This window comes from Mesorhizobium captivum (assembly GCF_033977165.1).
Lineage (GTDB): Bacteria > Pseudomonadota > Alphaproteobacteria > Rhizobiales > Rhizobiaceae > Mesorhizobium > Mesorhizobium captivum.
On record NZ_JAVIJB010000029.1, the window covers coordinates 1 to 56,721 of the forward strand.

A 56,721-nucleotide genomic window follows, 5' to 3' on the forward strand; every position below is an offset into this window, starting at 1 on the left:
CCGACATATGGCCGATATTGCCGCGCACGACGATGTCGATGCCCTTCATCGAGATGCCGCAGCGCGACGAGGCATTGCCCTCGATGACCAAAAGGCCACCGCGGCCGGTGGCGCCGGCATATTGGCTGGCGTCGCCTTTGACCACGATCGAGCCGGACATCATGTTCTCGCCGACGCCTGGTCCGGCAGAGCCATGCACGGTGATCGCGGCGCCGTCATTCATGCCGGCGCAGTAATAGCCGACGCTGCCGCGCACATCGATGCTGACCGGCTGGTCGACGCCGACGGCGACCGAATGGCTGCCTTTCGGGTTGAGCACTTCCCAGGCGGTCTCGTTCGAGCCGGGGGCGAGACTGTGCAGCGCCTGGTTCAGCTCACGCAGCGACTGCTGGCCGAGGTCGAAGACCCTCGCATGGCCTTGCTCGCGCTGCGCCTTCGGCATGGGTGTTGCAGGCATGAACTCAATGCTCCCAGAAATAGACGGTTGCGGGCTCCGGTTCCCAGACCCTCGCATTGTCGATGCCGGGCAACTTGGTGAGTGCGCGATATTCCGAGCCGAAGGCGACATACTGGTCGGTCTCGGCCATCACGGCGGGCTTGCAGGCGATCGGGTCGCGCACCACGCCGAAGCCGTTCTTGGTGCCGACGACGAAGGTGAAGAAGCCGTCGAGGTCGGAGAGCGTGCCTTCCAGCGCCTCGCCGAGGTTCTTGCCATGCGCCATCCTGTTGGAGAGATAGGCGGCCGCTACCTCGGTGTCGTTTTCGGTCTCGAAGGCCATACCTTCGCGGATCAGCTCGCGGCGGACATTGTTGTGGTTTGACAGCGAGCCATTGTGCACCAGACACTGGTCCGGGCCGGTCGAGAAGGGATGCGCGCCCAGCGTGGTGACCGCCGACTCCGTCGCCATGCGGGTGTGGCCGATGCCATGCGTGCCGGTCATCGAGCGCACGTCGAAGCGATCGACGACGGCTTCCGGCAGGCCGACTTCCTTGTAGATCTCGACCGCTTCGCCGGCGCCCATGATGCGCACATCGGGCCGCAGTGACTGCAACGCCTCACGCGCGGCGTCGACCTTCTCGGGCGTCGTCCTGATCACCGCATGCGTCGACTTGACCGCGACGCTCACCGGCGCGCCGATCGCCTTGGCGAGCTCGGCGTCGAGGCCGCGGAAATCGCGCTCGGGCCTTGCCGACTGGATGGTGATCTTGGCTTCATTGCCGGCCGTCGCGCCATAGATGGCGATGCCGGCGCTGTCCGGGCCGCGGTCGCTGAGCGAGACCAGCATCTCCGACAGCATCGCGCCGAGCTTCGGCTCCAGCGCCTTGTCCTTGAGGAAAAGTCCGACGATTCCGCACATGTCAGCCTCCGACGTTTATGGCTCCAGATGATGTACCGAATGAAATCGGCGAATTCAATGGTATGAAAAAAATTTTCCTATGATTATATGTCGGCCTTTGCGCCGCCAGCGGCGCCGTCGCTATCGGGACGGGTGCTGTGAGCCCATACCGAATGGCGGATGCGCGCTATTCTATAGGCGTCGAGAATCGACAGCGCATAGATTAGGAAACCGCCGGCGTGACGGCCGATGAAGCTGGCGTCCGGAGGCGTCACCTTGGTCGTCACCCAGCCGAGGATCACCATGAAGAACAGGAACTGCAGCCCGCGCGCCGGCAGGCCGAGCATGACATGCCCGCTGCCCGGCAGGGCGATCGCGGAGGCCAGCACCAGATAAGGATTCGAGGGCGGGGCGGGGCTGGTTGAATCGGTCATGCGGCCTGTCTTTCGCGCTGGTTGATCGCGTGGCGAAGCGAGGAAGCGGCGGTAAGCAGATCTTCGATCAACGCCGGATCGAGCCTTGCCTCGCCGAACGCGGCCTGCCGGAACACGCCGTAGCGCGCCCGGTCGGCTTGGGCCAGCAGCCAGACGATGCGTACACCCTTCGGCGTGATCAGCAATTCCTTGGCGCGGCCTTCGGCAAAGATCCCGGCATGCGCGGCGATCACGTCCTGCGGGAAGGTCGCGCCCTTGCGGTTTGTCCGCAGCACCGCCTGGTCGGGGAATGCCGACGCTTTCGGCAACAGGTGCTCGAGATGGTCGAAATTCGAGAAGGTCGTGGGCGAGCCCGGCCGCATCATCATGTCGAAGGTGCCCGGCACCGCAACCGGCTCGGTTATCGTCACGCTCAGCCAGCGCGTCGGCAGCTTCCTGGTCACGAGCGTGTCGACGATGGTGCGCACCTGAACGCGCTCGCCGTTCCACGACCCGGCCCAGGTGGCGACGCCAGCCGTGCCGTCGGAGACATCGGTGGCGTCTGGGATGACCGCGCGGATGCTGGCCGCGTCGGCGGCGAGCGAGGCTCTTGCCCTGTCGCGGCTGGAGCGCGCAAGCCAGGCGAGATGGAGGACGACGGCAAGTGCAATCGCCCCGGCAAATAAAGCTGACATCAACTCAGACATCTCGACACGCCAAAACCCGCCGCCGGGGCGGCGGGTTTTTTCTGTTCAATAGCCCTGCGGCTTCGGCCACGGCATGGTGAACTGGTCGCCGCGGCGCACGAACTTGTAACGGTAGAAGTGGAACCACAGCGAGATCAGGAAGTAGAAGGCGACCATCGCGATCAGCTGCGAGCCGAAGCCGAGGAAGATGGCGAAGAAGGTCACCACGCACAGGCAGAACAGAACGATCGCCGGCAGCGGATGGAAGGGATGCGTGTAGCCGCGGCGGATCGAGCCCAGCGGCCACTTCTTGCGGAACATCATGATGTTGATGCTCATGAAGGTGTATTGCAGCACACCCGACAGGATCGAGAAGGTGATCGCCTGGTTGAGGTCGGCGATGAAGGCGAAGGCCAGCGCGATCGGCAGCAGGAACAGGATCGAGCGATAAGGCGTGCGGTATTTCGGATGCACGGCCGAGAACCAGCTCGGCAGATAGCGGTCGCGGCCGAGCGAGAACCAGGCGCGCGCCGCGTCGTTGATGCAGCCGTTGGCCGAGGCCAGCGCCGCAAGCAGCGTCGCGATGAAGAGCAGGTTCTCGAGCAGCGGGCTGCCGGTCAGCTTGCCGGCGTCCCACAGCGGATAATAGGTGATGCCGAGATACTCCCAAGGCATCAGCGAGGCGCAGACATACCAGGTCATGGCCGCGGCGATCAGAAGAGTGATCATGCCGGCCATGGTGCCGTAGGGCAGGGAGCGTGCCGGCGAGCGCACTTCCTCGGCCGCCTGCGTGGTGCCTTCGATGCCGAGATAATACCAGATGCCGAACTGGAAAGCGGCGATGACGCCGATCCAGCCATAGGGCAGCGCGTTGCCCGGCGTGACCAATTCATTGAGCTTCAGCACCGCGCCCTGCGTCCACGGGCTCACCGAGAAGAACAGGATGACGATCGAGACATAGGCGACCGCGGTGATGATGAAGTTGACGTTGAGCGTCATCAGCACGCCGCGATAGTTGAGCCAGGCCAGCACCACGATGGTCGCGGCGATGAAGGAATTGTGGGTGAGCCCTTCGACACCCGCCTTGGCGACGATCGTGTCGCCGAGCAGGATCGCGTCGGAGACTTCGAGCATCGTGTAGGCGAAGACCAGGAACAGCGCGACGTTGAAGGCCATCAACGGCCCGACGATGTGCTTGGCCTGCGCATATTGCCCGCCGGCGGCGGCGACGGTCGATGTCACTTCGGAATCGATCATGGCGACCGATGTGTAGAGCAGGCCGACGATCCAGCAGACGATCAGCGCCGCCAGCGCGCCGCCCTTGTCGGCGGCGAAGTTCCAGCCGGTGAACTCGCCGACGAGCACGATACCGACGCCGAGCGCCCAGACATGGGCGGGGCCGAGCACCCTGAGCAGCGAGACCCTGTCGCCGTGGATTGCCGTTTCTCTCGTTTCAACCGCGACTGTCATTGTTGAGGCTCCACTCAAATCCGGTGCTTTTCGGAGACGGCTTCAAGCTCGCCTTCGCGCGAGGAGGTCAGCACCCCCTCGGAATAGGTCGTATCGACCTTGAACCAGTCGTAGAGCATCCACAGCGCGAGCAGGATCGAGATGCCCCAGCAAACATATGAGAGTCCCATCCACATGATCTTGTTCCCGGATTATTTGTCTTCGAACTTCTCATTGATCACCTCGCGATATTCGCGATCGGAGGCGCGGAACAGGAAGACGAAATAGGCGATCAGCACGACCGCCATGATGATCAGCGTCGGCCAGTCGATGATGTAGTGGAAACGGTTCTGGATGATGTCGTGGGCGGTCTCCGGCGTGTAGCCGAGCTTTTCCCAGATCGAGGCCATGGTGGCGTTCTGGCCGAGCGCTTCCCAGGTATTGGCGTCGAGCGCGTCGATCGACTTTGCCGCGCCGGCGAGGCCGAGTTTCAGCGGCAGCCACAGCGCCACGAAGATGGCGACCACGACGACGGCGATGTCGAAGACCTGACCGGCCTTGTTCTGCTCCGGCGGGATGTAGCGGGACATGGTTTCTCCCTTCAGGACTGGCGGTTGCGGAACGCGTCGGCGTTCTTGATGTCGAGGCCGTAGATGAAGTCCTTGTCTTCCTTGTAGTGGTTGAGCATCGCCAGGATGGCGGCGGTGTTGAAGACCAGCACCGCGGCAGCTGCGATAACCACCACGACCTTGATCCCGCCATGGGGGATGTAAGCCCAGGTCATCAGCAGGACGAAGAGGATCGTCGCCCACAGGCAGGCGATCAGGAGCACGGATCCGCGCACGTCGGAACGGTACAGCGCTTCGATGCGCTGCTTGAGGTCGGACATCGGTTTTTCCCCTTTTCTCGACGTCCGGCCCCGAAGCGGCCGGGCGTCCACTCTTTCAACAGAGTGAAATTTTTTTCATAAGTTCTGCCCGAACCGCGAAATTGTCAAGCCGGTTTTACGACCGGCAAACCGTTTGGTTCGCGGCACGACGTTTGCCTGTGGATAAAACTATTTGCCTGCGGGAAAATTACCGCGGGGCAGCACCGGCGCGAGCTGGCGAAAAAAATGCCAATGGAAAGGCATCGCGAGGCCGGACTCTCGGCGAATGCAGGATTGAACGACCAGTTGCCTGGCTTGCGAGCTGATCAGCTTGTGCTGCTGTTTTGCGGATAGCAGATGATCGAGAGATAGCGCATTGGCAGCTGCGTCAGCTCTTCCGGTCCATGCGGCGCATCGGCGTCGAAGAACAGGCTGTCGCCCGGCTTCATCGGATAGAGATTGCTGCCATGCCGGTAAACGACCTCGCCCTCGAGCATGTAGAGGAACTCCATCCCGGCGTGCTGGAAGGTCGGGAACACGTCCGAGTCCTCGGTCAGAGTGATCAGATAAGGCTCGACGACAACGCCGCTGGTGTTCGCGCCGATATGGCCGAGCAGATTGTACTGGTGGCCGGCGCGCGTGCCGCGGCGCTCGACATCGACGCCTTCGCCGGCCTTGACGAAGACGGCGCTGCGCTCCTCCTCAAAGCGGCGGAAGAAGGCGGTGACAGGCACGCCGAGCGCCCGCGACAGCGCCTGCAGCGTGGTCAGCGAAGGCGAGGTGATGCCGTTTTCGATCTTGGACAGCATGCCCAGCGAAATGTCCGTGGCGGCCGCGAGGTCGGCGACCGTGATGCCGAGCTTCTTGCGGAAGGCGCGCACCTCATGGCCGATCGCCACCTCCAGCACCTTCTCGCGCGTGTCGCGGATGGCATGCGGGTCCTGCGTCAGCGGCGTTCGGATCGTGCGCCCATTGGCCGAGATCCCCTTCGGCTGCGCCTTGCCCGCGGTGGTCGCGCCCGCGGGCTTGATGCCAGAAGTCTTCTTCGCCATGTCGTCGCCCCTCACGTCGCCGCCGATTTATTTCACTCAAGGTGAACATATTCGGTGGTGATACAGGAGCGCAACCATCGCAGCAAGGCCAAGCGATGCTGCAAGCAGTCGCGCCGTCAGACTGGCACAACCACCCAGCCGTGTCGGCTCTTTTCGTAGACGGATTGTGTGGGTGCCGGAAATGCCGGGTCGGCGAAGCAGCCGGTCGCGACGGCAACGGCCGAGGGTCGTCGCGATGGATACCAGAAGACCGTCGAGCCGCATGTCCCGCAGAAATGGAACGTGACCGGAAAGCCGCTGTCGGAGGCGCGTTGGAAGGTGTGGGAAGATCCGGTGATCTCCGTCGCCGCGGCCTCGAAGAATGCGGCGATCCCGAACGGGCCGCCCGTCCGCCGCTGACAGTCCAGGCAATGGCAAAGCGATATCTTTGCCGGCTCTTGCGGGCACAGGATTTGCAGTTGGCCGCACGTGCATCTGGCGAGCCGGCTGGTCATTTGACGTCTCCCTTGATGCATAACCGAACCGAAGGCCCGGATAGGATCTGGCGTCAAATCAAAGTGCTACAGTGTTCGTTGCGGATAAGAAAGCATGCACGGCATCAGTCGGTTACGACATGATCAGGCCGCCATCGACATTGATCGTCTGTCCGGTGATGTAGGCAGCGTCGTCGCTGGCGAGGAAGCTGACCAGACCCGAAACGTCCTCGCCGCTGCCTGCGCGGCCCATGGGGATGTTCTTCACCCATTCCGCCATCAACTCGCCCGGCTTGTAGTCGCCGAGCAGCTTGCCCCAGGCAGAGTCGTTATAGGCCCACATGTCGGTGTCGATGATGCCGGGGCAGATGGCGTTGACGGTGATCTTTTCCTTGGCCACTTCCTTGGCGAGGCTCTGGGTGATGCCGACGACGCCAAATTTCGAGGCGGCGTAGTGCGGCGTGTAGATGAAGCCCTGCCGCGCCTGGCCGGACGCGGTGTTGATCAGCCGGCCGCCTTGGCCATGCTTGCGCATGCGCCCGATCGCTTCCTGGCAGCACAGGAACACGCCCTTGGTGTTCACCGCCATCACCTTGTCCCACTCGGCTTCCAACATCGCCTCGATCTTGGCGATGGTGATGACGCCGGCGTTCTGCACCGAGATGTCGACGCGGCCGAATTCCTTTTCGGCGAGATCATAGAGCGCTGCGACCTCGTCCTTCTTGGTCACATCCATGCGCATCGAGGCGACCTTCGCGCCGGCGGCCTTCAGGCTCGTCGCGACGTCGTCGACGCGCGGGTCGATGGCGCTGACCACGACCGCAGCGCCTTCCGTCGCGAAGCGCTTGGCCATGGCCGCGCCGATGCCGCCGCTGGCGCCCGTGACGACCGCTGTCTTTCCTTCAAAACGCTTCTGCATTTCCTCTCCCTACCAACAGACGAAGCCACCATCGACGATGAGGTCGATGCCGGTGACGAAACTTGCGGCTGGGCTCGCCAGGAACACGGTCGGGCCGACCATCTCTTCCGGCGTCGCCATGCGGCCCATCGGAGTGTCGCGCTCGAAGATCTTTATCTGCTCGGCGACTTCCGGCCGCTTGTTCATCGGCGTCAGCGTATAGCCGGGGCTCACGACATTGACGCGCAGGCCGCGGTCGGCCCATTCCATGGCGAGGCTCTTCGACATGTGGATGACCGCTGCCTTCGACGAATTGTAGTGCGCCTGCGTCAGGCCCCGGTTGACGATCGAGCCGGACATCGAGGCGATGTTGATGATCGAGCCCTTGCGGCGGGGCAGCATGACGCGCGCCTCGGCCTGGCAGGACAGGAACACGCCGCTGACATTGACGTCGTAGATCTTCTGCCACTTCTCCATCGGCAGCGTTTCGGCGGGTTCGGCCCCGGCGACGCCGGCATTGTTGACGGCGATCGTCAGCGCGCCGAGTTTTTTTTCGGTGCGCTCGACCGCTGCCGCGAGGTCGCTTTCGGACGTCACCGTGCCGGTCAGCACCAGCGCCTTGCGGCCGAGCGCCTCGATCTTGCCGGCCGTCTCCTCCAGCCCGCCCTTCGAGCTGTGGCCGAAGCAGGCGACGTCGGCCCCGGCCTCCGCGAGGCCGACGGCGATCGCCTGGCCGATGCCGCTGCCGGCGCCCGTCACCAGCGCCACGTCGCCGTGAAGATCGAACAGTTTCATGTCACTCCCTCTCCCTGAAAGAAGGGGCGCCAGTCCTGCTGGCGCCCCGCGCGGTCCGGTGCCTGGGAGGGTATCACCTGCTGCGCTTTGTTCCCATCCGCCGTGCCTCAGCTCGTGGCGAGCTCCATCACGGCGATATTGCTTGCCTCGTCGCGATCGAGGATGCCGCGCTGGCGGCCGCGGCTCAGCACCAGCACGCGGTGCGAGAGCCCCAGCACTTCCTCGAGATCCGAGCTCACCACCACCACGGCCATGCCGGAGCGGGCGAGGTCGGCGATGACGTCGTAGATGGCCGCGCGGGCGCCGACATCGATGCCGCGCGTCGGCTCGTCGAGGATGAACACCTTGGGCGGCCGCGACACCCATTTGGCGATGATCACCTTCTGCTGGTTGCCACCGGAAAGCTTTGAGACGGCCTGGTTCGGCTTGCCCTTGACGCCAAGCCTCGAAATGCCGGCCTCGGCGAATCTCTGCACGGCCTTGGGAAAAACCCAGCCCTTCGGCGCAACATGGTCGAAATTGCCGATGGCAAGGTTCTCGCCGATCGTCTGTTCCAGCACCACGCCCTGCGCCTTGCGGTCTTCCGGCACCAGAACGACGCCGGCCTTGATCGCCGCCGCCGGTCCGCTGAGATGCACCGGCTGGCCCGCGACGCGCACCGCGCCGGAAGAGATCGCGTCGGCGCCGACGATTGCCCGCACCAGCTCAGTGCGCCCGGCGCCGATCAGCCCGGCGATGCCGAGGATCTCGCCCGATTTCACCGAGAAGGAAACATTGTTGAAGCTGCGCTCCGGCGAGGACAGGTTCTCGACCTCGAGCACCGTGTTGTCGCCGGGCGGCGACAGCTTGGGGAACATGCGCTCGACGCTGCGCCCGACCATCTGCTCGACCACTGTGCGCACCGGGATGTCGGCACGCTCGTGCCGGGCGACGATGCGGCCGTCGCGCATCACCACCACGCGGTCAGCGATCTGCGCGATCTCGTCCAGGCGGTGGCTGATATAGATGAAGGACATGCCTTCGGCCTTCAGCTTGCGTATCTGCTTGAAGAGCAGTTCCGTCTCCTCGCCGCCAAGGGCCGCAGTCGGCTCGTCGAGGATCAGCAACTCGGCGTTCAGCGTCAGCGCCTTGGCGATCTCGACCTGTTGCTGGGCGGCGACGCGCAGCGTGCGTACCTTGCGCTCGGGCGAAACGTCGAGACCGAGGCGCTTCAGCTGCGCCGAGGCTTTCGCATTCATGGTCGCGCGGTCGATGCGGCCGCCGCGCATCGGCAAGCGCCCGACATAGACATTCTCCGCCACCGACAGGTCCGGCAGCAGCTTCAATTCCTGATGGATCATGCCGACGCCGGCCTCGATGGCCGCCGCTGGATAGGCGGGGAAATAGGGCTTCCCCCGCCAGATGATGGTGCCGGCATCGGGCTTGGTCGAGCCGGCGATGATGTTGGACACCGTCGACTTGCCGGCGCCGTTCTCGCCGAGCAGCGCCACGACCTCGCCCGGCCGCACTTCGAAGCTCGCATCGGCCAGGACCTGGACCGGTCCGTAGCTTTTGCAGAGGCCGTTGACGAAGAGCCCGTTGTGCGGGCTCTCGCCAGTGTGAGGATCAAGGGACATCGTGGCGCTCTTCAGCTCTCAGCCAGCCCTCAAGGATGCTTCTCGATGAACTGCGCGACATTGTCCTTGGTGGTCAGCGTCGCGTCCTGCAACTGGTCGGCAGGCAGCTTGTCGCCGGCCACAATCTTGATCGCCGAGTCGACGGCGAGCCGGCCCATGCCTTGCGTCTGCTGCGTCGCGGTCACGTCGAACACGCCGTCCTTCAGCGCCTTCAGCGCCGCCACGTCGCCGTCGAAGCCGGCGATCCAGATCTTGTGGTCGGGGTTGGCGACCTTGACCGCCTGTGCTGCGCCCAGCGCCAGCGCGTCCGCCTGGCCGAAGATGATCGAGACATTGGGATGGGCCTGCAGCAGGTCCTGCGCCAGCTTGAAGCCTTCGTCCTGGTGCCACTGGTCGCTCCAGAGCTCACCGACCACCTTGATGTCCGGATAGGCCTTCAGCGCTTCGCCGCAGCCCTTGGAGCGGTCGACCTCGGGGGTCGTGCCCTTCTGGCCATGGATGATGACCATCTCGCCCTTGCCGCCGGCCTGCTTGGCGATGTAGTCGCACACGCCCTTGGCGGAGTTGACGCTGTCGGTGGCGATGAAGGTGTCGCCGGGCGCACCGTCGGCGTTGCGGTCGACATTGACCACCGGGATGCCGGCGGCCTTCGCGGTCTTGGTCGGCACGGTCGCGGCGGTGGCGCCGGCGGGAATGTAGATCAGCGCGTCGATGTTCTGCGTGACGAGGTCCTGCACCTGGCTGACCTGCGTTGCCGAGTCGCCCTTGGCGTCGACGGTGATGACCTCGATGCCCTTCTCCTTGGCGTAAGCTTCGACCGACTGCTTGATCTGGTTGAAGAAATCCGCCTGCAGATTGGCGACGGCCAGCCCGAGCTTCTTGGCGTCCTTGGCCGAAGCGGCGTCGGACAGGCCGAACAGCGGGACGATGGCCGCGGCCGCAAGCAGCAGTGAACGTTTGGTCAGCATGTTTTTCCTCCGTTGGTGTTCGATCTGTCCCGCCTGCGCATCGCGGCGCCCCCGGCCGGACAGTCCCAGTCTCGGATCGACCGATCCGTTTCGCCCGGACATCCGGGCGAATCCCTATTGCCTGCGGCGACGCCAGGTGTCGGTGGCGACCGCCAGCGCGATCACCACGCCGATCACCACCTGCTGGATGAAGGGCGAGACGCCGAGCAGGTTGAGCCCGTTGCGCAGCACGCCGATGATGAGGACGCCGATCGCCGTGCCGCCGATCGAGCCGATACCGCCCGAAAGGCTGGCGCCGCCGATCACCACCGCCGCGATCGTGTCGAGCTCGTAGCCAACGCCCGAACTCGGCTGCACGGAATCGAGCCGAGCGGCGAGCACGATGCCGGCGAGCCCGGCAAGCAGGCCGCAGATCGCATAGACCCAGTTGGTCAGCGACTTCACCGGAATGCCGGAAAGGCGGGCGACCTCGGCGCTGCCGCCGATCGCGTAGAGGCTGCGGCCGGTGGCGCGGTAGTTGAGGAAGATGGCGAAGACGATCGCCAGCACGATCATCAGCCCGACGGTGACCGACAGGAAGCCGAAATGGCGGGCGATCGAGAGATTCGTGAACCAGTCGGGAAAGCCGACGATCTGCGAGCCGTCGGTGATCATGTTGGCGAGGCCCCGCGCCACCGACATCATGGCCAGTGTCGCGATAAAAGGCGGCAACTTCGTCACCGTCACCAGCAGGCCCGAGACCAGGCCGCAGAGGGCGGCGACGACGAGCGCCGCAGCGATGCCCACCGGGACGCCGAGATTGAGATAGTCGGGATAGGCGACGTATCCCATCACCATCGAGGCCAGCGCCAGCACCGAGCCGACCGAAAGGTCGATGCCGCCGATCAGGATGACCAGCGTCATGCCGATCGCCATGATGCCGAGCACGGTCACCTGGTCGAGCACGTTCAGGATATTGCGAAAGGTCAGGAAGGTATCGGTGGTCAGCGCCAGCGCCAGGCAAAGAAGCGCCAGGCCGATCAGCGGTCCCATCGTTCCGGCAAACAGAGCCGAAAGCTTCGCACCGGGAGCCGCCTGCGCGGCGCCGGTGCCAGCCTTCAACTCGCTCGTCTCGTTGCTCACGGCCACTTCGTCTCCTCCGTCAGCGAGCCGGCGATGGCCCGCCAGCTGCTCTTGTTCACCAGGCACCTCCCTCGTGAACAATTTATCTTTGATATGCAATTTTGTTCAGCTAAGACGTTCATCAGAAAATTGTCAAGTGCCGCTGACGCTTTCGGCGGCCGGTTTGCACGAACCGACGGTTTGCCATAGGGAAAGCCCAGCACATGCGGGAGGCATAAGGATGGCGGTGATCGAGAACGAGAAGGCCTCGCGCTTCCCGGATGCCGAGCTCAAGGCCCGCGCTGCCTGGCACTATTATGTCGAAGGCCTGACGCAGGAGCGGATCTCGGAGATCCTCGGCATCGGCCGCATCAAGGTGCATCGCATCCTGTCGGCCGCGCGCGAGGAGGGCGTGGTCCAGTTCCGTATCCGCGACAGCGTCGTCGAATGCGTGCAATTGGAGGAAAGCCTGAAGCAGCGCTTCGGCCTCAGCCAGGCCGTGGTCGTGCCGTCTGCCGCCGATCGCAGCAACACGCCGCTGCTGATCGGCCACGCCGCCGCCGCCTATCTCGCCGACAACGTCAATCCCGGCGACGTCATTGCGCTCGGCTGGGGCAGGACGCTGAAATTTGCCATCAACGAATTGCCCAGACGGCCGATCGCCAGGACCACGGTGGTCTCGATGCTCGGCGGCCTCACCCATGCGCAGCCGCTCAACCCGACCGAGAGCGCCTGGGAGTTCGCCGAAAAGATCGGCGCCGAATGCTATCTGCTGCCTGTGCCGGTCTATGCCGACAGGCCCGAGCAGCGCGATGCCTTCATGAGCCAGCGCAGCGTCCAGGACGTCGTCTTCCGGGCGCGGCGCGCCAACATCGCCGTGCTCAGCGTCGGCTCCTTCTCCAGCGACAGCCCGATCGCCAATTACGGCTTCATCAAGCCAAGCGAGCTGGAGGAATTGCAGGCGGCGGGCGCGGTCGGCGATATCCTCTGCCACTTCATCGACGCCGAGGGCCGCACGGTGGATCACGAGGTCAATCGCCGCGTTTGCGCCTATCCGCTAGGGGATCTCTCCGACATTCCCACCACCATCCTGGTTTCGGGCGGGCAGGAGAAGATCGCGGTCATGCACGCCGCGCTCGCCAACACGAAGGTTTCAGTGCTGATCACCGATGAGGACGCCGCCAAGGGGCTGCTCAGCCGCTGAAATTCCCGGGTCAGAAGCTGCAGATTTTGGGGCGCTTCTCGTAGGACCAGTCCTTGAGCAGCACCGGCTTGAACCTGCCCTTGACCGGCTTGCCGTCCTCCAGGTCCCTGGAGGCTGTGGCCTTGCCGGTGAGGTAGTTGATGTCGCAATCGCCGACCGTCGTCTCGACGGTCCCGTCGGACTTCTGGATGTTCCAGTCCCAGTTGCGGCTATAGCCGCCAACCAGGAATTGCCCGCGGCGATGGACGATGATCAGCGTGTCTTCCGTCGATTTGGTAGCGCCGCAGCCGAAGCAGGAAGTGATCGCCAGCGATCCCTTGCCCTTGGCTTCCAGGTCGAGGATCCGGTCCTCGGTCAGCGCCTTCCCGACGAAGTCGGGTTTTTGCGAGGGATCGAGCTTTTCCTCCCTCGTTCCCAGATAGAAATAGAGGTCGGCCGGACCACCATCGTCCTGCATCACCACGGCGCGGTCCATCGTGCCGTCCTGGTCGATGTCGAGCGCAAGCTCGAACGCCGGCTTGTCGCCGGCAAGCGCCGGCGCGGGCAGCGCCGCCAGCGCGATAAGCCAGGCCGCATGAAGGGTTGTCGTCATGAGCAATCGTCCGCCGCGTCAGACAGCCTAGCATCGGCCGGGCCGGACGCAAATCGCGGTTTGGCTCAGGCCGCGCCCAGCCGCGTGTGGATGTCGCGTGTCGCGTGGTAGAGGTCGCGGTATATCGCCTTACGGGCGCGGTAGGTCGGAACCAGTGTCTCGACGGGATCGACTTGTCTCGCCGGTTGTGCCGCCATCGCCTTTGCCGCGTCTTCCGGCGACGCGAACCAACCGATTGCCGAGGCCGCCAGCATGGCCGCGCCGAGTGCTGCCGCCTCGTTGACCGGCGAGACGAAGAGCGGTCGCTCGAGCACGCTCGCCATGATCTGCATCAGGAGCGTCGAATTGGTGCCGCCGCCGGCCGCGATCATCGCGCCGGCCTTGCCGGTCTGCTCCTCCATCGCGTCGGTGGCGATCGCCTGCTCCAGCGCGATGCCTTCCAGCACGGCGCGGAAGAGATGTTTTGGCTCGTGGTCGAGCGACAGGCCGACCACGGCGCCGCGCGCCGCGCCGTCCCAGTAGGGGCTCATCACGCCCGCCCAATAGGGCATGACGAGCAGGCCGTCGCTGCCGGGAGCAACCGTCATCGCCGCCTTTTCCAGCACGGCGGCCGAAGGCGAACCGGTGGTGCGCACGATCCAGTCGACAAGCTGCATGCCGGAGCGCAGCACGGTTTCCAGCATGAAGCCGGAGCCGGTCGGCGAAACCAGCGTGCGGAACGCATCCGAAGTCGTGACCGTGCCGGAATAGTTGCCGCTGACGACGCCCGAGCCCAGCGACAGATAGCTTTTGCCGGGACCGTAGACTCCCATGCCGAGGCCCATTGCCTGGCCGTCGCCGGCGCCGGCCACGACCGGCGTGCCGGCCTTCAGGCCCGTCGCCGCCGCGATGTCTTCCGAAAGCGTCCCACAGACCGCGCCGGGGGCAGAGAGCTCCGGCAATTGCTCCGGCCGCAGGCCTGCCGCCTCGACGAGTCGCGGATGCCAGGTACAATGCGCGATGTCGAGCAGGCCGAGCGGATCGGCGCTGGCCGTGCTGGTGACAAGCCGGCCCGTGAGCCGGTGGACAAAGAAAGCGTGGACGTCGACCAGCGCTGCAGCCTGCGCGAGCGCCTGCGGCCTGTGCTCCATCAGCCAGGCCAGCGCATAAAGCGCCGGCGTCGGGTCCGGCGGCTTGCCGCTCCAATCGCGGATCGCCTCGCGGCCGAGCTCGGCCGAAAGCCGCGCCACCTGGCGGCGGGCGCGTTCGTCGAGCCACAGGATGGCGGGAATGAGCGGCTTGCCGGCGCCGTCGATCAGCGTGAAGCTCTCGCGCTGGTGGGCGATCGAAATCGCCTTCACGCGCGTCGCGCCGACTTTGCCGGCGACCTGTTTCAGCGCAGCGAGAAGCGATGTCCACCAGTGCTCGGCGTCCTGCTCAAAATGGCCGGGCGCCGGATTGGACAGCGGGTAGGTCTCGCGCGCCTGGAACAGCTCCGCGCCGTCGCGCGTGAAAGCAATCGCCTTCACGGCCGTCGTCGAGGCGTCGATCCCGATTACGACATCGTCCATCAGCCGAGGATCCGGAAGGTTAATGCATGTCGCGCAAAAGTGTGCAGCGGTTTTGCGAAAACGACATGCATAAAAACAAAGACCTGAAGCGCGTCGACTGGATCCGTTTCAGCGCGACGCGCTTTAGGCCGCGTTGGTTACGAACCGCCCGTCCGACTGGTCGAGACGACGGCGGATCTGGGTTATCACCATCGAATCGTCGGGTACACTATTTTCATAGGTCAGGAAGTCGCCGGCCTTGATCGGCTTCACCACCTTGGCGCGCTCGGCAAGCCCGAGCGGCAGCGCGCCCCTGGCGCGCGCGTCCTCCCAGGTCATGGCGAAGCCGCGATAGTCGTTCTCGCCGATCATGCCGAGCGACTGTCCGGCGCCGAGATTGGTCTTGGCGACCGCCACCGCTTCGGCCACCGGATGGTCGAGCGGCTCCATGTCGGCGCGCTTGTAGACGACGGCGCGCGCTGCCGAGAGCGGCACTTCCAGGCTGGTCAGATGGTAGGGGCGGAAGATCGTGAAATAGGGACCCTTGCCGACCTTGAGGTCGATCATGCGCTCGAGCACGCGCGGATGTTTCGTCTCGATGATGCAGAACACGCCGGGCGCGACACCCTTGCCGATCGAATAGTCGACCACGCCCTTGCGGTGCAGCACGCCGCCGTCCTCGCGCGGGCAGAGCACGCTGGCGAGCTCCTCGAGCGTCGCCGTCGGGCCGTGCATGCCCGGCACGTCGGGCACCAGGCCGGTGGCGTTGGCGATAGCCACCATCTCGATCGCCGTCTTCGAGCCGTCGACGAACTCGACCAGCATGCGTGCGTTCATGTTGCGTGCGGCCGCCTCCTTCTCGTAATCGGCGGGCACCGCGTCGAGATTCAGCGGATTGTTCTTGCCTTTGCCGGCGGCGACTATTGTGAAGCCGAGGCTTTTGGCGAAGCCGATGATCTCCAGCGTGCAGGCGGGCTCGTCGCCGGCCGCACCTGTATAGACGACGCCGGCCTTGCGCGCTTCCTCTTTCAGGAAGCGGCCGATGGTGATGTCTGCCTCGACATTGAGCATGACGATGTGTTTGCCGTTCTTCATCACTTCGAGCGCGAACAGCGTGCCGATGTTGGGATTGCCGGTGGCGTCGATGATGACGTCGATGCGGCCGGCGGCGGCGAGCGCATGCAGGTCCTCGGTGACCGCGATCTTGCCGGCCTCGATGGCGCGGTCGATTGCCCCCGCATTGGGCGCCTGCACGATGTCGGAGCGGTCATGGCCGGCAAGAAGTGCCGCGTCGATCGCCGCTTGCGGCCGGACCTCGGAAATGGCGCCGATGCGCATGCCCGGCATAAGTGCTACCTGGACGACGATATCCGTCCCCATCTGCCCGGCGCCGGCGAGCCCGATGGTGATCGGTCCCTGTTTTTCAGCGCGCTGCAGGAGTTCCGCTGCGAATTGCGGATGGGACATGTCGCTTCCTCCACTTGCTGACGCGCCGCCGCGCCGCGATCATCGGTTGAACATTCCTATTTCTATTTGAAAAATATTTCAACCGGCATTTCGGCAGATACGGCAAGAATTAGACCGGCGGACGAGCGCGCGGAGCATGCGGAATCGTCGACGCCGGCGGGACAGCGCCCCCCTCTGTCCTGCCGGACAGAGGGGGGCGCGAAGGAACGCTACCGCTGCTATTTCGCACCCGTGCCTTTCTTCGTTGGGCAATGTCGCGAGTTGGAGCTCAAAAATACCCATCCGAAGCCGCCGTCGCTTCCTTCGGAATCTCCACCCCGTCGACCAGGATCTTGTCGACCAGCTCGTGATGGAAACATACCAGGCCCTTGATGCGCTCGGCCTCGTGCACCGGCTCGGGATAATACCAGACGAGGTTCTCGCGCCGCTTCGTCGCCGTCGTCACATGGTAGTAGTTGGAGATGCCCTTATAGGGGCAACGCGAGATGTAGCGGCTGGGCGAAAACATATCGAGCCGCGTATCCGAGATCGGCAGATAGTGGCGCACCGGATGGCCGGTCTCGAACAGGAACACGCCGCGCCGTGAATCCGCGACCTGCTCGCCGTCGAGGATCACCTGCACCCGCCGCGACGAGGGCAGGCAGTCGACACGCCGGAACGGATCGCGGGCATGGACGAAAATCTCCTCGTCCTCTTCGTACCAGTGCGTCATCTTCGGCCAATAGAAGGAGATGTAGTCCGCGATCGGCGGGCAGCCCTTGACCGGATCGAGATAGCGCCAGGCGCCGTCCTCGACCAGCGTGATGCCGGTGTTCAGCGAGTAGTGGGTAGCAACGCCCTTGAAGGGATCTTCCGTCGTCGTCCTGCTCGGCAGCAGGAACTCCTCGCGCACGTCGCTCACCGGGAAGTAATAAACCGGCAGGTGGTCGCTCTCGTAAAACACCAGCGCCTTGGTGGTGTCGGCGACGATCATCGGCCCGACCTGCACCCGCAGCCGCTTGGGCGAAGGCATGGTGAAGGCGACATAGCCCGGCTCGAACTCGTACTGCACGATAGTGTCGAGCAGCGGGAAATGCGGCCCGCGGCCGCGCAAATGAGGCTTGCGAATGGAAGTCGTCCTTTTCTCGTCGTTTGCTGCCAGGTTCCTGCGCGCAACCATGATCAACCTACCGATACGCGATCGAGCAGCAGCCCAGCGGCGATTGGCGGCAGGCCGCTGACATTCTTGCGCACCGGCACCAAGAGATCCGGGAAGTAGCTGAAGATCACCGGCGTCTCGTCGAGCAGCAGTTTTTGGATGTCGGACGCCGCCTTGCGCTGCGCATCGAGGTCGAGCGCCTTCAGATAGCTGGTAACCAGCCCGTCATAGGCCGCATTCTTGAAATGCGCCGCGTTCCACGGGCCGTCGCTGACCAGCGGGCTTTTCAGGAACACGTTCGGCACGCTGCGATGCGCGTAGTCGGTGATGCCGAGCGGGCTGTCGAGCCAGTCCGACTGGCCGAACACCGCCTTGCCGTAATATTTGTCCTGGTCCTCGATGTTGAGCGAGATGCGCGCGCCAACCTCCTTGGCGAAGTTCTGGAAGAGCTGCGCGTAGCCGGGAATGTCGGAATAGTGCAACGTGGTCAGCGTCATGTCGAAGCCGCTTCCCAGGCCCGCCGCTTCCATCAGCTGCTTGGCCTTGGCGACGTCCTGCGTGCGTTGCGCAACCGACTTGTCGGTGGCGGGGAAGGCCGGCGCGAACGGGCTGTCGTTGCCGGCCGCCGCCATGCCGCGGCAGAGCCCGTCGACCAGCTTGGAGCGGTCGATGCTCAGTGCCAGCGCCTGGCGCACCCGCTTGTCGGTGAAGGGCGCCATGTCGCAGCGCATGTGGAGCTGGCGATGCGCGGTAGACGCGACGCGCAGCACCGTGATGTCCGGATTGCCGAGCACCACCTGGCTGACGTCGAGCGGGATGGCGTCGAGCACGTCCACCTCGCCTGCCTGCAGCGCCAGGATACGCGGCTGCACGTCGGCGTAGAACTTGAATTCGAGCCGGTCGGGCAGCGCCTTCTCGCCCCAGTAGTCGGGGTTGCGCACGAAGCTCGCGCCGACCTTCGGCGTGTAGCTCTCGAGCCGGAACGGCCCGGTGCCTTCAAAAGTCTTCTCGTAGTCGCCCTTGTAGCTCGCCGGCAGGATAACGGCGTTGTAATTGTCGATCGACACCGAATAGGGGAAGCTGCCGTTCGGCGCGTCGAGATGGAACTCGACTGTGTGATCATCGACCTTGCGCGTGCCGCCCTTCGACAAGAGGCCCTTGAACACCGACAGCGCGTTGGACGTGCCCTTCGGGTCGGCAAGACGATCGAAGGTCGCCACGACGTCGTCGGCCTTGAAGTCCTCGCCATTGTGGAATTTCACACCCTTGCGCAGCTTGAAGGTCCAGACGCTGCCGTCGGCGTTGGGCGACCAGCTTTCCGCCAGCACTGGCTTCAGCGTCAGGTCCGGCTGCGTCACGCACAGGAATTCCGCCGTCTGGAAGACGAGCTGATAGCTGCCGCTGTCATAGAAGGTCACCGGATCGATGGCGCCGCCCGGCACGGCGACGCCGGCGCGCACCGTTCCGCCCGGCTTGCCTTCGGCGCGCGCCTGCGGTGCGCCAAGGCCGACCGCCGAGGCGATGCCGCCGAGGAAGGGCAGCGACAGGCCGAGCACGCTGCCATGGCGCAGGAACTCGCGCCTGCCGATCCTGCCGGCCAGCAATTCGTCGATAGCGGAATTTTCGATTGCGCTGAGATTTCTGCGAGCGGCGTCGATCGTCCTGAAATGCTTCGGCATGGCTGCATTCCTTGGCTGGCGTGGGGGGCTTCGCCATCTAGTTCACTGTTGACCACGACCGAAAAGCGATATTTTTTGATGAGGGTCATCGGAATCTTCGATTGCCGCCGAGCCGAAAGCGAAAGCCATGGATACGGAGAATCTGCGCAGTTTCCTGGAGGTGGCGGCGCATGGCAGCTTCACGATTGCCGCCCATCGGCTGAACCTTGCCCAGTCCACCGTCAGCGCGCGCATTCGCGGCCTGGAAGAACAATTGGGCCGCAAGCTATTCGTCCGCGACAGCGATGGTGTCACGCTGACGCCGGCCGGCCGGCAATTCCTGCCGCACGCTTCGACGATCACCCGGACCTGGGAGCAGTCGCGCCAGGACATCGCCGTTCCCGATGGCTACGAGACGCTGCTGAGATTGACCGCGCCCGCCTATCTCTGGGACAGCATCACCTCGCCTTGGATCGACTGGATGCGGGCGAAGCGGCCGAACGTGGCGCTGCGGCTGGAAGGCAGCTTTCCGGATCTGGCGATCGACCAGATGGCCGAAGGCCTGCTCGACATCTGCATCCTCTATCTGCCCAAGCCGCATCCCGGCATCGTCTATGAGACCTTGGCCGTCGATCAGGTGGTCCTCGTACAGCACACGGCGCAGGTCGGGCCGTGGACGCAGAATTACATCCTCATGGACTGGGGGCTGGAGTTCCGCGTCGAGCACGACCGCGTCTTTGCCGGCATGGTGAAGCCGGCGATCTCCGCCGGACTGGTGTTCATCGGCCTGCAGCACGTGCTGTCGCAACGGGCAGCCGCCTATTTGCCGCTGAGTGCCGTGAGCACCCATATCGAGCGCGGCGAGTTGCGGCGCGTCGAGGACACGCCGGTGTTCCAGCGCCCGATCTACCTCGCCTATCCGGAGAACCCGGCCTCTTCCGATGCTCTCGACATTGCCTTGACGGGCCTCCGTACGCTGGCCAGGAACCTGTCGAACGACCAAGCCTTCGCGGAGAGCGACCGCGCCTTCAGCATGCAAGGCATGTCTCCCGAAATGGAGCGAAATCTGAAAGATCGCGACGCGCTTTAGGCGCGGCGGCGTCTTGATTTTGATCACGCCGGCTCCAGGGCCTTCGGCTTCTGCAGCCTGGCCAGTTCCTCAAAGGGAATATGGCAGCGGATCGTGTGACCGGGCTCGGCCTCGGCCAGATCCGGCTCCTGCGTCTCGCAGATCGCGCCGATCTTGCGCGGGCAGCGCGTGTGGAAGACGCAGCCCTTCGGCGGATTGGCCGCGCTTGGGATTTCGCCGTCGAGGCGGATGCGCGAGTTTTCGGCCCGGTCGAGTTTCGGCACGGCCGACAGAAGCGCCTCGGTGTAGGGGTGATGCGGGCCGGAAAAAACCGCTTCCGACGGTCCGAATTCCATGATGCGGCCGAGATAGAGCACGGCGATCTTGTCGGACAGATAGCGCACCACGCCGAGGTCGTGCGAGATGAAGATGTAGCTGACGTCCTGCTTCGACTGCAGGTCGGCTAAAAGGTTGAGGATCGCCGCCTGCACCGAGACGTCGAGCGCCGAGGTCGGCTCGTCGCAGACGACGATGCGCGGATCGCCGGCGAAAGCGCGCGCGATCGCCACGCGCTGCTTCAGCCCACCCGAAAGCTGGCGCGGCTTGACGGCGAGATGCCGGTCGGTGAGCCGCACCGAGCGGACGAGTTCTTCCAGCCGTGTGTCCAGTGTCTTGCCGGTGAGCCCGCCTAGCCGCTTCAAGGCGCGGCTGAGGATATGCCGGATCGAATGCGAGCGGTTGAGCGCCGAGTCCGGGTTCTGGAAGACGATCTGCACCGCCTTGACCTGGTCTTCGGAGCGGCTTGCAAGCCGCGGCGCCAGCTGCTCGCCCTCGAGCTCGATGCTGCCGCCTTCGTCCGGCGGCACGAGGCCGAGCAAGAGCCTGGCGAAAGTGGTCTTGCCGCTGCCGGATTCGCCGACCAGGCCCAGTGTCTCGCCGGGCCTCAGGCTGACCGAAACATCTTTCACCGCCCTCAGCGGACGGCCGTGGCTGGCATAGGTCTTGTTCAGCCCTTCGACCTGCAGCACCGGCGGCGCCTGCTTGGGTGCAGCAGCGGGAATCTCGGCGGGTGTCGCGCGCGGCAGCGACTGCGCCTTGTCGTGGTAGTGGCAGCGCGACAGCCGGCCGTCACCCAGCTCATAGAGCGGCGGCGGCTCGCTGCGGCAGCGCTCCGTCGCCAGCGCGCAGCGGTCGGCAAACGCGCAGCCGACGATATTGGCGCCGATGCCGGGCAGGAAACCGGGGATGGTGTCGAGCCGCCCCTGGTCCTTGCGCTGGCCGCCGCGCGGCAGGCAGCGCAGCAGCGCCACCGTGTAAGGGTGGCGCGGATCGTTGAAGACGTCCTTGGTCGAGCCTTCCTCGACCAGCATGCCGGCATAGAGCACGCCGACCCGGTCGCACATGTTGGAGACGACGGCGAGATTGTGGCTGATGAACAGGATCGAGGCCGACAGCTCGCGCCGCAATTGCGCGATTAGGTCGAGCACTTCGGCCTCCACCGTCGCGTCGAGGCCGGTCGTCGGCTCGTCGAGGATCAGCATCGACGGATCGTTGGCCAAGGCCATGGCGATTGCCACGCGCTGCTGCATGCCGCCGGACAACTGGTGCGGATAGCGCTGCATGACGCTGGCCGGATCGGAAATCCGCACCCGGTTCAGCATGGCGATTGCCTTGTCGCTCGCCGCCTGTCCGGAGATACCGCCAAGCTCGAAGATTTCGGTCAGTTGCCGGCCGATGCGCAGCGAAGGATTCAGCGCCTTGCCGGGATCCTGATAGACCATCGACACGCTTTCCGCCCGCGCCCGCCGCAGCGCCTCGGCGTCGAGCTTCATGACGTCCTGGCCGTCGAGTGCGATCGAGCCGCCGGTGATCGAGCCGTTGCGCGGTAGGTAGCGCACCACCGACAGCGCCGCGGTGGATTTGCCGCAGCCGGATTCGCCGACCAGCCCGTAGGCCTCGCCGCGGCCGATACTGAGGCTGACATTGCGCAGCACCGCCCGGTTGCGGCCGCCGACGCGATAGGCGACCGAAAGGTCGTTGAGTTCGAGCGCGTTCTTCTCAGTCATTGAACGCTCCGTGGACGCCGTCCGCCACCAGGTTGACGCCGATCACCAGCGAGGCGATGGCCAAAGCGTCGAACAGCACCGTCCACCAGAAGCCGCCGCCGATCATGCCGTAATTGCTGGAGATCGAGAGGCCCCAGTCGGGGGAGGGTGGCTGGATGCCGAAGCCCATGAAGGAGAGCGTTGCGACGGCGAAAATCGCATAGCCGAGCCGCACCGTCGTCTCGACCAGGATCGGCGGGATGACGTTGGGCAGGATCTCGACGAACATCGTGTGCGGCGCGCCCTCGTGGCGCAGCTTTGCCGCCGCGACATAGTCGAGCTCGCGCTCGGCAAGCACCGCCGAGCGCACGGTGCGGGCTATGATCGGCGCGAAGCTCAGGCCGATGACGACGATGACGGTGATCTTGGAGGTGCCGAGCGCGACGATGGCGAGCAGCGCGATGATGACCACCGGGATCGCCATGAAGGCTTCCAGCACGCGGCTGACGATGTCGTCGACGATACCCCGGAAATAACCGATGAGCAGCCCCAGCGCTGTGCCGGCGACGGTCGCAAGCAATGTCGCCAGCGGTGCCACCGTCAGGATGTCGCGCGAGCCGACGATAACGCGCGAGAAGACATCGCGGCCGATCTGGTCGGTGCCGAACCAGTGTTCGGCCGACGGTGGCGCAAGCGCGTTGATGATGTCGTCGGCGAGTGGGTCGTAGGGTACGAAATGCTCGCCGAACAGCGCGCAGATGACCCAGAACAAGACGATGCTGACCCCGGTGAGGAATGTGCCCGACCGCAAGAGCGAGTGCAGCACCTCGCCCCAGGGACCGCGCCGCGATCCGGCGTCCGGCGCTGGTAGGTTCGCGGGAGTATCTGTCGCGCTCATTGCTCTGCCCCCAGCCGGATGCGCGGATTGAGCACCGAATAGAGGAAGTCTGCGACGAGCGTAGCCACCGCATAGACGATGCCGATGGTGAGGATGCCGGCCTCCAGCATCGGGAAATCCTTGCCGCGCGCGGCGGTGAAGATCAGCGAGCCGATGCCCTGGTAACGGAACAGCGTCTCGATCACGACTAGGCCGCCGATCAGATAGCCGGTCTGCGTGGCGATGACGGTGATGGTCGGCAACAGCGCGTTGCGCAGCACATGCCGCCAGATCACCGTGCGCCATGGCAGGCCTTTGAGCACAGCGGTGCGCGTATAGTCGGAATCGAGCGCCTCGATCATGCCGGACCGCGCCATGCGGGCGATGTAGCCGAACAGCACCAGAAACAGCGGCAGCGACGGCAGGATGAGATAATAGAGCTGCGTGAAGAAGCCGGCGCCTTTCGGCCAGGCGGCCGCGATCGGCAGCCAGCGCAGCCACACCCCGAAGATCAGGATCAGGATGATGCCGGTGACGAATTCCGGCAGCACCGTCACCGACAGACCGCCGAGACTGATGATGCGGTCGAGCGGCCGGTTGAGGTTGAGCGCGGCGATGACGCCGCCGAGGATGCCGATCGGCACCACCAGCACGAAGGCGACGAGCGCCAGCTTCATCGAATGGCCGAGCGCCTCGACGACGAAGGGCGCGACCGGGGCGCGGAAAATATAGGATGTGCCCATGTCGCCGTGGAGAAAATTCCAGATCCAGGTTCCGTATTGGACGAGCAGCGGTCGGTCGACGCCGAGCGAATGGTTGAGCGCGTCGACGGCGCGCTGGTCGGCGAACGGTCCCAATATGGCGCGCCCGACATTGCCGGGCAGCACCTGGCCGCCGAGGAACACCATGACGCTGAGCAGGAACAGCGTGACGAGCGACAGAGCGAGGCGCCGGACGAGGAAAGCGAGGATGGCGAATACTCCTATTGGGGCCGGCTCTCCGTGGAGGGCCGGCCGTCAGGGATAAGCTTGTTCGCTCGCGTCAGGCCTTCGAGGCCTTCTCGAGGAACAGCTGCGACATGGCGGTGGGCTGCACGCCCGCTACGCCTTTCGCCGTCGCCGTCAGATAGTCGTAGAAATAGCCGAAGATGACCGGCGTCTCCTCCAGCAGCAGCTTCTGGATCTTGCCGGCGTCAGCCTTTTGCGCCTCGAGGTCGAGAGCCGCGATATAGCTGGTCGCCAGTTGGTCGTAGTCCTTGTTCTTGAAGTGGGCGGCATTCCAGGTGCCGTCGCTCTTCAAGGGTGCCGCGAGATACACATTCGGCACGCCGCGGTGGCCGTAGTCGGTGATGCCCATCGCCGAATCCAGCCAGTTCGACTTGCCAAACACGGCATCGCCGTAATAGGCGCCCTGGTCGAGGATGTTGAGCTCGAGTTCGATGCCGATTTCCTTGACCCAGTTCTGGACGAGCTGCGCGTATTCGGGGATTTCCAGATAGCGCTCCGTGGTCAGCGTCATCTTGAAGCCCTGGCCGACGCCGGCCGCTTCCATCAGCTGCTTGGCCTGGGCGATATCCTGCTTGCGCTGCGGCACGCTGGTATCGGTCGAAGGGTAGACGGCGGCGAACGGGCTGTCATTGCCGAGCGCCGAACGTCCCTTCATTAGGCCGGCGGCAAGTTTCTCGCGGTCGAGGCAGAGCGCGATGGCGCGGCGCACGCGAGCGTCCTTCGTCGGGCCCTCGTCGCAGTGCATATGCAACTGCTGATGCGCGGACGATTTCAGGCTGATGACGCTGACGTTTGGATCGTTGAGCACGGCGACGCCCGCCAGCACCGGCATCTGGTTGATGATGTCGATCTGGCCGCCCTGCAGCGCCAGGATCTGCGGTTGGATGTCGGTGAAGAAGGTGAACTCGGTGCGCTCCGGCAGCGCCTTCTCGCCCCAATAGTCCTCGTTGCGCACGAAGGAGGCGCCGACCTTGGGCGTGTACTTCTCCAGCTTGAACGGCCCGGTGCCGTCGAAGCTCTTCTCGTAGTCGCCCTTGTAGCTCGCCGGGATGATGACGGCGTTGTAGTTGTCGGATGACACCATGTAGGGGAAGTTGCCGTTCGCCGCGTCGAGGTGGAATTCGACCGTATAGTCGTCGACCTTCTTGGTATTGCCCTTCTGCAGGATGCCGGTGAACACCGACAGCGCGTTGGACGAATTGGCCGGATCGGCAAGCCGGTCGATGCTGGCCACCACGTCCTCGGCCTTCATCTCGCCGCCGGAGTGGAATTTCACGCCCTTGCGCAGCGTGAAGGTCCACACCGTGCCGTCGGCGTTCGGCTTCCAGCTTTCGGCCAGCGCCGGCTTCAGCACCAGGTCCGGGCCGTCGACGCAGAGGAATTCGGCAACTTGCTGCATGACGAGAAGGCCGCCGGCGTCCGCGATGGTGACAGGGTCGATCGCCGCGGCTGGCACGCTGCTGCCGATGCGGATAGTGGCGCCTGGCGCGCCCTGGGCGCGGGCAAGCGAGGGCGCCGCGCCGAAGCCCGCGGCCATGCCGATGCGGCCGAGCAGCGGCAGCGACAGGCCGAGCAGGCTGCCGTGGCGTACGAAATCGCGGCGGCTGACGCGGCCGTCGATGAGGCCGTCGATGAGGTGGTTTTCGAGCGGCGTGCGGTTGCGCCGGATGAGATCGAGAATGCGATAGTTCTTGCTCATGGGTCTAAACCCTTCCCCAGTTCTTGTGGTTGGCGAGTGCATTCCGGTTGACGAATTCCGTGGAGTCCCGGCCATCGTCAAGAATTTCAGTCGATCGAACTTTAGCATGCGGTTTGGTCCGGTCCATCCGCTGCTTACGGCGGGAAGGTCAGATTTTCTTGATGCAGGCCTTGTCCGGTCTTGCGGTCCGATCGAAATTTCGGCCGCGTCTTCTACTCGGTCTGTCGCCTCCTTTCCTTCAGTTCAGTGGCAGCCGGCGGTAGGTGCCGGGCTTTTCCGGGTCGTGGTACTTGTTGCAGGGCCCGTTCTCGACGAAGTCGCGATGGCAGGCGGCAAGCCTGTCATGTGCCAGGGTGACGCCCAAGCCATGACCTTCCGGCACCGGCACGATATTGTTCCTCGGCGCGAACGGCCCTTCCTCGATCACGTCCATCGGCTGCATGCGAAACAGCGACTGGTTGGGCTCCCGGATCCAGCCGAGCGCGGCGCAAAGATGCAGATAGCAGGCGCTGCCGATGCCGGTGTCGCCGCTGTAGCACCAGTAGTCGATGCCGGCATGCTCGCAGGCGCCGACGAAGCGCAGCATGCGGCCGATGCCGCCATGCGCCGGCGGATTGCCGACGAAGGCGTCTGGCACCTTGAGCTCCATGGCGCGCGCGATGTCGATATTGTGTGTCGAAAAGGGGATCGAGGTGTGGCGGCGCAGCTCGCGCATTTCCTCGATGGTCGCGACCGGGTCCTCCCAGTTGCGCACGCCAAGCTCTTCCAGCGGCCGCGTGAGCTGCCGGGCAGTGGCAAGCGAATAGGCCTGGTTGGAATCGATGCGGATCATCGCGCCGTCGCCGAGCTTCTCGCGGATCAGCTCGACCATCCTCAGCGACACCTTCGGATTTTCGGTCGAGAACTTGCCCTCGAAGAAGGTCGTACCGTGGCGTTCGTGCAGCTCGACGCAATAGTCGGCGACCGCTTCCGGCGTCTTTTCGCCCTTCACCTTCGGACCGTCGCCGCGCAGCGAGAAATAGTCGGTGAACGGGATCTCCTTGCGCACCGCGCCGCCGAGCAGCTGGTAGAGCGGCTGCTTCCAGGCCTTGCCGCGCAGGTCCCAAAGCGCCATCTCGATGGCACCGAAGGCCATGATGCGGGTGCGGTCGTTGATCGACTGCACGCCGCTCCAGAAGGGCAGGCAGGCTTCTTCGGCGCCGGCGATGTCGAAAGCGTCACGGCCGGCGAGCCGCGGCGCCAGCACATCGTTGATGATTGCCGCGGCCGCCGGCGTCGGCGCTTCGCCGAGACCGACAAGCCCGTCCTCCGTCTCGACCTCGACGATGGTCGGCGAGAAGCCGTCGAGCTCGCCGAACACCCAGACGTAAGGCGCTTCGAGCCTGTAATTGATCGGCGTTGCCTTGACGCGCCGGATCTTCATTCAGCCGATCTCGAAGAAAGGCTTGCCGAGCAAGTCCGGCACGACATCGATGCCGAGGCCGGCTCCGTCGGGAATGCCCATGCGGCTGCCCGTCACCGGCGGCTTGTTGGAAGCGGTGCGCACCGTCACCCACTCGTGGAAGGCGATCGCATGCAGGCGGCGCTCCTCCGGCGTCGACAGCGAAAAATGCGCCATCGCGGCGGTATCGATCTCGGCGCCGCCGGTATCCTCCACGGTGATCATGAAGCCGAGATCGACGGCGACGTCGCGGATCAGCCGTGTCTGCGTCACGCCGCCCAGCCGCGAGATTTTTAGCGTCAGCCCGTCCGCCGCGCCGCGGCGATGGATTTCCAGCATCTCCTGCAACGAGGTGACGGATTCATCCAGCACCATCGGCTTGTCGAGCATACGGCGCACCGACATATTCTCCTCGATCGTCGTGCAGGGTTGTTCGAATGTGTAGTCGATGCCGCGCGTTGCGTCGGCGAACTGGCGCGCCTGGTAGGGCGTCCAGCCGGCATTGGCGTCGCAGAAGATCACCGTGCCCTTCGGCACGGCCGAAGCGACGGCGGTCACCCGCTCGATGTCGTCGCGCACATTGCCGCCCACCTTGACCTGCAGCCGGCGATAACCTTCGGCGACGATGCGCTTGGCAAGTGCGGCCATCTGATCGACGGTGCCGTGGGTGACGACCCTGTAGAGCTCGGCGGTCTCGCTCTCGCGGCCGCCGAGCATGGTCACCAGCGGCACGTCGGCCGCGCGGGCGGCGAGATCCCAGCACGCCATGTCGAGCGCGGCTTTGATATAGGGATGGCCCTTGAATACCGTGTCCATCAGCCTGCCGATGCCGGCAAGCCCGCGCGGGTCGTGGCCGATGAGATGCGGCGCGATTTCCGGCACGCCCGCGCGTGTTCCCGACGGGAAGGCGGCTGAATAGAAATTGCCGAGCGGCGCCATCTCACCCCAGCCGGTCACGCCGTTGTCGGAAGTGATGGCGACGATCACCGCGTCGAAACAGTCGGCGACGCGCCCCTTCGACATGCGGTAGGGGCCGTCCACGAAGGGTTGCACGACATGATAGGCCTTGATGCTCTTGATCTTCACGTTGCTATCCGTTGTCCGCGCGTGGGTCAGTTCTTCGAGGCGCGCTTTTCGAGACCACGCGCGTAGGCCAGAAGCTCCTCGAAATCGAAGTCGATATGCTCGCGCGCATGGCGCTGGGCGGCGCGCATGTCCGAGCCCTTGAGCAGCGCCACATAGGTCTCGTGCACATCCTCCGCCGGAACCGGCTCGTTGCGCGCGCGCTGATGCAGCGCGAAATACATCTGCAGGCGGCTGGTCAGCCGCTGCCAGGTTTCCAGCAGCACCGAATTGTCGGCCCATTCGTAGACCAGTCCGTGCAGTTGCAGCGCCGTTTCGATCTGGCGCGTGGTATCGAGCGCCCGCGTCGCCTGCTTGACCGCTTCGTGGCGGCGGTCGAGCTCGTCGAAGAAGCGCTGGTCGCGCTGCGGCCAGGCCAGCTCGATGGCAAATTCGTCGAGCACTTTGTTGAGGGAATAGGCGTCGATGATGTCCTTGGCGGCGACATCGATGACGAAGGTCCCGGCATACGGAATGCTGGTCAGGATTCCTTCCTGCACCAGCTCGCGCATCGCCTCGCGCAGCGGCGCGCGGCTCACGCGCATCTGCTCGGAAATCCTGAGCTCGTTGAGCTTCTGCCCGGGCTCCAGCTGTCCGGTCAGGATGGCACGCCTGAGCAGGGCGACGATCTCCGCCCTGCGCGTCGTGTCCGCGATCGGACTGAAATCCAGCTTCGCCATGCGTCCCACTCCGGATGAACCGGCTGCAAGACAAGCAGATTGTCGACAATCCAACAAGAGGGCATTTTGCAGATTTTCCAGTTCCGACTGGGCGCGGCCCTATGCAGCCCGACCATAGAAGCCGATCCGTTCTTCCTCGCTGAATATGACGCCGGGCCGCTCATAATACGAGAAGACCGCGATCATTCGCTCGCGTTCGCCTTCGACCGTGGTGACGCGGTGCGCTGTGTTCTTGCCGCGGAAGACATTCAGCGTGCCGGCCCTCATCCGCAGGATCTTTGCCTCGGGGTCGCGTCCTTCGAGCAATTGCGCCACGCCGTCATAATTCGGATCGTCATCTGATCTCAGGTCGGTGCGGTATTCGAAGTCGCCGCCACGCTCCGGGGCCTGCAGAAGCAGCGTGGTCGTGAACTCCGAGCGGTCGAAATGCCAGTTGAGCGCCTCGCCCGCGCGATAGCCCATGACATTGGCGCGGGCGAGCGGATCCTGCATCACATGCAGTTGCGGCTTGCCCATTGTCGCCGCCAGGAAACGCACCAGCGGCTCGTATTCATAGATGGCGAGAACAGTGCTGCCCGGAATCTGGTCGGCGCAGACCGTGTGGCTGATCGTCTCGACCTTGCGCAGCGCCGGATGGTCCGGCGAAAGCTCTGGTATCGACGGCTTGAAGTATATGTTGTGCATGCGCTTGTGGACATGCGAGCGAGTGTCCATCACCGGCCGGATTTCCGCGACGGTCCTTTCGGCAACGCCCGGGCGCAGGAAGCCTTCCAGGTTGAACATGCCGTTTGCTTCGAGCGCGGCGGTGGAAGCCTCCACCAGGCGCTGCCAGTCGGGGCTGCCCTCGCGGTCGAGTGGGTAGCGGTCCAGGTCGAGAATATCTTCCATGGTCATGTCCTCGCGAAATCTGGCTCCACAAGACAGCAAGGAAATCTTTCGCTCAACGCGGAAAATTGTTAGGCTCACACAAGAAAAACTTGCGGGAGACAGGCGTGGAGAAGTTGCCGCCCTTGAATGCGGTACGGGCCTTCGAGGTCGCCGCGCGCGCCGGCAGCTTCACGCTTGCCGCTACCGAGCTCGGCGTCTCATCGGCCGCGGTCAGCCAGCAGATCCGCAATCTCGAAGACTGGTTCGGCAAGCAATTGTTCCTGCGCAACGGCAACCGTATCGCGCTGACCGATGCCGGCCACGCCATCTATCCGCAGACCGCGCGGGCGCTTGGCGAGATCGCCGCGGTCGGCCGGCGCATGCTGGAAGGCGGCCTACGGACGCGACTTGTCGTCAGCGTGCCATTCTCGCTGGCCGAACTCTGGCTGGCGCCGCGCCTGGCTTTGCTGCTCGACGGCTTTCCGCATATGGCGATCGATGTCCGCGTCGAGGACGATCCGGTCGATGTCGTGCGCCAGAACATCGATCTCCGTATCTCCTATGGCGACTATCACTATCCGGCGCTGAAAATGATCCGGCTCGTACACGACGATGTGCTGCCCGTCGCGTCGCCCGGGTTCTGGCAGCGTTACGGCAACGAAGCTTTCGACCTCTCGAAGACACACGAGAGCCAGTTCATCCACACCAATTGGGGTCCGAACTACGCCTCGCATCCGACCTGGGCGGACTGGTTCGCGGCGATGGGCGGCAATCGCGCGCCGGACCCTTCGCACGGCCGCCGCGTCGGCCTCTCCAGCCTGGCGATCGGCGCGGCGAGGTTAGGGCTGGGCATTGCGCTCGGTCAGCGGATCATGGCCAGCGCCGACCTCGAGGCCGGCCGGCTGATCGCGCTGTCGTCCGTCTCGGTTCGCCTCGGCCAGCCCTATTGCGCCTTTATGCTTCCGGCCAAGGCAGAGCGCGCCGACATCGCCGGACTGGTTGCGCTGCTCAACAAAACGGCGCCCTCGGAGTAGGAACCGAGGGCGCCGTCGGACCGGAACTGATGGGGGTTATCAGCTGGCCGGTTTCGGTTGCGGCAACGGAGAAACCGGCATTCCGGGTCCGATCTTCTGCAGATTGCCCGTGATCACCTGGTCGCTCTCGGAGATGCCGGAGGTCACGGAGATCAGGTCGCCCTCGGTCGGCCCGAGCGAGACCAGCTTCTGGTCGACCGTGTTGCCCTTGCCGAGAACATAAACATACTTGCCGAGCTGGCTGGAGCCGAGCGCCACCTGCGGCACCATCAGCGTGTTAGGCTGTTCCTTCACATGCAGCCGCACGCGGACATACTGGCCCGGCAGCAGCGTGAACTTGGCATTGCCGATTGTGGCCCGCGCCGTGATCGTGCCGGTCGAATGGTCGATCGTGTTGTCGATGAAGGTGAGCTGGCCCTTCTGGCTGGGCTCGGTCTCGCCAGGCAACAGCACGTCGACCGCGATCGGACCGGCCGCCTTCGCTTCCTCGATCTGCACGAGGTCGGTTTCGCTCGGATTGAAGGTGACGTAGATCGGGTCGAGCTGCACCAACGTGTTGAGCACGGTGCCGGCGACGCTGACCAGCGTGCCGACCGAGGCCTGGTTGCGGCCGATGCGGCCGGGGAAGGGTGCTTTGATTTCGGCATAGCCGAGATTGAGCTCGGCGGTCCGCACCGCCGCCTTGTCGAGCAACAGCGCCGCCTCGGCCCCGCGCAAGGTGCTGGTGCGCTGGTCGAAGCTGTCCTTGGCGAGATAGCCGCTCTTGGCGAGCTCGCTGCCGCGGCCAAGGTTGGAGCGCGCATAGTCGAGCGTCGCGGTGTCGCGTTCGACCTGCGCCTTGGCCTGGTCGAGTGCCGCCTGGTAGTCCTCGGTCGCGATCCTGTAGAGCAGGTCGCCCTGCTTGACGTCACTGCCGTCTTGCGCCGTCTGCTCCTGCAGATAGCCCGGCACACGCGCCTGCAGCGTGATGCTGCGGATCGACTCGACCCGCGCGGCGTAGTCGAGATAGATCGGCAGCGTCTTCTTGACGACGTTCACCACCGGCACCGGCATGACGAAGGCCTTCGGCGCAGGTGCAGCGCCCGCCGTACTGGCGTTGAGGCTGAGATTGCCCATGTCGAGCAGGTGGACACTTGCCACCGAAATCGCGCCCAGCGCGACGGCCGTTCCCAAAGCGATTTTCCATTTACGCATGAAGTCTCTCCAATCCTATTCGGCCGCATCGGCGAGCCGCACGGGCTCGGCGGTCGGTTCAATCTCTTGTTGGTGCGGGGCATACTGATGCCCCACGGCAGGTTCGTTCTCGCCGCCGCGCTCACGCAGCTTCTCGATGACTGCGTAGAAGACCGGCACGAAGACCAGCGACAGGATGGTCGCCGCCACCATGCCGCCGAAGACGGTGGTGCCGATCGACTGCCGGCTGGCGGCACCCGCGCCGGTCGCGAACATCAGCGGCAGCACGCCGAGGATGAAGGCAAAGGCCGTCATCAGGATCGGCCGCAACCTCAGCCGCGCGGCTTCCATCGCCGCCTCGACGATGGTCAGGCCTTCCTCGCGCCGTCGCCTGGCGAACTCGACGATCAGGATCGCGTTCTTCGCCGCCAGGCCGATCAGCATGACAAAGCCGATCTGCGAGTAGACGTCGATCTGCATGCCGCGCAGCAAAAGCACGACGAAGGCGCCGAACAGAGCCAGCGGCACGGCGAGCAGCACCATGAAGGGCATCGCCCAGCTTTCATACTGCGCCGCCAGGATCAGGAAGACGAAGACCATGGCCAGCCCGAACACGATCGAGGCGATCGATCCGGCCTTGAGTTCCTGATAGGTGATGCCGGTCCATTCATAGCCAAAGTCCCGCGGCAACACCGTCGCCGCCGCCCGCTCCATCGCCGCCACCGCCTGTCCGGACGAGAAGCCGGGAGCGGCGCCGCCGTTGATCAGGGCCGACGCATTATTGTTGTAATGCGGCACGGTCTCGGGGCCGACGATCGGCACCAGCTTGCCCAGCGTGCTCAGCGGCACCATGCCCCCCGACGCGTTGCGCACGTAGAGCCGCGATATGTCGGTCGCGTCGGCGCGCGCGTCCTTGTCGGCCTGGATCGTCACCCGGAAGGTGCGGCCGAACAGGTTGAAGTCGTTGACGTAGAGCGAGCCGAGATAGATCTGCAGCGTGTTGAACACGTCTGGCAGGTTGAGGCCGAGAAGCTTCGCCTTGCTGCGGTCGAGGTCGTAGTTGAACTGCGGCGTCGAGGTCGAGAAGGACGAGAACAGCTGCTGCGGATTGAGCTCCGGCTGCTTGCGCGCCTCGGCGATCAGCGCCTGGGTCACCTCGTTCAGCGCGGCGCTGCCGCGGCCGGACAGGTCCTCGACCTGGAACTCGAAGCCGCCGGTGGTGCCGATACCCGGGATCGAAGGCGGATCGAAGGAGAGCGCGAACGCATCCGGCATCTGCAGCAGCTTGCCGCGCACCTGCTCGACCAGTTTCGACGCGCTCTGATCAGGTCCGCGCTCGTCCCATGGCTTCAGAATGGCGAACTCCACCGCCGAGTTGGATTGCGCGGCGCTGGTCAGGAAGTTGAGGCCGCTGATCGAGCCGACGATGTCGACGCCGGGGGTGTTCTGCAGGATGTCGCGCGCCCTCTGCGCCACCGCGTCGGTGCGTTCCAGCGAGGCACCGTCGGGCAGCTGGATGACGACGAAGAAATAGCCCTGGTCCTCGACGGGCAAGAAGGTCGAGGGCAGCTTCTGCCAGACGAAATAGGTGGCGACGAGGCCGGCCGCGAACAGGCCGAGCATGACCCAGCGCAGCTTGATCAGGACGCGCACGCCATGGGCATAGGCATGCGACAGCCAGTCGAAGCCGGCATTGAACCAGCGAAACAACACGAACTGCGTCTCGCCGCGATGGCGCAGGAAGGCGGCACTCAGCGCCGGGCTCAGCGTCAGCGAGTTGAAGGCGGAAATGCCAACGGAGATCGCCACGGTCAGCGCGAACTGGTTGTAGAGCCGGCCCGAGACTCCCGGGATGAAGGCGACTGGAATGAACACCGCCATCAGCACCGCGGTGGTGGCGATGATCGGACCAGTCACTTCGGCCATCGCCGCGCGCGTCGCGGCAAGCGGCTTGAGCCCGGCCTCCAGCTGTCGCTCGACATTTTCGACCACCACGATCGCGTCGTCGACGACGAGGCCGATCGCCAGCACCATGCCGAGCAGGGAGAGCATGTTGAGCGAAAAGCCCAGCATGTACATCACCGCCAGCGTCGCGATCAGCGACACCGGGATGGCGATGGTCGGGATGATGGTGGTGCGCCAGCTCTGCAGGAAGATGAAGACCACCGCCACGACCAGCACCAGCGCTTCGCCGAGCGTGATCAGCACGTCATGCATCGAGGCCGAGACGAAGCGCGTCGTGTCGTAATGCATGGCGTAGCTGACGCCCTTCGGGAAGCGCGCCGACAGCTCCTGCATCTTGTCCTTGACCCGCTGCTGCAGGTCGAGGGCGTTGGAGCCGGGCATCTGGTAGACGGCGAGCACCACGGTCGGGTCCTTGCCGAAGAAGGCTGAGGACGAATATTGCAGCGCGCCGAGCTCGATACGGGCGACATCGCGTAGCCTGACAAGCGAGCCGTTCTGCGAATTGGCGCGCACGACGATGTCGCCGAATTCCTTCGGGTCGCTGAGACGGCCGACCGCGTTGACCTGCATCTCGAAGGCGGTACCGGCGGGCGCCGGCGACTGGCCGATCTTGCCGGCCGCCACCTGCACGTTCTGCTCGGAAATGGCGTTCTGCACGTCGACTGCGGTGATGCCGAGATTGGCGAGTTTGTCCGGATCGAGCCAGACGCGCATCGAATAGCGGCGCTCGCCGAAGATCTGCACGTCGCCGACCCCGGGCAGCCGCTTCAGCGGATCGACCACCTGCAGATAGGCGAGGTTGCTCAGCGCCACCGGATCGACCGAGCCGTCAGGCGAGGTGAGATCAACGATAAGGACGAAATTGGGGTTCTGTTTCTTGATCGTCACGCCGCCCTGGTTGACGATGGCCGGGAGGGAGGATGCGGCCTGCGAGACGCGGTTCTGCACGTCGACGGCCGCCGTGCTCAGCGGATAGCCGACATCGAAGGTGATGGTGATGGTCGAGGAGCCGTCATTCGAGCTCGTCGACGACATGTAGGTCATGCCTTGCACGCCGTTGATCTGCTGCTCGAGCGGCGTGGTGACCGTATCGGCCACGACCTGCGCGCTGGCGCCGGGATAGTGGGCGCTGACCACGACTTGGGGGGGCGTGATGTCGGGGAATTGCGAGACCGGCAGCAGGAAATAGGCGATCGCGCCGGCGAGCACCATGATAATGGCGATCGCCGACGCGAAGATCGGGCGGTGGATGAAGAAGTTTACCATGACGCGGATGCCTCGCTGAACGGTTTTGCGAAATGGCGCATGCGCCGGGCCCGGCCGAAACCGGAGTCCTCCAGGAAGGGTGGCGGGATCTCGTCGTCCGGCGCCTGTTCCGCCGCGCGCGAGCGCAGCATCCGTTCGAAGGCTTTGGGATCGATTCCGTCCGCCTTCATCACCAGCCGGATCATCGGATCCCGGATGGCTTCGTCGATCGTCAGGTCTTTACGCTTTTGCATAGGAGTGGCTCCTTGCTGCGGCTCGCATCGGATGATCACGAGCCGCCTTTTTTCGAATTCACCGGCCGAAGCCGCATGACAGGCAGGTTTTGTCCTATCTCGCTCTGGCAGGGCCTATCGGTGGGGGCCTTGTCGTTGACGGGAAGCGACATAGGTGTTACCAGTAAGTAACATTCTGGAAGTTACAGATCGGTAACACCCTAGTCAAGAGGCGTGCCGAGGGTTTTTTGGAAACGAAAGGAGAGCATGATGGCAGACGGCGTCGTGGAGCGTTCTCGCCCCCGGGATCGGATCCTGGAGACGGCGCAGGACATGTTCCACAAGCACGGCATCAAGGGCGTTGGCGTCGACGCCATCACCGAGGCTGCCGGCACCAACAAGATGACGCTCTATCGTCACTTCGAATCCAAGGACGAGTTGATCATCGAATGCCTGCGCGCCACGGCGGCGAAGGCTTCAAGGGTGTGGGACGAGTTTGAGGCTCAGCATCCCGGCGACAAGCTCGCGCAGTTGCATGCCTGGGTCCGCAAGGCTTCGGAAATGCTCAGCGCCGACTGTCGCGGCTGCGACATGGCCAATGCGGCCGTCGAGCTCAGCGAGACCGATCACCCGGCAAGGCGCGTCATCAAGGAACTGAAGGAAGCCCAGCGCGAAAAGCTCGTTGCGCTTTGCCGCGATGCCGGCATCGGCCAGGCCGAGCTTCTTGCCGACACGCTGTCGCTGCTGCTCGAAGGCGCGCGCGTCTCGATGCAAAGCGTCGGCGCCGAAGGCCCGAGCGCGCAATTCGTGCGCATGGCCGAGAGTCTGATCGCGTCGTTCCGGGCGCGCTGACTGAAGTATAGCGCGCCTGTTCGTGCCTCCGCGCAGGCAAAAGAAAAGCCCGCTGCCGGGAGGAGGTGGCAGCGGGCTCGATTTCGAACACGGCGCGGGAGGAGGTGCACCGCATTCATCGTCGGCATCACATCTGGGAGGAGGAGACGGCCGACACCCGATAGATACGTTCTGCCTAACGATTCGGCAACTACGAAACGTGCATAGCTGGTGTGCAGAATTGCCGCACCACCTGCCAATCCTCCGATAAATCAGGAAAAAGCCGCCCCCTTTGGGCGCACTAACTCATTGAACCGGCACGTTTTCCTTCAAGATCAGCCGCGGCTCGATGAACTTTTTCGTCAGGTACGGCGCCGATGAGGCGATCGAGCCGAGCAGGCGGATCACCGCTTGTTCGGCGATCAGCCGCGCGTTCTGGTCGATGACGACATCGGCGAGATCGTTGACGAGATAGCGGCGCGTTTCCTTGGTCAGGTCGTGGCAGATGAAGACCGGTTTCTTGCACGGCCTGGCCTCGAGCAACGCCTTCGCCACGCCGGAGCGTCCGGCGCCGACGCAATAGATACCGAGCAGTTCCGGCTCGTTGTGCAGCGCCTTCATGGTTGCGCCGTAGCTGGCGTCGGGCTCGTCGTTGATCTCGACGGCGCTCGAAATGGTGAGGTTGGGAAACTCTTCGGCGAGCACCGACCGAAAACCCATCTCGCGCTCTTCATGGCCGCGATAGGAACGCGAGCCGACCACCATCGCCAGATGTCCGGTCCGGCCGCCGAGGAAGCGGCCCATCAGCAGCGCCGCCGTGCGCCCGGCGACCCGGTTGTCGATGCCGACATAGGCCGAGCGGGGCGCTGCCGGCACGTCGGAGACCAGCGTCACCAGCCGGATGCCGGCCTCGACCAGCTCACGCAAAATGTTGCGCGTGCGCGGATGGTCGACGGCGATGACGCCGGCGCCGTTGGCCTTGAGCGACAGGTTCTCGATCGCGCCCTGCAGCGCGCCGGGCGAGATGCCGGCAAGGCTGTGGATGCGGCAGGAGGCGACCAGCGGCAGGCGCGCGGCATAGTCCTCGATATGATGCGCGAGATCGGCCATGAAGGCGTTGCAGCCGATCGGCAGGAAGAATTCGAGATGCGCCGGCTTCGACGGCAGCACGACCTGGTCGAGCGTCGGCAGGTAGCCGAGCTGCTTCGCCGCCTCCATCACCCGCTGGCGGTTGGCGGCACTTGCGCCCGGTCGGTTGTTCAGCACCCTGTCGACAGTCGCGGTCGACAGGCTGCAGCTCCTGGCGATGTCGGCTACGGTGGCTTTCATGGCTCCAGCCATAGGATGGGATCCGAGCCCGTCTCAGGCCAGATCAACCATGCGGCCGCGGGCCGTCGGAAATCGCATCGCGGATCTCCTTGTCCGACATGCCGGTGATGATCCGCTCGACCTCGGCGACGGTTGTCTTTTTCGGATCGATGTCGTCGGCCACCACCTTGCCGCGGCGCATCACCACGATGCGGTCGACCACCTGGAACACATGATGGATGTTGTGAGCGATGAAGATGCAGGAGTGGCCGGAATCGCGGGCGCTGCGCACGAAGCTCAGCACGCCTTGCGTTTCGGCAACGCCGAGATTGTTGGTCGGCTCGTCGAGGATGATCAGGTCGCTGTCGAAATGCATGGCGCGGGCGATCGCCACCGCCTGCCGTTCGCCGCCCGACAGCGAGCCGATCGGCGTCGTCGGCGGGATGTTTTTCGAGATGCCGACCTGTTTCAGCAGGTCGCGCGCCACAACATTCATCGCTTCCTGGTCCATGCGATTCAAAAAGCGCGGCGGCTTGATCGGCTCGCGCCCGAGGAACAGGTTGCGCGCGATCGACAATTGCGTGACCAGCGCCGAATCCTGGTAGATCGTCTCGATGCCCTCGGCGATGGCGTCGCTGGTGCTGCGGAAGTTCACTTTCTTGCCGCGCACGAAGATGTCGCCGCTGGTCAGCGGCACCGCGCCCGACAGCACCTTGATCAAAGTCGACTTGCCGGCGCCATTGTCGCCGAGCAGCCCGACGATCTCCCTTTCATTGACGTGGAAATTGGCATCCACCAGCGCCTGCACGCGCCCATAGGACTTGCGGATGTTCGCCATGCGGATGAGCGGTTCGGCCATGGGTCACGTCCCTGCCTGGTGCCGGCGTTCGAGCCATGAATGCAGCGCCATCATGCCGAGGATGATCGCGCCGATGAAGATGTTGTAGGCGAGCCCCGGCACGCCGATCAGCACGATGCCGTTGCGCATGACGCGCAGGATCAGGATGCCGAGCACCGTGCCGATGATGGTGCCGCGCCCGCCGGTCAGCGCCGTGCCGCCGATCACCACCATGGCGATGACTTCCAGCTCGTAGCCGGTGCCGCTGTTGGGGTTGGCGGCCGAGGTGCGCAGCGAGGAGATGACGCCGGCGAGCGAGGCCATCACCGCCGACAGGACGAAAAGGCCGACCTTGACGCGGTTGACGTTGACGCCGCGCGCCCGCGCCGCATTTGGGTTGCCGCCGGCGGCCTGGATCCAGTTGCCCGTGCGGCTCTGCGTCAGAACATAGCCGAGCACGATCGCAGCACCTATGAACCAGAACAGCGACGCGTAGATGCGAAACGGCCCGATGTAGAAATCGCCGACCAGGATGTCCGCCAGCCAGCTGCCTTCGGCGCTCCAGGTGCGCTGCGGAAAGCCGTCGGTGACGAAGAGCGCGGTGCCGCGCACCACCAGAAGCATGCCGAGCGTGACCAGGAAGGACGGGATCTTGAGCCGGGTCACGAACCAGCCATTGACCAGGCCGATGAAGGCCGCGACCACCAGCGCGATCAGGAAACCCATCTCCAGCGAGGTGACGCCGCCGTTGAACAGTGTCCACATCAGCACCGGCGAGAAGCCGAACAGCGAGCCGACCGAGAGGTCGAATTCGCCCGATGTCATCAGCAGCGTCATCGCCAGCGCGATCAGGCCGAGCTCGACGGTGAAGGCCAGGATGTTGGAGATGTTCTGCGGCGACAGGAAGTCGGGATTGATGCCCCAGAAGACGACGAGCTCGACGACGAGCAGCACCAGCGGGCCGAATTCCGGCCGTGCGATGAAACTTTGGATGAAGGAACGGTTTTCCATTGCGCCCGCGATGTGAGTGAACTCAATGCATGTCGCCCAAAAGTGTGCAGCGGTTTTGGGAAAACGACGTGCATAGAAACAAAGACTTAAAGTGCGTCGATCGAATCCGTTTCGACGCGACGCGCTTTAGCTGAAGCCCGCTCGGCGGCAGGCTCGGCGAAAGGAGTGACCGTGGCCACGGAGGCGGCCACGGCCACTGGTCGCGGATTACTTGCCGGACAGGATCTTGTCGTAGACGCCGGCGGTGTCCTTTTCATAGAGCGCGCCGGTGATGACGTTGAAGCCGGGAGGAATGCCGGCCGAGGCCATCGCGGCAAGCGACAGCGCCACATAGCTGGTCGCCTGCGGGTCCTGCCACTGCGCGGCATTGACATAGCCGTTCAGCACTTCCTGGGTGGTGTCGAGCGAGTTGCCCCAGCCGACCACCGGTATCTCGCCCGGCTTGACGCCGACCTGATCGAACACGCGCTTGACCGAGCCGGTGACGAGATCGCCGAGGCCGATCATGGCTTTCACCTTGCCCTTGTGCGCGGTGAGGTAGTCGACCATGCGGTTGATCACTTCGGCCTGGTCGAGCGTCGCCTCGGTTACCTCATAGGTGATGCCGAGCGGCTCGAACACGCTCTTTATGCCTTCCTCTTCCTGGACGCCATAGGTGGCGCCGGGAACCTCGACCGGCATCCATACGAAGTCGCCCTTCTTTACCAGGCCCTTGTCGACCAGATACTGCGCCCAGTGCTTGCCGAAGGTCACGTTGTCGCCGCCGACATAGGCGTTGAAATTGGCCTTTGGATCGGGCGTGTTGAAGTTGATGATCGGGATGTTGGCCGCGCGGGCTTCCTTGACGATCTCGACCAGGCTGCCCGGATCGGGGCTGGTGGTCACGATGCCGTCGGCCTTGGCCGAGATGGCGGCGCGGACAGCCTCCTGCTGCGAAGCGACGTCGCCATTATGGAACGAGGTATTCACCTTGTTGCCGGTGTCCGTCGCCCATTGCTTGGCGCCGGCCAGGAAATAGGTCCAGACCGGATCGGCCGGGCCGCCATGCGAAATCCAGTAGAATGTCTTGGCCTCGGCCATCGCCGGAATGGCGATTGCCGCGATCAAGCCAAGCACGAGCAGTCTTAGCCTCGAAAGCATTCGATTTCCTCCCATGTTGAAAACTCTCCTCCTGGATCAGCATGATGCGGCCCGAGAACCGCATCTCCTGCCAGCGCTGACCGGAACGTCTAGAGCATTCCCTTTTTGCGTCGCTGACAAGCCTCCATCGCCAATGGATGTTGGGGCAGCCGCACGCGCCATCAGCAATCCCATCAGATTGCATCAATTGCGGTGATATTTTCCCGGGCAAACAGCACCGTTAGCCCATCGGCTTGCAAATGGGCTCTGGACGACGTCGCTGCTGCGCGGTGCTAATTAGATGAGATCCGCCCTGGCCAGGTCACGCATCAGATGGCTGGCGCCGTAGGTCCAGTGCGGGCAATCCGGCGACAGGCGCACCCGGTTGCCCAGCGCGCCGAGCTTCTCGGATGAGATGGTGACGATGTCGCCGACCTTGTGGGTAAACCCCTTGCCTTTCTCGCCGCGGTCTTTCGACGGCACGAACATGGTGCCGAGATAGAGCGCCAGCCCGTCCGGATACTGGTGATGCGGTCCCATCGCGGCCTTGACCAGCTCTTCGGGCGAGCGGCTGATCTCGGCCATCGAGCTTGCGCCCTCCAGTGAGAACCCGTCCTCGCCCTCGACGCTGAGCCGCACCGTCGCGCGCTTCACGTCGGCGATTGCGAATGTCTCGTCGAACAGCCGGATGAACGGCCCGAGCGACGCCGAGGCGTTGTTGTCCTTGGCCTTGCCGAGCAGGAGCGCCGAGCGCCCCTCGACGTCGCGCAGATTGACGTCGTTGCCGAGCGTGGCGCCGACGATGCGGCCGCTGCTGTCGGCAATCATGGCGATCTCCGGCTCCGGATTGTTCCAGGTTGAGACGGGGTGCAGGCCGACATCGGCGCCGAAGCCGACGGAGGCCATCGGCTGGCACTTGGTGAAGATCTCGGCATCCGGGCCGATGCCCACTTCCAGATATTGTGACCAGGCGCCGCGCTGGATCAGCTTGGCCTTGATCTCCATCGCTTCCGGCGAGCCGGGCTTCAGCTTCGAAAGATCGTGGCCGATCAGCCCGGCGATGTCGGCGCGGATGGCGTCGGCCTTCTCGGCCGAGCCGCGCGCCTGCTCCTCGATGACGCGCTCGAGCAGGCTGACGACGAAGGTGACGCCTGAAGCCTTCACCGCTTGCAGATCGACGGGCGAAAGCAGGATGGGCTTCTTCGCATCGCGTCTGGCTTCGAAGCTGTTCGCGGCGATGTCGGCGAGCGAGCCGATCGCTTTGCCCTTGGCCGAGCGCACGTGGCCAACCGGATCCTTCAGCTCGCACAGATCGCGCACCGTGGGCGCCGCGCTCGAGGTGATGTCGATCACCTCGCCGTCACGCACCGTGACCACCAGCGGGTGGGCGGCTTCGCTGGTCCTGGCGCGGCCGACGAAAAGGCCGTCGGCAGGGAGTCGGGTCGGGTCGGTCATGGTCTTGTTTCCTCTCGAATGTCGGGCGGCACTTTCCCCGGATTTAACGCAAACGTCTATCCCGTCGATAGCAACGTTTATGGGCCATGGGCATGCTGTCACACAGCCACAATCGGACTGGCCCATCGAAACGGTCTTTCAAATTCATGAAATCAGCAATAGGATTTTCACGACGCCCCAGCGCCTCAGGTGACCATTTGCCCGCAGCCTTTTCCGATCCGATCTGGCAGAAGCCCAAAACGGCCCCGGCGTTCAAGCCCGAGCTTTCGTCCGGCGGCACGCTAGACGCGGTCATCGTCGGCGGCGGCATCATGGGCTTGTCGACCGCCTTGCATGCGGCCCGCGCCGGTCTTTCGGTCCAGGTGCTGGAGGCCGCAGCAGTCGGGCAGGGCGCTTCCGGCCTCAATGGCGGCCAGGTCATTCCAGGCCTCAAATACGATCCGGAATGGCTGATCGGGCATTTCGGCAAGCAGCGCGGCGAGGCCCTGGTCGACTTCGCCGCCTCGACCGCCGACGCCGTGTTCGACTTGATCCGCGACGAGAAGCTCGCGGTACCGTTCACACGTAACGGCTGGATCCAGGCCGCGCATACCGAAACCGCCTTGAAGGCGGCGGCCAACCGCGACCGGCAATGGCGGACACGCGGCGCCGACGTCAAGCTGCTCGACCAGACCGAGATCGCGGCGCTGACCGGCGCCAAGGGCTATCTCGGCGGCTGGCTCGACCGCCGCGCCGGCGTCATCGATCCGCTTTCGTATACGATGGAGCTGGCGCGGGTCGCCTCTGCGGCTGGTGCCAACATCGCCGAGCAGCGGAAAGTGGTGAAGCTCAGCAAGGAAGCCGGCCTGTGGCGGGTTTCAACGCAAGGCGGCGCCGAACTGCGCGCCAAGTCCGTCGTGCTCGCCACCAATGCCTATACGGATGGCCTGCTGCCCGGCCTTGCGCAGACGATCGTGCCGTTGCATTCCTTCCAGATCGCCACGGCACCGCTGCCGGCCGGGCTTGCGGCAAGCATCCTGCCGGGCGGTCAGGCGGTGTCTGACTCCCGCCGCATCCTGGTCTACTACCGCGAGAGCGCCGACGGCCGGCTTGTGCTCGGCGGTCGCGGCCGCATGGCGCTGCCTTCCAGCGCTTCGGACTGGGCGCATCTCGAACGCGCGCTCATCCGGCTCTACCCAGCGCTTGCCGGCATCGCCATCGAAAAGCGCTGGTTCGGCCGCGTGGCGATGACGCCGGATCACCTGCCGCATCTGCATGAGCCGGAAAAGAGCCTGCTCGCCGTGGTCGGCTGCCAGGGCAGGGGCGTCGGCCTGATGAGCGCGCTGGGCAAGCGCATGGCGGGTTACCTCGCGAGCGGCGACACCCGGCAATTGCCGTTCCCGCTTTCGCCGATCAGGCCGATCCCGTTCCACGCCTTTCGCCAGGTCGGTGTCGCCGCCACTATCGCCTGGTACCGGATGCTCGACGCGTTCGAACGCTGACTTCGTCGAAGCGTGCAGTGCACAAGCGATTCAGCTTGACAGTTTCATGAATATGAAAAAGCATTAGTCGATTTCAAAAATCCGGCCAATAGGCAATCAGATGTCGACCATCGTTGCAGCGCGGTCATCGCCGGAAACCCGCATCTCGCCGGTCTTCCGCTTCGCCATGTTGCTGCCGGGCGGGCTGGTCACTTTCTTCCTGATCCTGTTCGCGCTCGGCCTGGTGATTTTCCTCGCCTTCAGGAGCAATGACGGCTCGCTGCTCGGCGCCGGCCTGACCGTCGCGAATTTCGTCACCGTCGCCACCGACCCGCTCTACTGGACGGTGACGCTGCGCTCGCTGGTCATCGCCGGCCTGGTGACGCTGGCGACGGTCGTCACCGCCTATCCGGTCGCCTACTACCTCGCCTTCCATGCCGGCCGGCGGCGCAACCTGCTGCTCTTCCTGGTGACGCTGCCGTTCTGGACCAGCTACCTTCTGCGTGTCTTCGCCTGGAAGATCGTGCTTGCCTATAACGGCGTGCTGAACTCGGCTTTCATCGAAAGCGGCCTCTGGTCGGAGCCGACGCTGGCCTTCCTCAACACGCCGGCAGCGGTAGTGGTGACGCTGGCGCATGCCTACGCCCCCTTCGCCATCCTGCCCATCTATGTGGCGCTGGACACGATCCCGAAATCGCTTCTAGAAGCCGCCTCCGATCTGGGCGCGCGGCCATTCACGAGCTTCCGGCGCGTCGTGCTGCCCAATTCGATGCCGGGCGTTCTGGCCGCCGCCCTTGTCGTCTTCGTGCCGACCGTCGGCGACTATGTCACGCCGGCCATGGTCGGCGGCCCGGCCAGCACCATGATCGGCACGCTGATCCAGTCGCAATTCGGCAAGGCCAATGACTGGCCGTTCGGCGCGGCGCTCTCGGTCTGCGTCATGCTGGTCATCCTGTGCATGGTGCTGGTAGCGCGCGGCGCCAATCGCAGATTCGGCAGCCGCACATGAATGCTACGCGCAAAGAGGCAAATGCAGGCGGCCGCTGGCTCGGCCTTTATGTGCTTGCCTATCTGGTATTCCTCTATCTGCCGATCCTTTTGATCCCGCTGTTTTCCTTCAACGACTCCATCCAGGCGGCGTTCCCGCTGCAGGGTTTTACGCTTGGCTGGTACGAGACGCTCTACGGCAATCCGGCGCTGTCCGGCGCTCTGGCCAACAGCCTCGTCATCGGCGTCATCGCCGCCTCCGGCGCGACGCTCTGCGGCATCACCGTCTCCTATATGGATCTCTACGGCCGTTCGCCGCTGGCCGCCACGATCAGCGCCGTCGCCCGGCTGCCGATCCTGATCCCGGGCGTCATTGTCGGCATTTCGCTCCTGATCCTGGTCAACCTCATCGGCCTCGGCCCGTCGCGCGTCGCCATCGTGCTAGGCCATATCCTGGTCGCGCTGCCGACCACGGTGGTGGTGATGCGCAGCCGCTTCGCCGCCGTTCCAAAAACCATCCGCGAGGCGGCGCTCGATCTCGGCGCCTCCGACTGGACGACGTTCCGGCGTGTCATGTTGCCGCTCAGCCTGCCGGCTGTGATCTCTGCCTTCATGCTCGCCTTCCTCATCTCCTTCGACGAGTTCATCGTCGTCTTCTTCCTCGCCGGCACCGAGCCGACGCTGCCGCTCTACATCTGGAGCCAGCTGCGCTTCCCGCGCTCTCTGCCGACCGTGATGGCGCTGGGAACCGTGATCCTTACTGTGTCCTTCATCATCGCCGCCCTCGCCGAAATCCTGCGCCATCGCGGTCTCGGCGTCGCGCGCCGCAATCCAGCCTGAACCACAACAAAGAAGAGGAGAACGAAAATGACATTCCACCTGAAATCGATCACCGGACACAAGGCCCGGGCCGGCCTTGCCGCATTGGCTTTGGCGCTGTCGTCGACGGTCGCTCTGGCCGCCGACAAGCTGCAATACTTCACCTGGTCGGGCTACGAACTGCCGGACTTCAACAAGAGCTTCCTGGCCGCGCATCCTGACGGCGTCGAGGCCTCGATCTTCGGCGACGACGACGATGCCTTCACCAAGGTCAAGGCCGGCTTCCGGCCGGACATCGCGCATCCCTGCTACGACAAGGTGGCGCGCTGGAACAAGGAAGGCCTGCTGCAGCCGATCGACACCAAGCGTATCAAGAACTGGGATTCGATCTTCCCGGTGTTCAAGAACCTGCCCGACCTGCAGGCCGGCGATGGCAAGGTCTGGATGGTACCGTGGGACTGGGGCAACACCTCGATCCTCTACCGCACCGATCTGGTGAAGAACCCCGAGGCAAGCTGGAACCTTCTGTGGGACAAGCAATATGCCGGCCGCATGGCGACCATCGACGCGGTCCATGACACGCCGATCGTCGCCGCACTTCTGGCGGGCGTGAACCCCTTCGACATGACGCCGGAGCAGATGGACAAGGTCGCCGCGAAACTGCGCGAACAGCGGCCGCTGCTGTCGAGCTACACCACCGACATGACCTCGGTCGAGCAGGCGCTGGCCAGCGGCCAGTTGGTCGCCGCCATGACCTGGAACGCGTCGGCCACTTCGCTGAAGAAGCAGGGCGTTCCGGTCGAGTTTATGAAGCCGAAGGAAGGCATGCTGACCTGGGCCTGCGGCTTCGTCATGCTGAAGGACGCCAAGAACGTCGATCTCGCCTATGACTTCATCAACAGCCGGCTCGATGCCGACTCGGGCAAATATCTGATCCAGTCCTACGGCTATGGCAGCTCGCTGAGCACTGCCTTCGCCGGCGTGTCGAAGGAGGAGCTGGACAAGCTGCAGCTGCCGGCCGATCCGGACGTGATGCTAAAGAGCACCATCTTCACCGGCCCGATGAAGCAGAATGACGACGTGGCGAAGATGTTCGAGAAGGTGAAGGCGGGCGGATGATTTAGCTCCCCCTTCTCCCCTTGTGGGAGAAGGTGGCCGCGGAGCGGCCGGATGAGGGGTGTTCCAGGGAATGCAGACGTCTCATTCCTTCACCCACCCCTCATCCGTCTCGGCGCTATCGCGCCGATCCACCTTCTCCCACAAGGGGAGAAGGGAAAGACAACGAGGACGGATGCATGGATGTATTTGACGAAGCAGCCGAAAGATCGAAGGACGATGCCGATGTGCGCGTCGGCCGGCGCGTGCGGGCGCTGAGGTTAGAGCGCAAGCTGTCGCTGGCCGAGCTCGCGGCAAAAGCCGGCATTTCCATCGGCGCGCTCAGCCAGATCGAGCGCGGCATGTCCTCGCTGCGAGTCAAGGTGATCTGGCCGCTCGCCGCCGCCCTCGATATCGAGCCGTCGGCGCTGATCGCCGACGGCAACGATGCGGTCAACGACCTCTATTGCGTGCGGGCCGACAAGCGGCGCTCGATCCCGGTGAAATCCGAAGGCATCGCCAAGGCGCTGCTCTCGCCGCCCGGGGCCACGCTTACCGGTATGCTGGTGACGGTCGAGGCTGGCGGCGGAACGGCGGAAGCCTACGCCCATGCCGGCCATGAATTCGGCTTCGTGATGACGGGCGAGGTCGAACTGGTGGTGGACGCTACGACCTATGTGCTGAAGACCGGCGACAGTTTTGCTTTCAAGAGCACGCTGCTTCACGCCTTCCGCAATCCCGGCGCCGAGCGCTGCCAGATCCTCTGGGTCAATACCACCAAGCCGTCCGAGGTGCGCGATGGCGCCTGATGCGACAAAGCAATTCCAGGAAAATTGGGAAGCGGTTTTCCGTCCGGAATTGCGTAATGCATTAGTTCGTCTGGAGAAAGTTTCGAAGGTGTTTCCAGGCGGCGTGGTCGGTCTCGATACGGTCGACCTCGACATCGCCGCGGGCGAGTTCCTGACGCTGCTCGGACCCTCCGGCTGCGGCAAGACGACGAGTCTGCGCGTCATCGCCGGTTTCGAGAGCCCGACCGGCGGCAATGTTCTGCTCGAAGGCCGCGACATCACGGGCCTGAGACCGTTCGACCGGCCGGTCAACACCGTCTTCCAGGACTATGCGCTGTTCCCACATATGGACGTCGCGGCGAATGTCGGCTTCGGTCTGTCGCTGCGCAAACTGTCCGGCACCGAGCAGGCGCGCCGCGTCGGCGAAGCACTCGACATGGTGGGGCTTGCCGACAAGCTCGGCGCCCGTATCTCCGAGCTTTCCGGCGGCCAGCGCCAGCGCGTCGCGCTTGCCCGCGCCATCGTCTGCGAGCCACGCGTGCTCCTGCTCGATGAGCCGCTGTCGGCGCTCGACGCGCATCTGCGCGAGCAGATGCAGGTGGAGCTGAAGCGGCTGCAGTCGCAGCTCGGCACCACCTTCGTCATGGTCACTCACGACCAGACCGAGGCGCTGTCGATCTCCGACCGCATCGTCGTCATGAACAAGGGCCGCGTCGAGCAGATCGCACCGCCCGCAACGCTCTACGACCGGCCCGCGACGAAGTTCGTCGCCTCCTTCATCGGCACGATGAATCTTCTTCAGTCGCGGTTCGTCGGCCGCGACGGCGAGCGTCTGCGCTTCGCCGCCGGCCAGCTGCCATTGGAGGCAGTCTCCGACAGTGGCGAGACGCCGGCGGCGGGCGACGTGCGCACCATCGGCGTGCGACCGGAGGACCTGCTGGCAGCGACCGAAGCCGCCGAAGGCACCGCGCCGGCGCGGGTCAGCGGCATCGTCTTTCACGGTCGCACGCTGCGCCTTCACGCGGAACTCGGGCAGGGAACTTTGATCGTCATCGATGCACCCCGACGCGCCGACGACTTTCAGTTCAGCGTCGGCGACATCGCGTATATCAGCCTGCGGCGCGGCGCCAATTGCCCCATGCTCTCCAGCTGATGCGACCGAGCGCCTGGCTCATGACGCCTTGGCGAAAAACCCCTGATAGTCGGATTTCGCCTGCAGCAGGCGCAGGATGTTTTCGCGCGAGCCGCGCACATGCGCGCGGGCGCGCTCGCCGGCCAGCTTGACATCGCCGGCGCAGATCGCATCGACGATGCCAGTGTGCTCCTCGCGGGTAAGCTTCCATTCATCCAGCCATAGAAGCTCGGTCCAAACATATTGCTGGCACTTGTCGAGGATGCCGCAGAGCATGCCATAGAGCATCTCGTTGCCGCTGATTTCGGCGATCACCCGGTGCAGGTCGATGCCGACCTGCAGCTCCTCGAATTTCTCCCTGGTGCTGCGGTCCGGGATCGCCGCCAGCCGCTCGCATTCGGCTAGCATCTCGCGCAGCCTAGCCTTGTCGGCGGCGGTCGCGTTGGCCGCGGCCAGCTCCGTTGCGCGCCCGTCGAGCAACTCACGGATATCGAAGGCCTCGCGGAACATGGTCAGGTTGAACTCGGCAACGATATAGCCCTGGCGCGGACGCCCGATCACCAAACCGTCGCGCTCCAGGCGGTTGAAGGCTTCGCGCACCGGCGTGCGGCTCACCTTCAGCCGCTCGGCGATTTCGTTTTCCGTGACGCGGCCACCCGGCGGGATCTGCCCGGTTATGATCATCGCCTTCAGCTTCTCGAACACCGAGTCGCGCAGCGTGTTTTTCCGTTCCTTGCCCAAACGTCCCGCCTCCGTCATGGATTCGCAGTCTAACTGACGCCTCCAGTTTCCGCCGCCAAAAAACGTCTGTCCCGGGCCACGGCTCGTGTTGACATCGGCCTCCGACCGATTACACTCAAAATTGTATACAAATTCGCATACCAAATCAACGATAACGGGAACACCGGTTGGAGAAGCGAAAATGACGAAGACAATTTGCATCCGCGGCCTGGCCGCCGCCGGCCTGCTGGCCTCGGTCGCCGTTCCGGCATCGGCCGCCGACACCATCACCGTCGCCTCTTGGGGCGGCACCTATCAGGAGGCGCAGACCAAGGCCTTCTTCGATCCGACCGCCAAGGAGCTTGGCATCACCATCAAGCAGGACACTACCAACGGTCTCGACGACGTCCGTCTGCAGGTCACCGGCAACGCGGTCAAATGGGACATCACCGAACTTGGCGCCGACGAATGCGCGCGGGGTTCCAAGGAAGGCCTGTTCGAGAAGCTCGACTACAACGTCATCGACAAGAGCGGCATCAACCCGAAGCTCGTCCATGACGACTGGGTGGGCATCTCCTACACATCGGTGGTTTTGATCTACCGCACTGATGTTTTTGGCGAAAAGGGCCCGAAGACCTGGTCCGATTTCTGGGACGTCGAGAAATTCCCCGGCCGTCGCGCGCTTTCCGGCAGCCAGGCGACGGAAACGCTGAGCGTCGCCGCGCTCGCCAAGGGCATTCCGATCGACAAGGTCTATCCGGTCGACATCGATGGTGCGCTGCAATCCGTCGACAAGGTTCGCGGTCACATCGATGCCTGGTGGACCTCTGGCGCGCAGGCCATGCAGCTCGTCAAGGACGGCGAGGTCGACATGGCCAGCATCTGGAACGGCCGCGCCGGCACTTTGCGGAAGGAAGGCGCGCCGGTAGCCTTCTCCTTCGACCAGGGCGTGCTCACCGCCGACTGCATGGTCATCCCGAAGGGCTCGAAGAACAAGGACATCGCCATGAAGGCGCTGGCCAAGTTCGTCAGCCCCGACCTCCAGGCCAACCTGCCGCTCTACGTCGACAATGGCCCGGCCAACGAAAAAGCGTTCGAGACCGGCAAGATCCCGCAGGAGCGGATCAAGGACATCAACTCCGCGCCGGAAAACGTCAAGAAGCAGGTGCTGCAGGATCCCGAATTCTGGCGCGACAACCTCGTCGAGGCGACCGAGAAGTTCAACAACCTGATCCAGCAATGATGAACCTGTTCGGAGCGGCGCAAAATGTGCCGCTCGGTACCGTTCGCCGACAATGATCCGGAGTTGAAGGAGATGCTCTTGTCTCTTGCGCCGTCCGCGCTTCCCATCGGCATTCACGGCATCGAGAAGCGCTTCGGCGTTCTCTCGATCCTGAGCGACCTCAGCCTCGACGTCGCCGCGGGCGAATTCCTGACGCTGCTCGGCCCATCGGGCTCGGGAAAGACGACGCTGCTGATGATCCTGGCGGGGTTCGTGCGGGCCAATGCCGGCTCAATCAAGGTGGGTGGCGAAGAGATCATCACCATGTCGCCGCACAAGCGCAACATCGGCATGGTGTTCCAGAACTATGCGCTGTTCCCGCATATGAACGTCTTCCACAACATCGCTTTTCCGCTGAAGCAGCGACGCGTGTCGGCGGTGGAAACGGCCGAGCGCGTAAAGAGGGCGCTCGACCTGGTGCAACTGAAAGGCCTGGGCGAGCGCCGCGTCGACCAGCTTTCCGGCGGCCAGCGCCAGCGCGTGGCTCTGGCCCGCGCCATCGTCTTCGAGCCGCGCATCGTTCTGATGGACGAGCCGCTGTCGGCGCTCGACAAGGGGTTGCGCGAGCATATGCAGATCGAATTGCGCAACCTGCATCGCCGGCTCGGCATGACGACCGTCTATGTCACGCACGACCAGCGCGAGGCGATCACCATGTCGGACCGCATCGCGGTCATGAACGCCGGCCGCATCGAGCAGATCGACCAGCCCGAGGCCCTCTACGCCAGGCCACGGACGAAATTCGTCGCCGGCTTCATCGGTGAATCCAACTTCATCCCGGTCGAATGCCGCAATGGCAGCGTCTGGCATGAGGACAGGAAGCTGCGCATGAACGGTGCGGCGCCGTCCGCCGGCCGGCATCTGATGGTGGTGCGGCCGGAGAAGCTGCGGCTGGTCGCTGAGGCGGAACAGGCCGGCACACTCAATATGCTGCCGGCGACTGTCGGCGATGTCATCTATCAGGGTGACAGCTTCATCTGCTACGCGACGCTGCGCGACGGCCGGCAGGTGACGCTGCGCGACTATTGCCGCTCGGACGTGCTGGCAAAGCTGCCGGCGCCGGGCGAGCCGATCACGCTCGGCATCGACGCGCAGGATGTCGTGCTGGTGGCGGATCAATGAGCGTCGGGTCCGCCAGCCTCGACCATGCCGGCAGGCCGGACGGTGTGCTGAACGCCGATGCGCTGCGCTCCGATGCCAGGCGGCAGGCGCTGGGGCTGCTGGCGTTGTTGTCGCCCGGGCTGTTTCTCGTCTTCGCCGTCATCATCGTGCCGATCGGCTGGCTGTTCTGGCTCTCGCTGTTCGACGAGACCGGTCAGCTCAGCCTCGCCAACTACGCGCGCTTCTTCGAGCAGGCGTCCTACATCAAGACCTTTGCCACCACCTTCAAGGTGGCCTTCGTGGTCACCGGCGCCTGCGTGCTGTTCGGCTATCCGCTGGCCTATATGCTGTCGCAACTGCCGCGCCGCGCGGCCTCGATCTGCCTGATCTTCGTCATCCTGCCGTTCTGGACCTCGGTGCTGGTGCGCACCTATGCCTGGCTGGTCATCCTGCAGCGCAAGGGCCTCATCAACAATTGGCTGATCGACGTCGGGCTGATCGGCCAGCCGCTGCCGCTTGCCAACAATTTCGCCGGCGTCGTCATCGGCATGACCCACATCATGCTGCCGTTCCTGGTGCTGCCGCTCTACGCCTCGATGAAGACCATCGACGTCGACTGCCTGCGCGCCGGCATGAATCTCGGCGCCAGCCCCGCCGCCACTTTCCGGCAGATCTTCTTCCCGCTGTCGCTGCCGGGCCTGGCGTCCGGCGTGGTCATCGTCTTCGTGCTTTGCCTCGGCTTCTTCGTCACGCCGGCGCTGATGGGCGGCGGCAAGGTCATCATGTGGGCGATGCGCATGGAGCAGGCCACCAGCCTCTATTCCAACTGGGGCGCGGGCGCGGCGCTCGGCGTGGTGCTGCTTGCCGTCACGCTGGCGCTGCTCGGCCTGTTCCAGCGGCTGCTCGGCGCCCGCGCCACCGGCGTATGGAGCCGGCGATGAGCGCGGAAAACGCCCTGCCCATCTCGCACTGGCAACGCCTTTGGCTTTATCTCCTGGGCGGCGTTGTCATGCTGTTCCTGATCTCCCCTTCGGTGATCATCGTCATCATGTCTTTCTCGGGCTCGACGCTGCTGCAGTTCCCGCCCGAGCAATGGTCGCTGCGCTGGTACGAAAGCTATTTCGGATCGGTGGAATGGCGCGACGCCACCATCGTCTCGGTCAAGGTGGCGGTGATGACGGCGATCGTCGCGACGCCGCTCGGCACCGCAGCCGCCTACGCCATCAACGCCGGCACGTTGCGGCTGACCGGCGCCATCAACGCGCTGCTCACCGCATCGCTGATCATCCCTGTCATCCTGATCGGCATCGGCACCTTCTTTCTCTACGCCCGCATCGGCCTGAACAACACGCTGACCGGCCTCGTCATCGCCCATACGGTGCAAGCGCTGCCGCTGGTCGTTCTCACCGTCCTGTCCGGGTTGCGGTCCTACGACATGAACCAGGAGATGGTGGCGCGCAGCCTCGGCGCCGGGCGCTTCGCCGCCTTCTTCCAGGTGACGGTGCCGCAGCTGCGCTTCTCGATCGTGTCGGGCGCGCTGTTTGCCTTCATCACCTCTTTCGACGAGGTGGTGGTCTCGCTCTTCATCTCCGGCGGCGAGACCACGACGCTGACGCGCCGCATGTTCAATGCGCTGCGCGACCAGATCGATCCGACGATCGCCGCCATTTCGACTTGCCTGATCGCGCTATCGATCGTCTTGTTGTCCGCCGCCCAGTTTTTCGGCCGCGGACGTTGAAGTGAGGGATACCAATACAAGCATGCGTGATTTCCAGTTCCCAGGCCGCTCGCCGGTCCGCGCCACCGAAGCCATGGCCGCGACCTCGCATCCTTTGTCGACGCTTGCCGCCATCGACATGCTGCGCTCCGGCGGCAACGCCATGGACGCAGCGGTCTGCGCGGCGGCCGTGCAGGCCGTAGTCGAGCCGCAATCGACCGGCATCGGCGGCGACTGTTTTGTCCTCTATTGCCCGCGAGGGCAGGGCGAGGTTCTGGCCTTCAACGGTTCGGGCCGCGCGCCCCAGGCAGCCGCTGTCGACTGGTACCTGGACGAGGGTTTCAGCGAGCTGCCGAAACAGGGTCCGCATGCAGTCACCGTTCCCGGCGCCGTCGACGCCTGGTGCCGTCTGCTGGAAGATCACGGTCGCAAAGGCGTCGCCGATGCTCTCGCCCCGGCCATCCGTTACGCCGAGAACGGCTATGTCGTGCATGATCGCGTCGCCTTCGACTGGCAGGACCCGGAAACCGATCTGTCGGCCGACGAGGTGGCGGCGCGCATCTTCCTGCCGGGCGGCAAGCCGCCGAAGGCCGGCGATGTGCATCGCCAGCCGGAACTCGCCGAGACGCTGCGCATTATCGCCGGAAAGGGCCGAGCCGGTTTCTACGAGGGCGCTGTTGCCGAGGATATTGTCGGCCGGCTGCGCGAACTGGGTGGGCTGCATACGCTCGACGATTTCGCCGCCACGAAGGGCGATTACAAGACCGCGGTCAGCACGTCCTATCGTGGCTATGACATCCATCAGATGCCGCCCAACAACCAGGGCCTGACAGCGCTGTTGATGCTGAACGTGCTCTCCGGCTTCGATCTTGCCGCGCTCGACCCGAGCAGCGCCGAGCGCCTGCATCTGGAGATCGAAGCCGGGCGGCTGGCCTATCGCGACCGCGACAACCTGATAGCCGATCAGGACCATGTCGAGGTGCCGGTGAAGGAGCTGCTTTCCAGCGCCTATGCCGATCGTCTCCGCGCCGCGATCGATCCCGAGCGTGCCATGACCGATCTTCCGCGCCTCGACCTGCCGGGCAGCGACACGGTCTACATCACCGTCGTCGACCGAGACTTGAACGCGGTGAGCTTCATCAACTCGACCTATTATTCCTTCGGCAGCGGCGTCGTCGGTCCCAAGAGCGGTGTCGTGCTGCAGAACCGCGGCTCGAGCTTCCGGCTCGATGCGAAGCACCCGAATGCAATAGCGCCGGGCAAGCGGCCGATGCATACGATCATGCCGGGGATGATGACGAAGAACGGCCGCGCGCTGATGCCCTTCGGCGTCATGGGAGGCGGCTACCAGCCCTTCGGCCATGTGCATCTTTTGACCAACATGATCGACTTCGGCATGGATCCGCAGCAGGCGCTGGACACCGCGCGCGTTTTCTACAACCACGATGTTGTGGAAGCTGAGCGCAGCGTGCGTCCCGATGCCATCGACGGCCTGCGTCGCCGTGGCCATCGCGTTGTCGAGCCCGACCATCCGCTCGGCGGGGGCCAGGCCGTGCTCATCGATTGGGAAAAAGGCACGCTGACCGGCGCTTCCGATCCGCGCAAGGACGGCCTGGCGCTCGGATATTGAGCAGGCCTTTGCTGGACATCGGCCGATCGTTCGAAACATAGTCTGGAACCATGACAACAAGCGAAAACTCCATCGATCTCGCCCATCGTCTCGCTCCCGGAGCCGAAGATGCGCAGGCCATCGCGGCGCCCGACCGAACGGCTCTGTCGCATGGCGGATTGCGCCGGCTGATCCACGACACTGTTGTCCGGCTCAACGCGCTCGGCATCGGCCGCGGCGACCGCGTCGCCATCGTGCTGCCGAACGGCCCCGAGATGGCGACCGCCTTCATCGTGGTCGCAGCAAGCGCATCCACGGCACCGCTTAATCCTGCCTATCGCGCCGACGAGCTCGATTTCTATCTGAGCGACATCGGCGTCAAAGCGATCCTCGTCGGCAAGGACGAGGCAGGTCCCTCGGTCGAGGTTGCCGAACGCCTCGGCATCCCTGTGCTGCGCCTGGTCGTGCCGGCGGGTGCGCCGGCCGGCGTCTTCACCATCGAGGGCGACCCGGTCGGCCCGGCTGTTTCATCGGGCTTGGCCGAGGACAGCGACACCGCTCTGCTCCTGCACACCTCGGGCACCACCTCGCGTCCGAAACTGGTGCCGCTCAGCCACGCCAATCTCGCCGCTTCGGCCGCCCACATCGGCGCGACACTTGGCCTGGCGCCGGCCGATCGCTGCCTCAACATCATGCCCTTGTTCCACATCCACGGGCTGATCGCGGCGGTGCTGTCGTCGCTGGCCGCCGGCGGCAGCGTGTTCTGCACGCCGGGCTTCAACGCGCTGCGCTTCTTCCAGTGGCTCTCTGAAGCGAAGCCGAGCTGGTACACGGCGGTGCCGACCATGCATCAGGCGATCCTGCCGCGCGCCGCGCGCAACGCCGAACAGCTCGCCGGAGCAAATTTGCGCTTCATCCGCTCGTCATCGGCCTCCTTGCCGGCGCAGGTGATGGCCGAGTTGGAGGCGACCTTCGGCTGTCCGGTGATCGAGTCCTATGGCATGACCGAGGCTGCCCACCAGATGGCGTCCAACCGGCTGCCGCCGGGCCAGCGCAAGCCGGGCAGCGTCGGCGCATCTGCGGGACCGGAAGTGGCCGTCATGGCGCCGGACGGACGGCTGCTCAAAGCGGGCGAGATCGGCGAGATCGTCATTCGCGGTCCCAACGTCACCGCCGGCTACGAGAAGAACCCGGACGCCAACGCCAGCGCCTTCGCCCATGGCTGGTTCCACACCGGCGACCAGGGGGTGCTCGACGAGGACAACTACCTGCGCGTCACCGGCAGGCTGAAGGAGATCATCAATCGCGGCGGCGAAAAGGTCTCGCCGCTCGAGGTCGACGGCGTGCTGATGGACCATCCGGCGGTGGCGCAGGTCGTCACCTTCGCCATGCCGCATGACAAGCTCGGCGAGGAGATCGCGGCGGCGATAGTGCTGCGCGAAGGCCAGAGCGCCAGCGAGTCCGATATTCGCGGCTTCGCCGCCACCCGGCTCGCCGACTTCAAGGTGCCGCGCAAGGTGGTGATCCTGGACGAGATCCCCAAGGGCGCGACCGGCAAGTTGCAGCGCATCGGCCTCGCGGCAAAGCTCGGTCTCGGCTGATGCGCATTACAGTCTTTGGCGCCGGCGCGATCGGCGGCTATCTCGCCGCCAAGCTCGCGATTGCCGGCCGGGTCGACCTGTCGATCGTGGCGCGCGGCGCGCATCTCGAAGCGATCAAGGCTAGCGGTCTTCGCCTGATCGAGGACC

At 64.5% G+C, this 56,721-nt stretch carries 53 protein-coding genes and 1 pseudogene (1 of these 54 only partly in view); 17 read left to right on the plus strand and 37 right to left on the minus strand.

All coding sequences use genetic code 11. The annotated features are described in order from the left end of the window. The 15 genes and pseudogenes from RFM40_RS22640 to RFM40_RS22710 all read right to left on the minus strand — a co-directional run. A pseudogene (locus RFM40_RS22640) lies at positions 1-457 on the minus strand (protein GlxC); the annotation flags it as partial. 4 nt (positions 458-461) lie between these two features. Then, the gene (locus tag RFM40_RS22645) at positions 462-1,358 is read right to left on the minus strand and encodes a class II glutamine amidotransferase (RefSeq protein WP_320278265.1); all 897 of its coding nucleotides are present in this window, start codon (positions 1,356-1,358) and stop codon (positions 462-464) included. Between the two features lie 83 nt (positions 1,359-1,441). Continuing rightward, positions 1,442-1,771, minus strand: a complete 330-nt coding sequence (locus tag RFM40_RS22650; RefSeq protein WP_320224260.1) for a hypothetical protein — start codon at positions 1,769-1,771, stop codon at positions 1,442-1,444. Continuing rightward, positions 1,768-2,457 carry a hypothetical protein gene (locus RFM40_RS22655; protein WP_320224259.1) on the minus strand — a complete coding sequence of 230 codons (690 nt, stop codon included), beginning with the start codon at positions 2,455-2,457 and terminating at the stop codon, positions 1,768-1,770. The genes RFM40_RS22650 and RFM40_RS22655 overlap by 4 nt, the downstream gene beginning before the upstream one ends. A 45-nt stretch (positions 2,458-2,502) precedes the next feature. After that, complete coding sequence (locus RFM40_RS22660; RefSeq protein WP_320224258.1) at positions 2,503-3,906, minus strand: APC family permease; 1,404 nt, start codon at positions 3,904-3,906, stop codon at positions 2,503-2,505. Positions 3,907-3,920: 14 nt separating this feature from the next. Further along, entirely contained in the window at positions 3,921-4,082 is a 162-nt protein-coding gene (locus RFM40_RS22665) for a hypothetical protein (RefSeq protein ID WP_320224257.1), read from the minus strand. Positions 4,083-4,097: 15 nt separating this feature from the next. Beyond that, positions 4,098-4,475, minus strand: a complete 378-nt coding sequence (locus RFM40_RS22670) for a hypothetical protein (RefSeq protein ID WP_320224256.1) — start codon at positions 4,473-4,475, stop codon at positions 4,098-4,100. 11 nt (positions 4,476-4,486) lie between these two features. Then, positions 4,487-4,774: a hypothetical protein gene (locus tag RFM40_RS22675; RefSeq protein WP_320224255.1), complete on the minus strand. Its 288-nt coding sequence runs from the start codon at positions 4,772-4,774 to the stop codon at positions 4,487-4,489. Positions 4,775-5,079: 305 nt separating this feature from the next. Then, positions 5,080-5,805, minus strand: coding sequence for a helix-turn-helix domain-containing protein (locus RFM40_RS22680; protein WP_320224254.1), 726 nt, complete (start codon positions 5,803-5,805; stop codon positions 5,080-5,082). Positions 5,806-5,921: 116 nt separating this feature from the next. Continuing rightward, positions 5,922-6,299 carry a GFA family protein gene (locus tag RFM40_RS22685; protein WP_320224253.1) on the minus strand — a complete coding sequence of 126 codons (378 nt, stop codon included), beginning with the start codon at positions 6,297-6,299 and terminating at the stop codon, positions 5,922-5,924. 112 nt (positions 6,300-6,411) lie between these two features. Further along, positions 6,412-7,197 (minus strand): SDR family oxidoreductase, encoded by a 786-nt coding sequence (locus RFM40_RS22690; protein ID WP_320224252.1) that lies wholly within the window; start codon positions 7,195-7,197, stop codon positions 6,412-6,414. A 9-nt stretch (positions 7,198-7,206) separates the two neighbouring features. Beyond that, positions 7,207-7,971 carry an SDR family oxidoreductase gene (locus RFM40_RS22695; RefSeq protein WP_320278266.1) on the minus strand — a complete coding sequence of 255 codons (765 nt, stop codon included), beginning with the start codon at positions 7,969-7,971 and terminating at the stop codon, positions 7,207-7,209. A gap of 107 nt (positions 7,972-8,078) precedes the next feature. Continuing rightward, on the minus strand, positions 8,079-9,587 hold the full coding sequence (locus tag RFM40_RS22700) for a sugar ABC transporter ATP-binding protein (RefSeq protein ID WP_320224250.1): 1,509 nt from the start codon (positions 9,585-9,587) through the stop codon (positions 8,079-8,081). Between the two features lie 29 nt (positions 9,588-9,616). Further along, positions 9,617-10,555 (minus strand): sugar ABC transporter substrate-binding protein, encoded by a 939-nt coding sequence (locus RFM40_RS22705; RefSeq protein ID WP_320224249.1) that lies wholly within the window; start codon positions 10,553-10,555, stop codon positions 9,617-9,619. A gap of 114 nt (positions 10,556-10,669) precedes the next feature. Beyond that, positions 10,670-11,656: an ABC transporter permease gene (locus RFM40_RS22710; RefSeq protein ID WP_430691723.1), complete on the minus strand. Its 987-nt coding sequence runs from the start codon at positions 11,654-11,656 to the stop codon at positions 10,670-10,672. Between the two features lie 241 nt (positions 11,657-11,897). Here RFM40_RS22710 and RFM40_RS22715 point away from each other — a divergent pair, with 241 nt between their 5' ends. Then, a complete protein-coding gene (locus RFM40_RS22715; RefSeq protein ID WP_320224247.1) occupies positions 11,898-12,860 on the plus strand; it encodes a sugar-binding transcriptional regulator in 963 nt (320 codons plus the stop codon). Positions 12,861-12,870: 10 nt separating this feature from the next. Here RFM40_RS22715 and RFM40_RS22720 read toward each other — a convergent pair whose 3' ends face one another. From RFM40_RS22720 to RFM40_RS22740, 5 genes are all read right to left on the minus strand, one after another. After that, positions 12,871-13,452, minus strand: coding sequence for a hypothetical protein (locus RFM40_RS22720; protein WP_320224246.1), 582 nt, complete (start codon positions 13,450-13,452; stop codon positions 12,871-12,873). Positions 13,453-13,517: 65 nt separating this feature from the next. After that, positions 13,518-15,002 carry a xylulokinase gene (locus RFM40_RS22725; RefSeq protein WP_320224245.1) on the minus strand — a complete coding sequence of 495 codons (1,485 nt, stop codon included), beginning with the start codon at positions 15,000-15,002 and terminating at the stop codon, positions 13,518-13,520. 123 nt (positions 15,003-15,125) lie between these two features. Continuing rightward, the gene (locus RFM40_RS22730; protein ID WP_320224244.1) at positions 15,126-16,448 is read right to left on the minus strand and encodes an NAD(P)H-dependent oxidoreductase; all 1,323 of its coding nucleotides are present in this window, start codon (positions 16,446-16,448) and stop codon (positions 15,126-15,128) included. Positions 16,449-16,716: 268 nt separating this feature from the next. Continuing rightward, positions 16,717-17,607, minus strand: a complete 891-nt coding sequence (locus RFM40_RS22735) for a DUF427 domain-containing protein (RefSeq protein ID WP_320224243.1) — start codon at positions 17,605-17,607, stop codon at positions 16,717-16,719. Positions 17,608-17,609: 2 nt separating this feature from the next. Next, positions 17,610-19,265: an ABC transporter substrate-binding protein gene (locus tag RFM40_RS22740; RefSeq protein ID WP_320224242.1), complete on the minus strand. Its 1,656-nt coding sequence runs from the start codon at positions 19,263-19,265 to the stop codon at positions 17,610-17,612. Between the two features lie 127 nt (positions 19,266-19,392). Here RFM40_RS22740 and RFM40_RS22745 point away from each other — a divergent pair, with 127 nt between their 5' ends. Further along, complete coding sequence (locus RFM40_RS22745) at positions 19,393-20,334, plus strand: LysR family transcriptional regulator (RefSeq protein ID WP_320224241.1); 942 nt, start codon at positions 19,393-19,395, stop codon at positions 20,332-20,334. Positions 20,335-20,357: 23 nt separating this feature from the next. Here RFM40_RS22745 and RFM40_RS22750 read toward each other — a convergent pair whose 3' ends face one another. The 8 genes from RFM40_RS22750 to RFM40_RS22785 form a co-directional block, all read right to left on the minus strand. After that, the gene (locus tag RFM40_RS22750; RefSeq protein WP_320224240.1) at positions 20,358-22,379 is read right to left on the minus strand and encodes an ABC transporter ATP-binding protein; all 2,022 of its coding nucleotides are present in this window, start codon (positions 22,377-22,379) and stop codon (positions 20,358-20,360) included. Then, positions 22,372-23,256, minus strand: a complete 885-nt coding sequence (locus RFM40_RS22755) for an ABC transporter permease (RefSeq protein ID WP_320224239.1) — start codon at positions 23,254-23,256, stop codon at positions 22,372-22,374. Before RFM40_RS22755 ends, RFM40_RS22750 begins: the two co-directional genes overlap by 8 nt. After that, a complete protein-coding gene (locus tag RFM40_RS22760) occupies positions 23,253-24,206 on the minus strand; it encodes an ABC transporter permease (protein ID WP_320224444.1) in 954 nt (317 codons plus the stop codon). The genes RFM40_RS22755 and RFM40_RS22760 overlap by 4 nt, the downstream gene beginning before the upstream one ends. Before the next feature lie 70 nt (positions 24,207-24,276). Further along, positions 24,277-25,941, minus strand: coding sequence for an ABC transporter substrate-binding protein (locus tag RFM40_RS22765; protein WP_320224238.1), 1,665 nt, complete (start codon positions 25,939-25,941; stop codon positions 24,277-24,279). 238 nt (positions 25,942-26,179) lie between these two features. Further along, entirely contained in the window at positions 26,180-27,364 is a 1,185-nt protein-coding gene (locus RFM40_RS22770) for a mandelate racemase/muconate lactonizing enzyme family protein (protein WP_320224237.1), read from the minus strand. Continuing rightward, the gene (locus tag RFM40_RS22775; RefSeq protein WP_320224236.1) at positions 27,365-28,468 is read right to left on the minus strand and encodes a mandelate racemase/muconate lactonizing enzyme family protein; all 1,104 of its coding nucleotides are present in this window, start codon (positions 28,466-28,468) and stop codon (positions 27,365-27,367) included. A gap of 26 nt (positions 28,469-28,494) precedes the next feature. Further along, the gene (locus RFM40_RS22780) at positions 28,495-29,184 is read right to left on the minus strand and encodes a GntR family transcriptional regulator (RefSeq protein ID WP_320224235.1); all 690 of its coding nucleotides are present in this window, start codon (positions 29,182-29,184) and stop codon (positions 28,495-28,497) included. A gap of 99 nt (positions 29,185-29,283) precedes the next feature. Continuing rightward, positions 29,284-30,072, minus strand: a complete 789-nt coding sequence (locus RFM40_RS22785; protein ID WP_320224234.1) for a HalD/BesD family halogenase — start codon at positions 30,070-30,072, stop codon at positions 29,284-29,286. Positions 30,073-30,176: 104 nt separating this feature from the next. On the opposite strand from RFM40_RS22785, the gene RFM40_RS22790 reads away from it, so the two are divergent. Then, positions 30,177-31,085, plus strand: coding sequence for a LysR substrate-binding domain-containing protein (locus RFM40_RS22790; protein WP_320224233.1), 909 nt, complete (start codon positions 30,177-30,179; stop codon positions 31,083-31,085). 39 nt (positions 31,086-31,124) lie between these two features. On the opposite strand, the gene RFM40_RS22795 is transcribed toward RFM40_RS22790, so the two are convergent. From RFM40_RS22795 to RFM40_RS22805, 3 genes are read right to left on the minus strand one after another with little or no spacing between them, the layout of a single operon-like run. After that, positions 31,125-32,279 (minus strand): efflux RND transporter periplasmic adaptor subunit, encoded by a 1,155-nt coding sequence (locus RFM40_RS22795; protein ID WP_320224232.1) that lies wholly within the window; start codon positions 32,277-32,279, stop codon positions 31,125-31,127. 15 nt (positions 32,280-32,294) lie between these two features. Further along, positions 32,295-35,489, minus strand: a complete 3,195-nt coding sequence (locus RFM40_RS22800) for an efflux RND transporter permease subunit (RefSeq protein ID WP_320272814.1) — start codon at positions 35,487-35,489, stop codon at positions 32,295-32,297. Beyond that, complete coding sequence (locus tag RFM40_RS22805) at positions 35,483-35,722, minus strand: hypothetical protein (RefSeq protein WP_320224230.1); 240 nt, start codon at positions 35,720-35,722, stop codon at positions 35,483-35,485. The genes RFM40_RS22800 and RFM40_RS22805 overlap by 7 nt, the downstream gene beginning before the upstream one ends. Before the next feature lie 249 nt (positions 35,723-35,971). Here RFM40_RS22805 and RFM40_RS22810 point away from each other — a divergent pair, with 249 nt between their 5' ends. Beyond that, positions 35,972-36,553 carry a TetR/AcrR family transcriptional regulator gene (locus RFM40_RS22810; protein WP_320222409.1) on the plus strand — a complete coding sequence of 194 codons (582 nt, stop codon included), beginning with the start codon at positions 35,972-35,974 and terminating at the stop codon, positions 36,551-36,553. A gap of 285 nt (positions 36,554-36,838) precedes the next feature. On the opposite strand, the gene RFM40_RS22815 is transcribed toward RFM40_RS22810, so the two are convergent. From RFM40_RS22815 to RFM40_RS22835, 5 genes are all read right to left on the minus strand, one after another. Next, positions 36,839-37,861 (minus strand): LacI family DNA-binding transcriptional regulator, encoded by a 1,023-nt coding sequence (locus tag RFM40_RS22815; RefSeq protein ID WP_320224229.1) that lies wholly within the window; start codon positions 37,859-37,861, stop codon positions 36,839-36,841. A 43-nt stretch (positions 37,862-37,904) separates the two neighbouring features. Beyond that, positions 37,905-38,699 (minus strand): ATP-binding cassette domain-containing protein, encoded by a 795-nt coding sequence (locus RFM40_RS22820; protein ID WP_320224228.1) that lies wholly within the window; start codon positions 38,697-38,699, stop codon positions 37,905-37,907. Positions 38,700-38,702: 3 nt separating this feature from the next. Further along, positions 38,703-39,689 carry an ABC transporter permease gene (locus RFM40_RS22825; protein WP_292372527.1) on the minus strand — a complete coding sequence of 329 codons (987 nt, stop codon included), beginning with the start codon at positions 39,687-39,689 and terminating at the stop codon, positions 38,703-38,705. 207 nt (positions 39,690-39,896) lie between these two features. Beyond that, a complete protein-coding gene (locus RFM40_RS22830; RefSeq protein WP_320224227.1) occupies positions 39,897-40,829 on the minus strand; it encodes a substrate-binding domain-containing protein in 933 nt (310 codons plus the stop codon). Between the two features lie 276 nt (positions 40,830-41,105). Continuing rightward, the gene (locus RFM40_RS22835) at positions 41,106-42,263 is read right to left on the minus strand and encodes a fumarylacetoacetate hydrolase family protein (RefSeq protein WP_320224226.1); all 1,158 of its coding nucleotides are present in this window, start codon (positions 42,261-42,263) and stop codon (positions 41,106-41,108) included. 197 nt (positions 42,264-42,460) lie between these two features. On the opposite strand from RFM40_RS22835, the gene RFM40_RS22840 reads away from it, so the two are divergent. The 6 genes from RFM40_RS22840 (at position 42,461) to RFM40_RS22865 (ending at position 48,565) form a co-directional block, all read left to right on the plus strand. Then, complete coding sequence (locus RFM40_RS22840) at positions 42,461-43,744, plus strand: NAD(P)/FAD-dependent oxidoreductase (protein WP_320224225.1); 1,284 nt, start codon at positions 42,461-42,463, stop codon at positions 43,742-43,744. Positions 43,745-43,844: 100 nt separating this feature from the next. Continuing rightward, a complete protein-coding gene (locus RFM40_RS22845; protein ID WP_320224224.1) occupies positions 43,845-44,732 on the plus strand; it encodes an ABC transporter permease in 888 nt (295 codons plus the stop codon). Further along, positions 44,729-45,550 (plus strand): ABC transporter permease, encoded by an 822-nt coding sequence (locus RFM40_RS22850; RefSeq protein WP_320224223.1) that lies wholly within the window; start codon positions 44,729-44,731, stop codon positions 45,548-45,550. The genes RFM40_RS22845 and RFM40_RS22850 overlap by 4 nt, the downstream gene beginning before the upstream one ends. Positions 45,551-45,577: 27 nt before the next feature. After that, positions 45,578-46,648 (plus strand): ABC transporter substrate-binding protein, encoded by a 1,071-nt coding sequence (locus RFM40_RS22855; protein WP_320224222.1) that lies wholly within the window; start codon positions 45,578-45,580, stop codon positions 46,646-46,648. A 176-nt stretch (positions 46,649-46,824) separates the two neighbouring features. Then, on the plus strand, positions 46,825-47,433 hold the full coding sequence (locus tag RFM40_RS22860) for a cupin domain-containing protein (RefSeq protein WP_320224221.1): 609 nt from the start codon (positions 46,825-46,827) through the stop codon (positions 47,431-47,433). A gap of 88 nt (positions 47,434-47,521) precedes the next feature. Continuing rightward, complete coding sequence (locus RFM40_RS22865) at positions 47,522-48,565, plus strand: ABC transporter ATP-binding protein (RefSeq protein ID WP_320278267.1); 1,044 nt, start codon at positions 47,522-47,524, stop codon at positions 48,563-48,565. Positions 48,566-48,583: 18 nt separating this feature from the next. On the opposite strand, the gene RFM40_RS22870 is transcribed toward RFM40_RS22865, so the two are convergent. After that, a complete protein-coding gene (locus RFM40_RS22870; RefSeq protein ID WP_320224219.1) occupies positions 48,584-49,285 on the minus strand; it encodes a GntR family transcriptional regulator in 702 nt (233 codons plus the stop codon). 181 nt (positions 49,286-49,466) lie between these two features. On the opposite strand from RFM40_RS22870, the gene RFM40_RS22875 reads away from it, so the two are divergent. From RFM40_RS22875 to RFM40_RS22905, 7 genes are all read left to right on the plus strand, one after another. Then, positions 49,467-50,507 carry an ABC transporter substrate-binding protein gene (locus RFM40_RS22875; RefSeq protein ID WP_320224218.1) on the plus strand — a complete coding sequence of 347 codons (1,041 nt, stop codon included), beginning with the start codon at positions 49,467-49,469 and terminating at the stop codon, positions 50,505-50,507. 78 nt (positions 50,508-50,585) lie between these two features. Continuing rightward, complete coding sequence (locus RFM40_RS22880; protein WP_320224443.1) at positions 50,586-51,668, plus strand: ABC transporter ATP-binding protein; 1,083 nt, start codon at positions 50,586-50,588, stop codon at positions 51,666-51,668. After that, positions 51,665-52,588 (plus strand): ABC transporter permease, encoded by a 924-nt coding sequence (locus RFM40_RS22885; RefSeq protein WP_320224217.1) that lies wholly within the window; start codon positions 51,665-51,667, stop codon positions 52,586-52,588. Before RFM40_RS22880 ends, RFM40_RS22885 begins: the two co-directional genes overlap by 4 nt. Continuing rightward, entirely contained in the window at positions 52,585-53,385 is an 801-nt protein-coding gene (locus RFM40_RS22890; protein ID WP_320224216.1) for an ABC transporter permease, read from the plus strand. The genes RFM40_RS22885 and RFM40_RS22890 overlap by 4 nt, the downstream gene beginning before the upstream one ends. Positions 53,386-53,407: 22 nt before the next feature. Then, positions 53,408-54,994, plus strand: a complete 1,587-nt coding sequence (gene ggt, locus RFM40_RS22895) for a gamma-glutamyltransferase (protein ID WP_320224215.1) — start codon at positions 53,408-53,410, stop codon at positions 54,992-54,994. A 50-nt stretch (positions 54,995-55,044) separates the two neighbouring features. Next, entirely contained in the window at positions 55,045-56,574 is a 1,530-nt protein-coding gene (locus RFM40_RS22900) for an acyl--CoA ligase (protein WP_320224214.1), read from the plus strand. Then, a protein-coding gene (locus RFM40_RS22905; RefSeq protein ID WP_320224213.1) for a 2-dehydropantoate 2-reductase crosses the window boundary here: on the plus strand, positions 56,574-56,721 show its beginning. The gene runs 839 nt beyond the window's last position; 148 of the gene's 987 nt are visible here — the first part of the coding sequence; the start codon lies at positions 56,574-56,576; its stop codon lies beyond the right edge, outside the window. The genes RFM40_RS22900 and RFM40_RS22905 overlap by 1 nt, the downstream gene beginning before the upstream one ends.

What these genes read in the sequence shown, in the direction of transcription:
- RFM40_RS22645 (WP_320278265.1), bottom strand. Translation starts at nt 1,358, where the DNA reads ATGTGCGGAATCGTCGGACTTTTCCTCAAGGACAAGGCGCTGGAGCCG.
- RFM40_RS22650 (WP_320224260.1), bottom strand. Translation starts at nt 1,771, where the DNA reads ATGACCGATTCAACCAGCCCCGCCCCGCCCTCGAATCCTTATCTGGTG.
- RFM40_RS22655 (WP_320224259.1), bottom strand. Translation starts at nt 2,457, where the DNA reads ATGTCTGAGTTGATGTCAGCTTTATTTGCCGGGGCGATTGCACTTGCC.
- RFM40_RS22660 (WP_320224258.1), bottom strand. Translation starts at nt 3,906, where the DNA reads ATGACAGTCGCGGTTGAAACGAGAGAAACGGCAATCCACGGCGACAGG.
- RFM40_RS22665 (WP_320224257.1), bottom strand. Translation starts at nt 4,082, where the DNA reads ATGTGGATGGGACTCTCATATGTTTGCTGGGGCATCTCGATCCTGCTC.
- RFM40_RS22670 (WP_320224256.1), bottom strand. Translation starts at nt 4,475, where the DNA reads ATGTCCCGCTACATCCCGCCGGAGCAGAACAAGGCCGGTCAGGTCTTC.
- RFM40_RS22675 (WP_320224255.1), bottom strand. Translation starts at nt 4,774, where the DNA reads ATGTCCGACCTCAAGCAGCGCATCGAAGCGCTGTACCGTTCCGACGTG.
- RFM40_RS22680 (WP_320224254.1), bottom strand. Translation starts at nt 5,805, where the DNA reads ATGGCGAAGAAGACTTCTGGCATCAAGCCCGCGGGCGCGACCACCGCG.
- RFM40_RS22685 (WP_320224253.1), bottom strand. Translation starts at nt 6,299, where the DNA reads ATGACCAGCCGGCTCGCCAGATGCACGTGCGGCCAACTGCAAATCCTG.
- RFM40_RS22690 (WP_320224252.1), bottom strand. Translation starts at nt 7,197, where the DNA reads ATGCAGAAGCGTTTTGAAGGAAAGACAGCGGTCGTCACGGGCGCCAGC.
- RFM40_RS22695 (WP_320278266.1), bottom strand. Translation starts at nt 7,971, where the DNA reads ATGAAACTGTTCGATCTTCACGGCGACGTGGCGCTGGTGACGGGCGCC.
- RFM40_RS22700 (WP_320224250.1), bottom strand. Translation starts at nt 9,587, where the DNA reads ATGTCCCTTGATCCTCACACTGGCGAGAGCCCGCACAACGGGCTCTTC.
- RFM40_RS22705 (WP_320224249.1), bottom strand. Translation starts at nt 10,555, where the DNA reads ATGCTGACCAAACGTTCACTGCTGCTTGCGGCCGCGGCCATCGTCCCG.
- RFM40_RS22715 (WP_320224247.1), top strand. Translation starts at nt 11,898, where the DNA reads ATGGCGGTGATCGAGAACGAGAAGGCCTCGCGCTTCCCGGATGCCGAG.
- RFM40_RS22720 (WP_320224246.1), bottom strand. Translation starts at nt 13,452, where the DNA reads ATGACGACAACCCTTCATGCGGCCTGGCTTATCGCGCTGGCGGCGCTG.
- RFM40_RS22725 (WP_320224245.1), bottom strand. Translation starts at nt 15,002, where the DNA reads ATGGACGATGTCGTAATCGGGATCGACGCCTCGACGACGGCCGTGAAG.
- RFM40_RS22730 (WP_320224244.1), bottom strand. Translation starts at nt 16,448, where the DNA reads ATGTCCCATCCGCAATTCGCAGCGGAACTCCTGCAGCGCGCTGAAAAA.
- RFM40_RS22735 (WP_320224243.1), bottom strand. Translation starts at nt 17,607, where the DNA reads ATGGTTGCGCGCAGGAACCTGGCAGCAAACGACGAGAAAAGGACGACT.
- RFM40_RS22740 (WP_320224242.1), bottom strand. Translation starts at nt 19,265, where the DNA reads ATGCCGAAGCATTTCAGGACGATCGACGCCGCTCGCAGAAATCTCAGC.
- RFM40_RS22745 (WP_320224241.1), top strand. Translation starts at nt 19,393, where the DNA reads ATGGATACGGAGAATCTGCGCAGTTTCCTGGAGGTGGCGGCGCATGGC.
- RFM40_RS22750 (WP_320224240.1), bottom strand. Translation starts at nt 22,379, where the DNA reads ATGACTGAGAAGAACGCGCTCGAACTCAACGACCTTTCGGTCGCCTAT.
- RFM40_RS22755 (WP_320224239.1), bottom strand. Translation starts at nt 23,256, where the DNA reads ATGAGCGCGACAGATACTCCCGCGAACCTACCAGCGCCGGACGCCGGA.
- RFM40_RS22765 (WP_320224238.1), bottom strand. Translation starts at nt 25,941, where the DNA reads ATGAGCAAGAACTATCGCATTCTCGATCTCATCCGGCGCAACCGCACG.
- RFM40_RS22770 (WP_320224237.1), bottom strand. Translation starts at nt 27,364, where the DNA reads ATGAAGATCCGGCGCGTCAAGGCAACGCCGATCAATTACAGGCTCGAA.
- RFM40_RS22780 (WP_320224235.1), bottom strand. Translation starts at nt 29,184, where the DNA reads ATGGCGAAGCTGGATTTCAGTCCGATCGCGGACACGACGCGCAGGGCG.
- RFM40_RS22785 (WP_320224234.1), bottom strand. Translation starts at nt 30,072, where the DNA reads ATGGAAGATATTCTCGACCTGGACCGCTACCCACTCGACCGCGAGGGC.
- RFM40_RS22795 (WP_320224232.1), bottom strand. Translation starts at nt 32,279, where the DNA reads ATGCGTAAATGGAAAATCGCTTTGGGAACGGCCGTCGCGCTGGGCGCG.
- RFM40_RS22800 (WP_320272814.1), bottom strand. Translation starts at nt 35,489, where the DNA reads ATGGTAAACTTCTTCATCCACCGCCCGATCTTCGCGTCGGCGATCGCC.
- RFM40_RS22805 (WP_320224230.1), bottom strand. Translation starts at nt 35,722, where the DNA reads ATGCAAAAGCGTAAAGACCTGACGATCGACGAAGCCATCCGGGATCCG.
- RFM40_RS22810 (WP_320222409.1), top strand. Translation starts at nt 35,972, where the DNA reads ATGGCAGACGGCGTCGTGGAGCGTTCTCGCCCCCGGGATCGGATCCTG.
- RFM40_RS22815 (WP_320224229.1), bottom strand. Translation starts at nt 37,861, where the DNA reads ATGAAAGCCACCGTAGCCGACATCGCCAGGAGCTGCAGCCTGTCGACC.
- RFM40_RS22820 (WP_320224228.1), bottom strand. Translation starts at nt 38,699, where the DNA reads ATGGCCGAACCGCTCATCCGCATGGCGAACATCCGCAAGTCCTATGGG.
- RFM40_RS22825 (WP_292372527.1), bottom strand. Translation starts at nt 39,689, where the DNA reads ATGGAAAACCGTTCCTTCATCCAAAGTTTCATCGCACGGCCGGAATTC.
- RFM40_RS22830 (WP_320224227.1), bottom strand. Translation starts at nt 40,829, where the DNA reads ATGCTTTCGAGGCTAAGACTGCTCGTGCTTGGCTTGATCGCGGCAATC.
- RFM40_RS22835 (WP_320224226.1), bottom strand. Translation starts at nt 42,263, where the DNA reads ATGACCGACCCGACCCGACTCCCTGCCGACGGCCTTTTCGTCGGCCGC.
- RFM40_RS22845 (WP_320224224.1), top strand. Translation starts at nt 43,845, where the DNA reads ATGTCGACCATCGTTGCAGCGCGGTCATCGCCGGAAACCCGCATCTCG.
- RFM40_RS22850 (WP_320224223.1), top strand. Translation starts at nt 44,729, where the DNA reads ATGAATGCTACGCGCAAAGAGGCAAATGCAGGCGGCCGCTGGCTCGGC.
- RFM40_RS22855 (WP_320224222.1), top strand. Translation starts at nt 45,578, where the DNA reads ATGACATTCCACCTGAAATCGATCACCGGACACAAGGCCCGGGCCGGC.
- RFM40_RS22860 (WP_320224221.1), top strand. Translation starts at nt 46,825, where the DNA reads ATGGATGTATTTGACGAAGCAGCCGAAAGATCGAAGGACGATGCCGAT.
- RFM40_RS22875 (WP_320224218.1), top strand. Translation starts at nt 49,467, where the DNA reads ATGACGAAGACAATTTGCATCCGCGGCCTGGCCGCCGCCGGCCTGCTG.
- RFM40_RS22885 (WP_320224217.1), top strand. Translation starts at nt 51,665, where the DNA reads ATGAGCGTCGGGTCCGCCAGCCTCGACCATGCCGGCAGGCCGGACGGT.
- RFM40_RS22890 (WP_320224216.1), top strand. Translation starts at nt 52,585, where the DNA reads ATGAGCGCGGAAAACGCCCTGCCCATCTCGCACTGGCAACGCCTTTGG.
- ggt (WP_320224215.1), top strand. Translation starts at nt 53,408, where the DNA reads ATGCGTGATTTCCAGTTCCCAGGCCGCTCGCCGGTCCGCGCCACCGAA.
- RFM40_RS22900 (WP_320224214.1), top strand. Translation starts at nt 55,045, where the DNA reads ATGACAACAAGCGAAAACTCCATCGATCTCGCCCATCGTCTCGCTCCC.